Consider the following 57,671-nt stretch of genomic DNA (forward strand, 5'->3'; position numbering starts at 1 on the left):
TTTCTAATTATATGTCTGACCAAACGCATTATTACAGATATATAAATGATTGGATTGTAAAACAATTAGCTACAACTGAACCGATTACTAATAAACGAGATTACGAACAAAGATTAACTAACTTCTCTAATGAAATACGGAATTTCGATACTTCTAAGCTAGTGAATTCAGATGAAAGACCTAAATAATAAAAAGGTAACAATGAAAACTATCATTGTTACCTTTTTATATTGTAATAGCCCATAAGCCTCAAACGGAATTCTTTTAAAGTTGGATATGCCTCTAAATTGAACAACATCCCTTGGATAACCGGAATTCTTGGATTTTGCATCCTCATTTCTGCCTCCAAAACATCTAATGTAACAAGCAATTCCTCATCTTCTAATTGATCCGCTAAAGTACGTTTAAACACAATAATTTCTTTTAAAAAATGTTCCTTAACCTGCTCCTTAATAAGCTCTGATTTACAAAGAAATTCTCCAAGCCTTTCTTCATGTAACACAGGTTCTTCTGAAGATTTTACCAATCCATCTACTAAATGATCCACTCTTTTCAAAATAAAAGCCGAGACGTAAGATAAGTCTATTTCTGGCGCTTGTAAAATAATTAGTTCTAAATATCCCCGGCATATGCCTTCTACCATAATGACTAAATCTAATAAATATGGCATAACCTTATCACCATAAATAGACAGTAAACTATTCCGATAAAATGCGTGAGACTCTAACTTCATCCGCATCATAAATTCTTCTACTTCTTTATTAAAAGGAATCGCATTTTCCCTTGCATGCATAATAATAAATTCTTTATGCTTTTGTATATCATTAAACTGGCAATGCAATTGTTTTGCAAATTTTTCACGTGGCAATAACGACTCTTTTTCAATATCCATCATTTTGTTTTGAATCTTGTCATAGTAATATCGAAGTGTCGCTAATAAAAGTTCCTCTTTTGATTTAAAGTATAAATAAAAGGCTCCCTTAGATATGCCACAAGCTGTCACAATTTCCTGCACTGATGTCGCATTTACACCCTTAGTCGCAAATAACTTCATAGCCATCTCTATAATTAAGCGCTCTTTTTCTTTCATATCATGTCTCTCCTAAATTTAATCTCGCATCTTATTATGAATGTATTATACCATCCCTTTTCATTGACGGCTGACCAATCAGCCAGTTATATTATGTATTAGACTGACCAGTTGGTCAATATAATACAAAGGGAGCGCAAACATGAACAAAATTATTAATTTTTCGTTAAAAAATAAGTTCGCAGTTTGGCTACTAACCATTATCGTTACCATTGCAGGTATTTATTCTGGGCTGAATATGAAGCTGGAAACAATTCCTGATATTACAACACCTGTTGTAACAGTAACCACGGTTTATCCTGGTGCTACACCAGAAGAAGTAGCTGATAAAGTTTCAAAACCGATGGAAGAACAACTGCAAAATTTAAGTGGTGTAAACGTTGTTAGTTCATCATCTTTTCAAAATGCATCTTCCATTCAGGTAGAATATGATTTTGATAAAAATATGGAAAAGGCTGAAACAGAAATAAAAGAAGCTCTCGCAAATGTGAAACTGCCAGAAGGCGTAAAGGACCCGAAAGTTTCACGTGTGAACTTCAATGCCTTTCCTGTAATTTCATTAAGCGTAGCAAGTAAAAATGAATCTTTAGCTACCTTAACTGAAAATGTAGAAAAAAATGTTGTTCCAGGATTAAAAGGACTTGATGGGGTCGCATCTGTTCAAATTTCAGGTCAACAAGTAGATGAAGTACAACTTGTCTTCAAAAAAGATAAGATGAAAGAATTAGGTTTAAGTGAAGATACTGTAAAAAATGTAATTAAAGGATCGGACGTATCTTTACCACTTGGTTTATATACATTTAAAGACACAGAAAAGTCAGTTGTTGTAGATGGAAATATTACAACAATGAAAGCATTAAAAGAATTAAAAATCCCTGCTGTTCCTTCATCAGCAAGCGGTCAAGGTAGTCAAAATGCCGGAGCTGGTACACAAGTGCCGCAAATGAATCCAGCCGCTATGAACAACGGGATTCCGACAGTTACATTAGACGAAATTGCTGATATTAAAGAAGTCGGAAAAGCGGAATCTATTTCTCGAACAAATGGAAAAGAAGCAATTGGAATTCAAATTGTAAAAGCGGCTGACGCGAACACAGTTGATGTTGTAAATGCTGTTAAAGATAAAGTAAAAGAACTTGAGAAAAAATATAAAGACTTAGAGATTATTTCAACATTCGACCAAGGTGCACCTATTGAGAAATCAGTAGAAACAATGCTAAGTAAAGCCATTTTTGGTGCTATCTTTGCGATTGTTATTATTATGTTGTTCCTACGAAATATCCGAACAACATTAATCTCTGTCGTTTCCATACCACTTTCTTTATTAATTGCTGTATTAGTTATAAAACAAATGGATATTACGCTTAACATTATGACGCTCGGGGCAATGACAGTCGCTATCGGGCGCGTTGTGGATGACTCCATTGTTGTTATCGAAAATATTTACCGACGTATGTCGTTATCAGGAGAGAAACTACGCGGGAAAGATTTAATTCGTGAAGCTACAAAAGAAATGTTTATTCCGATTATGTCTTCTACCATTGTAACAATTGCTGTATTTTTACCGCTTGGACTAGTAAAAGGTATGATTGGTGAAATGTTCTTACCATTCGCTTTAACTATCGTCTTCGCTTTATTAGCATCGTTGCTAGTAGCAGTTACAATCGTACCGATGCTAGCTCACTCTTTATTTAAGAAAGAGAGCATGAGGGAAAAAGAAGTACATCATGAAGAAAAACCAAGTAAATTAGCAAATATTTATAAACGCATACTTGCATGGGCTTTAAATCACAAAATTATTACATCAAGTATCGCTATCCTTCTATTAGTTGGTAGTCTTGCACTTGTGCCAATCATTGGTGTAAGTTTCTTACCATCTGAAGAAGAAAAAATGATCATTGCAACATACAACCCTGAACCAGGTCAAACGTTAGAAGACGTTGAAAAAATTGCAACGAAAGCTGAGAAGCACTTCCAAGATAATAAAAACGTCAAAACAATTCAATTCTCATTAGGTGGCGAAAACCCAATGAGTCCTGGTCAATCAAATCAAGCAATGTTCTTCGTACAATATGATAATGACACGAAAAACTTCGAAAAAGAGAAAGAACAAGTCGTTAAAGATTTACAGAAGATGTCTGGAAAAGGTGAATGGAAAAACCAAGACTTCGGGGCAAGTGGCGGTAGTAACGAAATCAAGTTATACGTTTACGGAGATAGCTCAGAAGACATTAAGCCTGTCGTAAAAGATATTCAAAACATAATGAAGAAAAACAAAGACTTAAAAGATATAGACTCTAGTATTGCAAAAACATACGCAGAATACACTTTAGTCGCAGATCAGGAAAAGCTAAGTAAAATGGGTCTAACGGCTGCACAAATTGGAATGGGACTTTCTAATCAACATGATCGCCCTGTTCTGACAACAATTAAAAAAGACGGTAAAGATATCAATGTATATGTAGAAGCTGAAAAACAAAATTATGAAACAATCGATGACTTAACAAATCGTAAAATTACAACGCCGCTTGGTAATGAAGTGGCTGTAAAAGATGTGATGACTGTAAAAGAAGGAGAAACTTCGAATACAGTGAAACACCGCGATGGCCGTGTTTATGCGGAAGTAAGTGCAAAACTAACATCTGATGACGTTTCAAAAGCATCAGCCGCAGTTCAAAAAGAAGTAGATAAAATGGATCTTCCTTCTGGCGTAGATGTTTCTATGGGAGGCGTTACAAAAGATATTGAAGAATCATTCAAGCAACTTGGCTTAGCGATGTTAGCTGCGATTGCTATTGTATACTTCGTTCTTGTCGTTACATTTGGCGGTGCTCTTGCACCATTCGCAATTTTATTCTCGCTACCATTTACAATCATTGGAGCTCTTGTTGCCTTATTAATCTCTGGTGAAACGTTAAGTGTCTCTGCAATGATCGGTGCCCTTATGTTAATCGGTATCGTTGTAACAAACGCAATCGTGCTTATCGACCGCGTTATTCATAAAGAAAATGAAGGTCTATCAACACGTGAAGCTTTATTAGAGGCTGGTGCAACACGCCTTCGCCCGATTTTAATGACTGCAATTGCAACAATCGGTGCTCTTATCCCGCTCGCATTAGGATTTGAAGGTAGCGGCTTAATTTCTAAAGGACTTGGTGTAACAGTAATTGGTGGATTAACAAGTTCAACATTATTAACACTTCTTATTGTTCCAATCGTTTATGAAGTATTAAGCAAGTTTAAAAAGAAAAAAGTAAAGTAACAAAAAAATAACCTCGCTAATTGCGAGGTTATTTTTTATTTCCAAACAAGATTAGGAAATCACCATAGCCTTCTTTTTCTAATTCCTCTTTTGGAATAAATCGAAGAGCTGCTGAATTTATACAATAGCGAAGTCCATTCGGTCCTGGGCCATCTGGAAATACGTGCCCGAGATGTGAATCTCCTTCCTTACTTCTCACTTCTGTACGCGTCATATTATGACTCACATCCATTTTTTCCTTCACACTAGCTGACATAACTGGCTTTGTAAAACTAGGCCATCCACATCCACTATCAAATTTATCTAGAGAAGTAAACAAAGGTTCACCTGAAACGATATCTACATAAAGACCTTCTTCTTTATGATTCCAATACTCATTTCGAAATGGTGGTTCTGTACCATTTTCCTGTGTTACATAAAATTGCATCTCATTCAGTTTTTCCTTTAAATGAGCATTATCCTTTGGCCAATGTTGCTTAATAAACGCATCTCGCCCTGAGCCCTTACGGTATAACTCGTAGCGGAATTCATTTTTCTTATGATATCCTTGGTGATATTCCTCTGCGAGATAAAACGTAGCAGCTGGCAATATTTTTGTCGCAATCGGCTTTGAAAAGCGCCCACTCCTTGCAAGCCCTTCTTTTGAAGCCTCTGCTTTTTTATGTTGTTCTTCATTATGATAAAAAATCACTGTTTCGTAAGACTGTCCGCGATCGTGGAATTGCCCACCTACATCAGTCGGATCAATTTGTCTCCAATATATATTTAATAACTCTTCATACGGCATTTTATTTGCATCAAATGTAATTTGTACTGCCTCATAATGTCCCGTCGTTTCTGAACATACTTCTTTATATGTTGGATTCTCTTTATGACCACCTGTATAGCCAGAAACAACCTTTATAATTCCTTCCATCTCTTCAAATGGCGAAACCATACACCAGAAGCACCCTCCAGCAAATGTAGCTAATTCTACCTTTTCATTTACAGCCATTCTTTCACCCCTATTCTATCTTCTCCTTACAGTATGGCATAAGAAACATCATGTTATAAAAGAAAAAGCATCGAACATCGATGCTTTTTTCTCTTCACTTTATTTTTTCCCAGCGTCCTTCTCCATTTCATCACTTGTCACATCTAAGACATCTAATAAGAAAATGAAGATTGGAATACCGATAATTAATCCCCATACACCTAAGAAGTGTTCCGAGAAGATTAATACCATAAACGTATAGAAAATTGGTAAGTTTGTTTTTTGCGACATAAACTTCGGATTTAACACGTAACTTTCAAGCGCATGAATGACTGTTACGATAACTAAAATATAAACAACGTACATAATACCGCCGATATTGTAAGCAATCATACAAAGCGGGAATAACGAAATGATAACCCCAGCTACTGGAATTAAACCAAGTAAGAAGATCATTAACGCTAAACCTAATAATTGTGGGAATCCTAATATCCATAATGCAATAACGGATAAAACGCAGTTAACAACTGCAATTAAAAATTGGGCTTCGATTACTTTTCCGAATGAACGTGCAAATTTCTTACCGAAGTACTCGATTTCAGTATAGAAAATTGCAAGTCTGCTCTCTTTAAATTTTGCAGTAAAAGCAACGATACGAGCTTTCTCCAATAAGAAAAATAAACTTAAAATTAAAGAAAGTAACACTTGAAGGCCAAATTTCCCAACATTCGTAATCGATTTATACAAAATGTCAACGCCTTGTCCTACATACTTCGAAAGTTCCATATGATTAACAGCATTAACTGCATACTTAATTAATTCACTGTCCGGTGGGTTTCTTAAAAATACGTTAAATTGATAAATCAATTGTGAAATTTGTATCGTTAATACTGGTAAATATTTAAATAGCGTAATAGCAATTCCGCCAATTAACATAACATATAGAAATGCTATAATGAGCTTTCGATTAATGGGCATAAAGTGGTCTAATTTGCGAGAAATAAACTTTTGGAATCGATCCATTAAATACGTAAGAATAAACGTAATTAATATTAAATTCAACATACTTTGCAGCCCATATAATACGAGAGCAAGTATTACTAATACGAGTAACCTCTGAAATCCTTTGCTTTGAAACAGGTTTTTTATTTGCATAATCGACGAGTACTCTCTCCTGTCCTATAAAGTAAAACGTTAATAAGTAGATTTTTCTCTCTTTTCTACTTTTAATTATTCATTCATATTAAGATTTTTATAAGCTCATTATACGCCTACCTTAGCAGATCTATAGTAGCTTACTTCTTATTTTACAATACAATGACCTAATTCAAAACGTATTCTACACAGTATTAATAAAGATTTAAGGAAACTTACATTTTTTCAAAATAGGTCTTACCACTACTGTAACATAAAAAGCAAGCTATCAGTAGAAATCTGTCCTACAAATAGCTTGCTTTTCTCATTTTTTAAGTAAGTTTTACTATCCAATGAATGGCATGAACATCGGTATGACAACTACCGTTACAACTCCAACTACTGTTACAGCAATACTTGCCATAGCTGCCTCTACTTCACCCATTTCAATTCCTACTGCCACTCCTAATGCATGACCTGCTGTTCCCAGTGCTAAACCTTTTGCAATTGGATGTTTCACTCTAAATGTTTTTAAGAATAACGCTCCTAATGCGTATACGATAACTGCGTTAAAGATTACTGCAAACGATGTAATTGCTGGTATACCACCAATACTTTCAGAGATTGGTAACGCAATTGCTGTTGTTGCCGCTTGTGGTAACATTGAATTCATTACTGCTGTATCTAGGCCAATTGCTTTTGCAACAATGAACACGACAATTACTGAACAAATAGATCCAACCACGATAGCTGATAAAATTTGCCACCAATATTTTTTCAACTTATCCACTTGTTTATATAATGGAATTGCAAACGCGATTGTTGCTGGCTCTAAGAAAAAGCTAATCATTTTTCCACCAGTATTATATTCTTCGAAAGTAAAGTTACCTACTTTTAAAAAGACAATCCCTAATACCATCGCTACGAATAATGGTGTGAATAAGAAGAACCCTTTTGAATGCTTGAATAATAATGTTCCGATTCCGTATGCGATTAATGAAACGACGATTCCGAAATATGGAGTCATTGTGCTTGCCATGTTCATTCCCTCCTAACAATATATACTAAAATGGTTACGCAACTTTTCCGTGCTTGCGTCCTTTATTTACTACTTTCAATTCTTTTGTATCTTCTGTTTCTTTTTCATCTTTTCCTAAAATAAATTGTGCAAATAATCCTGTTACAGCGAGTAAAATAACTGTCGCGACAACAATTACAGTTAAAATTTGTACAAAATATTGTCCCATTACACCAAGAGAATTAATAACCGAAATACCTGATGGGACGAAAAGGAATCCGATAATACCTGTTAAAGCTGTTCCAAGTGATTCAACTTGTTCCAATTTAATAACCTTTAAACATAATAGACTAAATAAAATGACTAACCCGATTACCGATGAAGGCATCGGAATTGGTAAATGTGTTGCAATAATATTAGAAATTAACATAATAGCTGAGAATATGAATGCTTGTGATAAGAAACTATATACTTTTTTCGTACTCATTTTGGCCACCTCTTTCGATTTGGTACCTTTATTGTATAGGATATACCCGCCTTGGTAAGCGTTTACATAACAGAACGTCAAATATACAGAATCAGTTACAAATATAAAAGGATGAAATACAAAAGCTGCTTCTTAAATACGAAGCAGCTTCTTGAGTTCTTTTGCATATGTACGACTAACAGGTACTTTTGATCCTTCTTTCATAATTAAATTATACGTAGAATTGAACCACGGCTGGATTTCAGTAATATGATTAATATTTGCAATAAAGCTACGATGTACACGCATAAAACTTGCTTGCGGCAACTTCTTTTCCAAAATCACAAGTGTATCGTGTGTTATATATGTGTCCCTCATTGTTTTTACTGTCACTTTTCCATCCACAAGCCCTACATATATAATATCTTCAATATTTACAAGTACAATTGATTCTTCAATTGGTAATGCTAATTTATGCATCTCTGCCGTTACATCTGCCCCTTTTATTTCTTGCTTCGTTTCTATTTGCGACTGCTTTTGTTTTTTATACTTCTTTAATGTTTGTACAATACGTTCTTCATCAAATGGCTTTAAAATATAGTCTAACGCATCTACTTCAAATGCTTGCAACGCGTATTGATCATAGGCAGTCGCAAATACAATGGCAGGTGGATTTTTCATCTTCTTTAATATATTCGCGATTTCAAATCCGTTATCATCAGATAACTGAATATCTAGGAAAACAATATCTGGTTTGTTTTTCATTAGCTCTTCTAATGCGTCCTCTACACAATCAGCCTCACCAATTATCTCAACTTCCTTCGTTCTTTCTAATAAATACTTTAGTTCATCGCGTGCTAACATTTCATCATCAACTACTAGTACTTTTAACAATCTGCTCTTCCTCCCCTACTTTTTTTGGAATAACAAAAGTAATCTCTGTCCCCTCGTTTAATTTACTTTCGATATGAAGCATCGTTTCTTTTCCAAATAGCCCAATAAGACGTTCATTAATATTATATAAAGCTGTTCCAGTCCCTTTCTTGGACGAAACTACCATCTTTCCTAATTGTTCTAAACGTTCTTCCTCAATTCCTTGCCCATTATCTTTTACTTCAAAATGAACCATACCCTCTTTTTCAAAAACATGCACTTCCACTTGGCATACTGGTTGCTTCTTCGGGAAAGCGTGTCGCAATGCATTTTCAACCAATAGTTGAAGAACAAATGGTGGTACTAAAGTTGTCTTTAGCTCATCCTCAATATACACCTTTACTTCATACTTATTTGGAAACCTTGCTTGTTCTAGCGATAAGTATGCCTGTACATGGTTTAATTCTTGTTCTAGTGGAATCAATAACTGTCGTGCCCCTTGTAAATTACAACGGAAATACACACTAAGCTGTAATAATAACTTCCTTGCTTTTTCTACATCTGTTCGGCATAAAGCTGATACTGTATTAATCGCATTAAATAAAAAGTGTGGGTTAATTTGTGCTTGTAATGCCTTTATTTCCGCATCTTGCAATAATTTACTTTGCAACTCAGCTTCCCCTAATTCAAGTTGTGTAGAGAATATTTTTGCTAACCCTTCTGCTAATTCCTCTTCCACACGACTTAACTGGTTAGGATTTTTGAAATACAGTTTTAATGTCCCTATCGTATTTCCATGTGAAGTTAGTGGAATAACAATCGCCGCTTGCAAAGGGCAGCCTTCATGTTGACAATTAATAACCTCACGTGATTTTGCTTTCATTATTTTTCCTGTGTGTAACACTTCTTTCGACAAACCAGTTATTAAACTATGTGAAGGAATATGGTGATCTGATGCTAATCCAACATGAGCTAATATTTTCTCTGTATCTGTTAAGGATACCGCATCTGTTCCTGTAAAGCGGTGAATAATTTGTGCCACATGCTTACACGATTCTTCTGTTAAGCCTTGGCGAAAATACGGTAACGTTTTATCTGCAATACGCAATACCTTATGAGTCTGAAGTGCCTTTGCGTTCTCTTCCTGACGCAATATAGCTTGTATCATAGAAAGTAAAATAAAACTTCCAAAGCTATTTACAAGGATCATTGGTATCGCAATTGTTTTCACAATGCTCATTCCATCCTCTACAATTAATAAGATCATAATCATTTCTAAAGAAACGATAAAAACACTTAAAACCGCTGAAAACTTAGGTGTAATTGTACGGTTATATTTTTTAAAAATGTATCCGATATAACCAGTTATAACGCCCGCTAAAATTGAAGAGATTGCACAACTTAGCGCCGTCGTCCCGCCAAGCATATAGCGGTGAATACCAGCAATTGATCCTACTCCAATTCCGACGATAGGTCCGCCGAGCAATCCACTAATTCCAACACCCATAATACGTGTATTCGCGATTGTGCTCGATGAAGAAACACCCTGTAGCCAATTTTCATTCATAATCGTATTACCCGCTATTTCAATCCCAGTGTAATTGCTTACAATTGTAAACACCGAAAAAATACAAATAAGCTTAAGCTTATCTACATAACCATCTTGCTTATGAAGAAGGCGCCTGAATGTTTTAATATGCGAAAGTAAAAATCCTAAAATAACAATAAGTCCGACGCGTTCAATCATCATAAGTACTAAATTTAGCATCTGTGATTCATTCCCTTTTATAGTAGTTAGTTTTATTATCGGAAAATAGTGAAGTGGGCGTCAAGAAGAATGAAATACCTTTTGCAATATTTTACACATAACAATTCCCTCTTTATTTGACAATCTAATAGAAGAGTGCTAAAAATAAAGTAATATAATACAGTCCTTTAACCCAACCCCGTGAGGTTGAGAAGGAAGTCGGAATACAATATACGTATGTTCTTTTCTAGGAATACGTATGCTTTTTTGGCCTTCTCATCATATCAGGTGAGAAGGCCTTTTGTTATTCTTCCATAGCGACTGTAGAAGAAAATAAGGAGGAATAATGATGAACGTCACTACTGATGTACAATCAACAACAGAGGAGACGAAAGAGAAAAGATATAAAACACTATTTGGGTCTGCGCTAGGATATGCAGCAGAAGGCTTAGATATGTTGCTCTTATCTTTCGTACTCGTCTACATTTTAAAAGAATTTCATTTAAGCCCTGTTGAAGGTGGGAACTTAACTTTAGCTACTACAATAGGAATGCTAATTGGGTCTTATTTATTTGGATTTATTGCTGATTTATTTGGGCGTATCCGTACGATGGCCTTCACAATCTTACTATTTTCACTCGCAACAGCACTTATTTATTTCGCAACAGATTATTGGCAATTATTAATTCTTCGCTTTTTAGTAGGAATGGGAGTTGGTGGTGAATTCGGGATTGGAATGGCCATCGTAACTGAAACATGGTCTAAAGAAATGCGCGCTAAGGCGACATCTGTTGTTGCACTTGGATGGCAATTTGGCGTACTAGTAGCTTCACTCCTTCCAGCATTTATCGTCCCACATTTTGGGTGGAGAGCTGTTTTCCTATTTGGACTTATTCCCGCTTTATTAGCTGTTTATGTACGAAAAAGTTTAAGTGAACCGAAAATATGGGAACAAAAACAACAATACAAAAAAGAATTGTTACAAAAAGAGGTTGCAGGCAGTTTAACAACTACTGAGGCTGAACAACTAAAACAAATGAAAAAGTTCCCACTTCGAAAGCTATTTGCAAATAAAAAAGTAACAGTAACAACTATTGGCCTTATTATTATGTCATTCATCCAGAACTTCGGATATTATGGTATCTTTACATGGATGCCAACTATTTTAGCGAATAAATATAACTATACATTAGCAAAAGCTAGTGGTTGGATGTTCATCTCTACGATCGGTATGTTAATTGGAATTGCAATTTTTGGAATTCTAGCTGATAAAATTGGTCGCCGTAAAACTTTTACAATCTATTATGTCGGTGGTACTATATACTGTCTCATTTACTTCTTCTTATTCACAAATCCAACATTATTGTTATGGGGCAGCGCATTGCTTGGATTCTTCGCAAATGGCATGATGGGAGGATTCGGAGCAATTTTAGCTGAAAACTATCCTGCTGAAGCTCGCTCTACAGCAGAAAACTTTATTTTCGGTACAGGACGTGGTTTAGCTGGCTTTGGACCTGTTATTATCGGATTACTTGCTGCAGGTGGTAATTTAATGGGCGCATTATCTCTTATCTTCATTATCTATCCAATCGGTTTAATTACAATGCTACTATGTGTCCCAGAGACGAAAGATAAAGTATTAGAATAGATTGAAACTGTACAGAGTATGATCATAGTTAAATAAATAGTAAAGAGGAAGCATTTCAGATGAAATGCTTCCTCTTTTTATATAAATACAATTATTTATTTTGATCTACTAGCTTTTTGGAACAAGAAGCTAGTTTTATCTTCTTCTTTTACAATGCCTTGTTTTAATGCTAGTTCCCCTGCAACTTTAGGCGCTAGCCATAGCATTGGGAGTAACAGAATGGATACGGGGACAGCTGTTACTACGATGAATGATTGTAAGGCGTTAATACTTCCCTCACCCATGTATAACAGAATTGCCGCAACTGCTCCCATAATAAGCGACCAAAAAATTCGTAAGCTAATTCTAGGATCTCCGTCTCCAGTCACTGCCATCGAAATCGAATAAGCCATTGAATCTCCTGTTGTCACTACAAATAAAATTGTTAATAAAAGAAATGCCGGTCCAATAATATGAGAGAGTGGCAGTTGTTCTGTAATTGCAATCATAGCAGCTGGCATACCCGATTCACTTAATGCGCTTGAAATAGAACCAGGCTTCATTAATTCATAAAACACACCTGACCCTCCCAGAATTGTAAACCAAAATGTTGTAATAATAGGTGCAATAATTCCAATTGCAACGATGATTTCTCGAATCGTTCTTCCTCTTGAAATACGGCTCACTAAAATTGCCATCATCGGTCCATATCCAATAAACCATCCCCAGAAAAAGATTGTCCACGATCCTAACCAACCTGTATCACCGCGGTATGTGCTCATTGGAATAAATTCATTTATATAAAATCCAAACGAAGATACAAACGAATCAATAATAAATCCACCTGGTCCACATAATAATACAAATACCATTAATAAAATCGCTAATTTAACATTTAAATCGCTTATAATTTGAATCCCTTTATTAATTCCTGTTACTGCAGATATAGTAGAAACCGCAACTACACAAATAATAATTGCTAATTGAGTAGTAAAAACATCAGGAATATTAAACAATGCCTGTAGGCCATAACTTGCTTGTAAGCCTAAAAATCCGATCGGTCCAATCGTCCCTGCAGCTACCGCAATAATGGCAAATGCATCAATCATTGTTCCAAGCAAACTCTTTCGCAATTTCTCACCAAAAATAGGATATAAAAGCGTTCGAGGTTTTAACGGCATACCTTTATGATAATGCCCATACATCATAACTACCGCACTGATTGTACCTAAAATCGTCCAAGCCAAGAAACCCCAATGCATATAACTTTGTGCTAAAGCAGGCATTACTGCTTCTTTCGTTCCAGCAGATATACCTTCATGTATCGGCGGCACCGTCATCAAGTGGTACATTGGCTCTGCAGCTGCCCAAAAAACGCCACCTCCGGCAAGTAATGTCGACATAATAATAGCAAGCCACTTTGCCGTACTAATCTCAGGTTTTTCTAATCCCCCAAGTTTAACTCTTCCATATTTCGAGAATGCCATACACATTGCAACAATAAATGTACCAATTAACAAAAATTGCCAGAAGGCACCAAAATATTTAATTGAAGCTGCAAAACTGCTATTAATGACTCCCTCTACATAATTTTTATTTAAGAAAACCGCAATTACAAATAATAAAAGCGAACCACCACTAATAAGAAATACAGGCCAATCCGTTTTTCGACTCTTCATCCTCATTTACACTTCCTCCTTCCTCAGCAATCTAAAAAACAACTTTATTATGTTTTATTGTTTACACCCAAAACACAATGATTATATAAGCATAATAATTCATCTATTTCCTACACACTTATGTTGTCCCTAAAAATATGCTAAATCCCTTATTTAAAAGAAAATTTCTATTCCTCTTACATAAAAAAGCAAAATAAAAGACCTTATATTTCTATAAGGTCTTCGAAACAGAAATTTGATTATAACATAAGGAACTCCTTGGTTCAAAAAGCTCCTTCCAAAAATAACCGAGGGTAAAGGCTTCCATTTGCTACGTAACAGTAGTTAAAAAAAATTATATTTTCACAGAAAATGCCCTATACTACAAACTATTTATGAAAAAAATTCGGCTTCAAAATTTCATTCGAATACGGTTTATGATAAATATGAGTGGTAGCTGGAGATAACGGCGGAATGAGCCACACCCAATTGCCCGTTACAACACGACCGCAAGCAGCTTCTTGCTTCTCAAATTGCTGAAATTGTTGCGCCGCAGTATGATGGTCAACAATACTAACTCCTTGTTTTTTAAAGGAATGTAAAACAGCCACGTTTAATTCAACTAATGCCTTATCTTTCCATAACGTACCGTTTCTCGATGTATCCAAATCCATCATTTCCGCAACTGCTGGAAGTAAATTATAGCGATCATGATCCGCTAAGTTACGTGCCCCAATCTCTGTTCCCATATACCATCCATTAAACGGAGCTGCTGTATAGGAAATACCGCCAATTTCTAAGCGCATATCTGAAATCATTGGAACCCCATACCATTTTGCTCCAAGTGACGAAATTGGGTATTCTGGGTGTTCAATTGGTACCTCTTTTACTTCTTCTTTCGGAATTTCTTTATATATAGGCGCTTTTCCATCTATAGAAAACACAAGTGGTAATACATCGAAATTCGTACCTTCTCCTTGCCAGCCAAGTTCTTGACAAAAATCTGTAAACACAGCGGAATGAGAGTCACCAATCACTCCCATTTCTGTTTTATATCCTGCATACCGAATCAATTGGTGATTATAAATTCTTATATTATTTTCTTCACCTTGATATTGCTTAAAAATTGTAATGGTCGGTTTCACTTTTCCGTCGTTCGTTGCATATTTAATATGATGAATTAATGCATTATATACACCTTCCTCATCATTTACTTCACGTGCATCTAATATGTGCATCTTACTCCAAAATAGTCTTCCGATACATCGATTACTATTGCGCCATGCCATTCGCGATCCGTGAACAAGTTCTTCAAATGTATGTTCATACGTCCCCGTCTTCTCTATTTCAACTCGAATTTCTTTCATGCGTTCTTCTATGAATTGTTCTTTATTAAGCTCTTTATAGCAAATCGTAATAAAATGACTCGCTTCCTCTATTAATTGCTTCGTTTTACTCATAAGCGATCTCCTTCTATTTCAACAAAACGTTACTACTTTACAGTATAAGCAAAAAGAATAAGAGTCACAAACGAAAGTCGAAGTGTTACTTTTATTGTACTATCTTTCAGAAAATTAAGAGATTACTATTGACTTTCATGAAAAATAGGTGTATTTTTTACTCAGGTAAATTATTTTTACCTAGACCAACTTTTAGAGAGAAAGGAGGAAATGTCATGTCTTCATTTCAATTGCCAAAGCTTTCATATGACTATGATGAACTAGAGCCATATATCGATAGCAATACACTTTCTATTCATCATGCAAAGCACCATGCGACATACGTAAATAATTTGAATGCCGCATTAGAAAACTATTCGGAATTACATAATAAATCTTTAGAAGAGTTACTATGTAATTTAGAAGCTTTACCAAAGGAAATTGTTACAGCTGTCAGAAATAACGGTGGTGGACATTATTGTCATAGTCTTTTTTGGGAAGTAATGAGCCCACGGGGTGGCGGCGAGCCTAATGGAGACGTTGCAAAAGTAATTGATTATTATTTCAATACCTTTGACAACTTAAAAGATCAACTGTCTAAAGCAGCAATTAGCCGTTTTGGAAGTGGTTATGGATGGCTTGTCCTTGATGGTGAAGAACTTACTGTAATGAGTACACCTAATCAAGATACACCTTTGCAAGAAGGCAAAATCCCATTACTTGTCATTGATGTATGGGAACATGCCTATTATTTAAAGTACCAAAATCGTCGCCCAGAATTTGTTACCAACTGGTGGCATACAGTGAACTGGGACCGGGTAAATGAAAAGTATTTACAAGCAATTCAATCACAAAAACATTAGTCGTGCGTATAAGGTAAGTTTGGTAATGTAAAATTAGTATTGTCGAAATCCTCCAGAATCCCCCGGATTGCCACCGGGGGATTTATGATCATTTCATTGCATGTATGTAATAACGTAATACTTTTTCTATTTCTATTTTCAATCCTCGGAACGGGAACCCTAATTCATTAGCTTTTCCATTATGTAATGTACAATTAGTCAATTCATTATAAGGTGCTACATGATCTCCTACTTCTTGAATGAGTGATTTTATTCCCGTATTCTCTTCTATAAAATGAATAATTTCCCGAGTAGAAACTACCCCGTTGCTACAAGCATTAATTGGCCCTTCTATGTCTTTCATCCCACACCAAGCTAAAAATTCCCCGGCTTCTTCTTCATGTATAAACGACAATTTTCCATCTAGATGATTCACTGCGACAGGTTCTTCTCTCACAATATGTTCAACGTAAAATTGTAACCTTTTCGTATAATCGTTTTCTCCAATAACAACTGGAAAACGAACTGCAACAACTGGAAATGTTGCTTGTTGAAATACAACTGCTTCGGCTAACCTCTTTCCTTCACCATAATTGAAGTCATTCCTATCTCCATACGCAATTGCATACTCGTACGGATCGAAGTCCTCTTCTGATAAACTTAGTGCTGGTTCATAGACAGCCATTGAAGATGTCATAACGTATTTTGTCGTTTTCCCTCGTAACACTTCACATATTATCTTCGCTGCGTTCGAGCTATAGCATAAATTATCGTATACAATATCATAACTTTTATCTGCTAGACGCTCTGCTAGTTGTTTTTCATCTTCTCTATCTACAATAAGTCTTTTTACTCTACTCCCAAAAGAATCTTCCGTAATTCCTCTCGTCGCAATCGTTACATCGTGCCCATCTTGCAAAAGTGCTTCTACTAAATGTTTACCAAAAAATCTTGTTCCCCCTAGCACCAATACTTTTTTCAACTTTATCATCCCCATTTCGATAAATTGTAAAATACTACCTCTCTATTATAAATGCTAACATATAAAAAGCATGGAACTCGTTTAACGATTCCATGCTTTTCTACAAAAAATATATTAACGTACTCGATATTTATAAATACAATAACAGAAGTATAAAATAGAAATTACAGATACATAAACCCATAATTCATATACGAATCCCTCTCCCCATACTCCCATAAAATAAAAGAGTGAAGGTAACGTCAATGTTACCCATGATTGTACGAAGGCAATCCTTCCAAGATATTGATTGATGTTCTTTTTTTGTGTATTTAATACAAAGAATAAATACCAAAGTAATGCCCACATAAACCACGTTAACGCATTCACAACATCGTGGAATTGAACAAATGAAACAACCATATAGAATAAAGCAATAATTGCTACCCAAATGCAGAACCACCCTAAACCGCTACTGTCCATTCCTTTTATAAAAGTAACACCTACATATAAATAGGTTAATCCGAATAAGAAAGTAGCTGCATATGAATATACCGTCCAATTACTTTGATCAGAAATCATGATTAAATAGAACGGAATAATAATTTGTAGTGCACCCACAAATAAATTAAAAACACCTGCACTTTTCATCTCTGCTTTTCCTAATATAACAAGACTATTTAAAAATAAAGCTGCACCCGAAAGTAATAATCCTACGTAACCCATATGTATTCGTGTGAAATTCTTTCCCTTTCACACTTTTAACCTCCCCACAATATAAAGTGATTCTTTATTATTTTTCTTCCTATTTCAAACTACATACATAATTTTTAATCTAAATAGGTCAGACTTCCTACCTTGAAGAACGCCAACTTTAAAACGCTTTCAATCATAAATAACCCTATCAGAACATTAATAAGATTCCTTGATTATAAACGTACTCTAACCATGACACAAGTATTGATGTTATTTTAAACATTACGTTTTTTATTTCTATAAAAATTAATAGGATAATGCACTTTTTCTATCTTATTCTACTAATTTCTAACATGGAATATTATAAAATGAGCTAGTCAGTAATACATTCATCTTTATAAGATAATCGTATACTGACCTAAACTTTCATAGTCAATATTGATAGTTTCTCATCCCTAATAATTGCTATTTATCATAAATATCATTCGGATTAATTGTAGGAATAAATCCATTTATAGAACTATATTTTTTAGATACGGTATTTGGAGTAACGGTAAACGTTACAATCTTATTACTTTGTTGTTTAAAATAGCGCATCCAATTTTGACTCCATTCATCTTTCGTAATAACTTGTTTATTGAAGTCCTCCCACAATACACCATGTATAAAATTCAAGGATGTATTTTTGATTGTGTCAAATCCCCAATTCTGTATAAGAAGCAAATCAGAATCAACACCTTTTATTTCTTTTAATAAATTTACATATGCTTCGCGAAATTTCCCTTGTGTAACTGGCTGATCATAAAAATAGTCATCAATATCACCAGCGGTATCTAAAAACACACCGTCTATTCCTTTTCCAATAACTTGCTGTTTCACTTTATTTACAACAATCCGCCGGTAATGTTCATCAGCTAAATTCATAATATATGTATCCCACTGCTCAATCTTCATTTTCTTACCGTCTCGATAATAATAGTCTGATTCAACTACTTGCGATTTATGCCACGATTCTAATTCTAAAACACTAACATACCCAAGGACTACTGTTCCGGATTTTTTTAATTGCTGAACTTGCTCTTTCGTAAATGCATATGGCTCTATAATGACCATGTCATACTTTGAAAGTCCCTCAATTACTTGCTCATTTGCTTCACCATAATAAATTTTATAACTTCGTACATTTTTTAAAACTGGTTCCACGACATTTGCTTGGGCGGATGTACTTGAGGAAAAAATAAAAGAAAATATAGCTAAAAAGTACATGGAACGTTTCCACTCCATAATAATATTACCCCCTATAAAACTGTAATTTTTTATCATTTTATATATTAATACAAGTATAGTAATACAATAACATTTTACATTTTTTCAAGCTCGATATTTAATAAAAAATCCCAATAAATACAATACATTAACAAAAATTAGAATTTATTTCACTTGAATTTACTACATCTCTGTTGATAAAATGATTTGGGCTTTATATATTTTAAAATAATTCTTTTAAATTATGTATTTTATTTCAGTTTACTATTCCTCAAAATTAAATTTGCAAACGAAAGAAGGGATTTTTTATGCACTATAGACAATCTAATTTATTACAAAAAATGATTGAACCTACGATTCTCTTTATTGCTCTATTTTTTCTCTCAATACTAACTGATTTTCTAACACCAACGTATGAATACTTCTTACTCTTATTTATTACATTAATTATTTCTAGCCGGTATGGCATATCTATCGCCCTTTTCACCTTTCTAGAAGCAATGATTTATATTTTTATAAGCGGTATATATAAAGAAGATGATATATTACTGTACTTTTATTCATTAGATTACTGGATTAATTGGATTTTCTTACTTGTTATTAGTTTATGTTGTGGACTAATGAGTACTGCACAAAAAGAACGGTATGAAGATGTACATATGATAAATAATGAGCTAAAATCCGAAAATAAAGAATTAAAATATGTTGTGAAACAATTGGATGAAACACGTATTACACTACGTTCTCGTGTACTTGAATCAAATAATCACTTATCTAAAATGTATCATATGTTTAAAGCTTTAAATCATACACATCCTGAAATTGTACTCGATGAAGGAATAAATGTATTAAAAATGTATTTCGGAGCAAAAAAAATTGGTATCTATCACGTCGATAACAATAAACAATCACTTCGTATTAAATTAAGAGCAGAAACTGGTAAAAATACCTTACCTCAATCCATTTTTGTTAAAAATGCTTCGCTAGTCATCAAAAACGCTCTAGCGCATAATCGACCTTTTTTCCGTACAGAAGAGGATTTTCAAGACGCTCCACTTTTAGTTGGTCCCGTCCTATTCCAAGATGATGTACAATACGTCATTATATTAGACGAAATTGAATTTTCAAAAGTAACTTCTGAGCAATTCGAACTTTTCACATGGTATTTGCGCTGGATGGGTGATCGTTTACAAAACGCTTCTAATCTTTGGCTATCAAGTCAAGAGGATCGTACATTCCCTAAAACGAGTATTTATTATGAAGATGAATTTGAACATTTACTAAAAATAGAAAAGAAACGGTACGAAACATTATCTTATCCATATTCCTATTTTGAATTTACTGTTCCACAAGATTCCTTAGAAATGATAAATTCTATTTTAAAAGATCATTTGCGTGATATTGATATATTCGGTTATAGTACGACCAAACAAAAAGTTATGATCCTATTACCTGGCACTGAAGAAAAGTTTTTATTACCAGTCCAAACTCGTATACAAAACGCTCTTTCTTCTAAAGGAGTGGTATTCTAATGATTTTACTCCTTCTTTACTTTATTTATGCTATTTTGGTTTTTCTTTTATTTCGATTTACGAAAGGTTTGATTACTGAAGATAAGAAAGGAATTATTGAATTTTGCTTGATTATCTCTCTTCTTTTCCCGCTTGTCGGACTTATTGTATCAGCAATCATGTTATTACTGAATATAAGACGCTCCAAGACCGAGTGGTTACAGCAATACTCTGATTATGTTTCCTTTCAAGTTGATCATTATGAAGATATTTTGGCATCAGCAAAACAAGATATGGACCTAATTTCATTTTCTTCTGGATTAGAACTAGATAAGCCTGAATTACATAAACAACTCATTGTGCAGTTAAGCTCCTCCTCTATTTCCAATGAAGGAGGCTTATTGAAAGAAGCCATTCACCATAAAGATCCTGAAACTGTACATTACGCAGCAACTACTATTAATTTACTAAATGAACGGTACGAAAAACAGATCGAATACTTAAATAAGCAATTTCTACAAAATCCACAAAATGAAATTGCAAAAGAGTTAGTTTCTAACTATTTAAGATATATAGACAGTGGTCTTCTTTCTAATCAGCAAAAGGAAAAAATAATCGCCGAATTTATGAATTTTATTACACAAAGTGTAGAACTATTCCCTACCGAACCTCTTTATCCTTTCCACCTTGGAAATCTGTTTCTACATTCAAAACAATATGCAAAGTCTGAAGAACAATTTTTAAATCTTATTCATTTCTATCCTGAATCATATTACGGTTACGTTGGGCTACTTGAAATATATTATGAGCAAAAGTTATGGGACGAGCTCTATAAATTAATCAATAATCTAGTAGCTGCAAAAAGAGTTCATATACTACCGCGTAAATATCAATTATTTGTAAGGCAGTTTGGAGGCGCACACATTGAAAAAGGGGATTAATATATATATCGGAATTGTTAGTATCATTTTATTTCTCTTAATTATATCTATCCTTATATATCGAACAGAAAATTTCTATCAAAAGTTTTCTGTTCCTAAAACTAAAGAAACAGATACTGTTAAAACACTCAAAGCAAAAGATGTAGCCCAAAATGGACAAAAAATGCAATTATACGTTTTAAAAACGGATAATACATTAGGGCAACAAGTCGAATTTAATACGAAAAAGGCAATGGATTACGCACACCTACACTATAAAGATATTACAGCTAATGAAATTAAGGGACTTACTCCCTCTCCCTATACAGGGATTATTATTACAGGTGAAATAATGGCGCAACTTCCACAAGCTGATATTCAAAATTTTGTAAAAATGGGCGGAAGGATTATTATCGCAAACCGACTTGATTCAGATCCTTCCTGGAACACATTATTTGGTATTACAAAAAAAGAAGGCTTCAAAGATGTAAAAGGATTAACCTTTGAAGAAGTTTTATTCCCTGGTTATCCTGATCTCTCAAGTTCTTCTCCATTGTTCACTCATAGCTCAATGAATATTACGCTAGATGAGAATACAACTAATACTTGGATTACTGCAGAAGATACTCCCATCCTTTGGACCAATGACTACGGTGAAGGAAAAGTCTTATATTGGAATACAACAGCATTGAACGATAAATTAGGTAGAGGTATGTTCGTTCAATCACTGGGTACTATTTTCCCGACTTTCGCTACAGTACAACTTGGAGCGGAGATTATGTATATCGATGACTTCCCATCTCCAATTCCAAGTGGAGAACTAAAAAACTTAACAACAGAAAAAATTTCTGTTGAAGAATTTTATAAAAAACATTGGTGGAAAAATATGAAGGATATCTCTGAAGAGCTTGATATTAAATATACAGGGGTTGCAATTGGGACATACCAAAATAAAGTAACGCCACCTTTTGAAAATTTCACAGGTAAAAATAGAAATACCTATTTATTATTTGGGAGAGAATTATTAAGTCACGGTGGAGAAATCGGTATTCATGGCTATAACCATCAACCTTTATTATTACCACCAGACCCAGTAGATAAAGCACTTGAATATGTTCCGTGGAATTCAAAAGAGGACATGGAGAGATCCTTAGATGCTTTACAAAAACTCGTGTATAACTTCTTTCCAAACGAAAAACTAAAAACCTATGTACCACCATCCAATATTATAAATACAACTGGATTAAGTGCATTAAACGACGCGGTTCCAACTATGGAAACAGTTGCCTCTCTATATGTGGGAAGTAAAAGTAACGGTAGTTTAATTCAAGAATTTGGACCAGACGAGCACAACAAAAATATTTATCACTTCCCGCGTATTACGAGTGGCTACGCTATCCCAGATGAAGAACAATTTATTTTAGCTGATGTTACCGCAAATTTAGGGGTTATCTCACATTTCGTCCATCCAGATGATATCCTTGATGAAAAACGTTCGGGTAATTTAACATGGGAAGAATTATTTAAAGCTTATAAAACGACAATTAAAGAAATACGAGAAAGATATCCTTATATAAAAAGTATGACACAAAGTGAAGCAACTGCTTCCATGAAAATTTATCAAACTGGTGATTTAGCTGTTTCTTATGAAGATGATGCTGTTCACATTGCATATAAAGGATTACCAAACCACACTGCAACAATTATACGTGTGGAAGAAGGGAAAAAATTGAAAACCGGTTCATTCCCATACGGCACAGTTACAAAGCTAGATTCACAAATTTATAGCGTTATATTAAAACAAGCTAACGCTACAATTCCAATTAAAGGGGTATAGCAGATGAGAATAGGTTTAGTCGTTGAAGGAAGTTATCCTTTTGTCAGTGGCGGAGTAGCAAGTTGGGTACAAATGATTATCCAACAATTTAAAGAACATGAATTCACCATTTTTGCGATCGTACCGCAAATAAAAACAGAAGAGGAATATCAATATGAAATTCCTAACAATGTAAAAGATATCATTATGATTCCCTTACAATCAGAAAGTGACTCAAACCATATAAAAACCAATTTAACGACTGATGAAGTACAAACACTTCAAAAATGGTTTACATTCCAAGCTAACGACACAGAAGCATTACAAATATTAGGGAACAAGCAAAAGCTAGGAACACTACATTCCTTCTTCGAAAGTCGTGAATTTTATGAAATAGTGAAAGAAAGCTATTTGTATGAAGAAAGTAGTGGTTCTTTCTTAAATTACTTTTGGATGTGGAGATCTATGTTCACACCAATCATTCAAATTTTACAAATTGATTTTCCTGAATTAGATCTTATCCATTCTGTATCTACAGGCTATGGTGGGCTTCTTGGAGCTGCAATTAGTGCCAAATCTGACATACCATTTATTCTAACAGAGCATGGTATTTATTCTCGGGAACGCGAAGAGGAAATACTCCAATCAACTTGGATACCAATCGAATACAAAAAAAGATGGGTTTCTTTCTTCCATCATTTATCTCACCAAGCATATGAACAAGCTGCTGATGTGATTACGTTATTCGGACGGAATAGTGCATATCAAAAAGAACTAGGAGCTCCGGCCCATAAACTAAAAATTGTTCCAAATGGTGTTACTTTATCTGACTATAAGGGGCTACGTAAGCCAAAACATAATTCAGATAAACTCATTATTTCTGCTATTATACGAGTTGTGCCAATTAAAGATGTAAAAACAATGATTTATGCAGCTAAATTATTATTAGAAAAAGATATTCCGTTTATCTTCTACTTATTAGGTCCTGATACAGAAGAACCAGAGTATGCCCAAGAATGTCGTGATTTAATTCAGCAACTTGGATTAAAAGAACATGTAATAATGACTGGCAGAGTAAACATTAAAGATTACTTAAAACAAACGGATATTCTCGTATTAACCAGCATATCTGAAGGACAACCACTAGCTATGTTAGAAGGAATGGCATCGGGATTACCATGGGTTGTTACAGACGTTGGTTCTTGTAAGGAGTTAATTTATGGACAAGATGAAGATCCTTACGGCCAATGTGGCTTTGTTGTACCACCTGTATCTCCTGAACAAGTTGCCACCCACTTAGAATGGTATTATCGCCACCCTGAATCCATTCAACAATTCGGAAACAATGGGCGTAATCGTATTGAAGCATATTATCAATTATCAGGTGTTGTTGATAGTTATCGTAAGCTTTATTTAGAAAGGGGTGCAAAAACATGGCAGGTATAGGATTTCGATTACAAAAATTATTTCAGGAAGACTACTATTCTTCCAGGGTAAAAGCTTATGGATTTTCGTTATTTGTTACAGCTGGTCCTTGGTTAGTCGTTATTTTAGCAGTAACAACTATTCGATTCATTTTGAGTTTATTTCATTCTATTTCAATTGAAGAACAGCGCCTTTTCACTATTTCAATTTCATATTGCTTTATTTTTTCTCAAATTATTTACGGAGCATTGCAGCTCATTGTAACTAGATATGTAGCTGACCTTTTATACGAACAAAAAGCTGATAAAGTATTTTCTTCATTTTTAGGAATGACAAAGATCACACTTTTTTTAGCTATTATGTTATGGCTTTTATTTGCATTTTTCACACCATTAGCTTTATATTATAAAATCGTGATGCTATTTTTATTTTTAGCTTTAAATATCATCTGGATTCAGTCCATTTATTTAACAGCAGCTAAAGATTATCAATCAATTGCACTGGCATTTTTAATCGGATCCATTTTTTCCCTATTAGGAATTATCCTAGTAGCTTACTGGCACCCTACACTTGGGTTAGAACATGGATCTGCCCTATTGCTTTTAATTTCTTTTACACTCGGTACTTTCATTACACTAGTATGGTTAAGTATCGTTATTGTAAGAATGTTTCCAAATAGTGATGCTACTGAACAATTTACCTTTCTGTCTTATTTAGATAAATATCCAGAATTATTTTGGTCAAGCCTCTTTTACAATGTGGGTATTTGGGTATGTAATTTTGTTATTTGGTTTGGAGACGGTCGGGGAAATATTGAAAACACATTTATTTATCATCAAATTTATGATACTTCTGTTTTCTGGGCGTATTTAAGTATTATCCCAACCTATATTTTCTTTGTAGTATCCATTGAAACCAGGTTTTATGAAAGATATAAAAAGTTCTTCGGTTCAGTAAACAATGGCGGAACATTACATACGCTTTTACAATTGAAGGATTCCATGAACTTTGTCTTAAAGCAGGAAATGGAACGTATACTTCGTAATCAAGGTATTTTTTCCTTACTTATTATTTTTATAATATGGATGTTTAGTTCGCAATCTGGAAACATAACACTTAATTACTCTATTCTGCAACTAACTATAGTTGGTGCTTATGCAAATGGAATGGTACTCGTTATTACATTACTACTCCTATACTTTGAGGATCGTAAAGGGGCATTTCGAACATCAGCTATTTTCTTTTTTGCAAACTTGTTATTAAGCCTTATCCTGCTTCCATTTGGATTCAATGGTTACGGCATTAGTTTCGCAGTTGGATCCTCTATTACATTCCTATATGCTATTTCTAGGCTCTTTACTTACATTAAAGATATTGATTATTATACATTTTGCCAGTCAAATATTCCTATAAAACAGCGGACTTTTTTTACCAAATTAGCTAATAAACTTAACGGAAAATAAATACAAAAATGACCTTTGCTTATGCAAAGGTCATTTTTGTATTTACATATTAAACTTCCAAATAGCCATTTTTATTATTTGATTGCCATCTCCAAGAATCTGCACACATTTCTTCTAATCCACGTTTTGCTTCCCATCCTAGTTCACGTTTTGCCTTTGATGCATCTGCAAAACATATTGCCACATCACCAGGACGACGCTCTGTAATTTTATAAGGAACTTTCTTTCCTGAAACCCTTTCAAATGCCTCAACCATCTCAAGTACACTATACCCTGTACCTGTGCCCAGATTATAAGCATCTACTCCTGTTGTATTCAGTACTTTCTCTAGCGCTTTTACGTGACCTTTTGCTAAGTCTACAACATGTATGTAGTCACGGATGCCTGTTCCATCTTTCGTTGGGTAGTCATTTCCAAATACACTTAATTCTTTTAGCTTACCTACTGCCACTTGTGTGACATATGGCATTAAGTTATTTGGAATTCCATTTGGATCCTCTCCAATACGTCCACTTTCATGTGCACCAAATGGGTTGAAATAGCGAAGTAACGCGATACTCCATTCTCTATCTGCAAATGCTACATCACGCATAATTTGCTCAATCATTAATTTCGTTTGACCATATGGATTTGTTGCACTTAATGGAAACTCCTCTGTAATCGGTGACGTTTCCGGGATACCATATACAGTTGCGGATGAACTAAAAATCATCTTCTTTACATTATGTTTCTGCATTACTTCACATAGCACTAAAGTGCTCGTAATGTTGTTATGATAATATGTTAATGGAATTGCTACTGATTCCCCTACAGCTTTAAATCCTGCAAAGTGAATAACTGCTTCGATTGCATTTTCTTCAAAAATTGCGTCAAGTGCTTCTTGATTTAAAACATCTTCTTTATAAAACTTAAATTGTTTTCCTGTTATTTCTTTCACTCGATTTATAGATTCTACCGAGCTATTCGAAAGATTATCAACTACTATAATTTCGTAACCGCTATTTAGTAATTCTACACATGTATGACTACCAATATACCCTGCTCCACCTGTTACAAGTATTGCCATAATTATAGTCCTCCATATTTCATTCATTATAAACTTCTCAAAGTATATCACATATTTCTTATCCTATGTTTAATATGCGAACACAGAAACTTACATTTTATCCCATAATAATTTTATAACATATACGATTCCAATCAAGTAATAAGAAAAACGCCACATAATTTTTGTTATGTGGCGTTTTTCTTATTAAATTACGTAACAATATACACTTAGAAAATGTGCAAGACTACCTAATAATACAAAAACGTGAAAAATTTCATGATGTCCCATATATTTAAACTCTAGCCATTTTGGCTTTGTTCCATAAATAAATCCACCAATTGTATAAAAAATGCCCCCAAGTACTAAGAAAACAATGCCTCCTGTACTTAAATTCTCAGCTAAAGGCGCAAAGAATAAAACAATTAACCAACCCATCGTAATATAAATTGCTGTCGATAACCATCTTGGACAATTAAACCAAAACATTTTAAACACAATGCCACAAATCGCAGTTGCATAGACTAAACAAAATAATAGCAAACCACTTGCTGAATTTAATGTAATTAAGCAAAAGGGTGCATATGTACCTGCAATTAATATAAAAATCATAGAATGATCTAGCTTCCTAAAGAAGTAAATAACACGTTCATTGGCCACAACACTATGATATACAGCTGATGCCGTATAAAGGACCATCATTCCAATCCCAAACAAAATAACAGCTGTAATTGCAGCAAATGATGGCATCTTGATAGAAACTTTCACAAGCATAGCTAATAAGGCAATAAATGATAATATCGCTCCACCTAAGTGAGTAAATGCATTAACTGGTTCCCTTACATAAGCATTCATAATAACACCCCCATATAATTACATGTAGTTTCAATAACTACATGTAATTATATACACATTTCTTTTTAAGGTCAACATTTACAATTTATTTGTTTCGTAATACCATATTTAAGGATGTATTAGACATTAAGTTCCACTAAGTTATAAAAGTGAGGGATTCTACGTGGAAAATATAAATGAATTACTTGAGACATTGCATTTAGAAAAAAATATTAAACTTGAGGATATTCCAAATGTTGACTTATATGTAGATCAAGTTGTCCAACTATTTGAGAATACTTATGCAGATACAACGAGAACTGATGATGAAAAAGTATTAACAAAAACGATGATTAATAATTACGCAAAAGGGAAACTATTCATCCCTATCAAAAATAAAAAATATTCAAAAGAGCATATGATTTTAATTAGCCTAATTTATCAATTAAAAGGTGCTCTTTCCATTAACGACATAAAAAGTTCATTAGAAACTATAAATGACTCCTTATTAAATGATGATTCATTCGAATTAAATACGTTATACAAAAATTATCTTGCTCTTACTGAAAGCAATGTCGAAAGCTTTAAACAAGACGTAAATAACCGTGTTACAGAAGTAAATGAGATTTCTTCCTTAGAAGACACAAAGCTAGAAAAATTTCTACTACTAACATCCTTCGTGACTATGAGTAATATGTATAGACGTTTAGCGGAGCAACTAGTGGATGATTTAAAAGAATCATAAATAAAAAACTATCCACCTATTAAAGTGGATAGTTTTTATTTACTTAATTGCTTCATGAACTTTTAGTTGTTTCCCTTTAATCGTTGTAGTCTTCATGACTTTCAAGACAAGTGGTCCTTTTCCATTTAATATTTCGACGTAAGAAACATTATCTTGTATCGTAATAATACCTATATCTTCTGCTGTAACACCTTTAATTTTAGCAATTGTACCGACGAAATCTACCGCCCTAATTTTCTTTTTCTTCCCGCCATTAAAGTACAGCTTCATAATGCCTTTGTTGATGTCTGCATTTTTATCTTTCTTTATAATTGGTTTAGCATGTATCTTTTCTTCAAATGCAGCTTTCCCTTTCATAACTTCTTCTTTTGAAGGTCCAATTGCCTTTGGAATTTCAAAGCCAATATACTCCTCAATCTCTTCTAAAAATCTATTTTCATATGGTGTTATAAATGTAATAGCTTTTCCACTATTTCCAGCTCGTCCCGTTCTTCCAGTACGATGTACATAGCTTTCTTTTTCAAGTGGAATATCATAATTAATAACATGTGTAATATTATCAATATCAATTCCTCTCGCAGCTACGTCTGTTGCTACTAAATAACGGAATTTTCCTTTTCTAAAATCATCCATGACTTCAAAACGATCTTCTTGTACCATACCACCATGTATTTTGTCACAAGGATAGTTAGCTCGTTTTAATTGTCTATATACATGATCTACATTTTCTTGTGTACGGCAGAAAATAATACAGCTATCAGGATTCTCAATCGTTGTTACATCTTTAAGTAGTGAAAGCTTCTCGTCTTCTATCGCCTCAAAAAGGGTATGTTCAATTTTATCCGTCGTAATCCCAGCCGCTTTAATTTCAATATGAGTTGGTGCATTCATATATGTACGTGATAACCTTTCAACATCTTCCGGTAAAGTTGCTGAAAATAGCATTGTCATTCTATTTGTAGGTAATTCATCAATAATTGCCTCTACTTGATCGATAAAGCCCATGTTTAGCATTTCGTCCGCTTCATCAATCACTAAATATTTTAATCGCTCTAAAGAAAGGGTCCCTTTTTCAATATGATCCAATACACGCCCTGGAGTCCCTACTACAATATGCGTCTTTTGCTTTAACTCTAATTTTTGACGTGCAAATGGGGACTTACCATAAATTGCGGCGGCTTTAATTCTTTTGAATCGCCCTATATTTGTAATATCTTCTTTCACCTGTACCGCAAGCTCTCTCGTTGGTGTTAAAACTAATGCTTGTGGTTTATTCTCTTCCCACTCCACCATCTCACAAAGTGGAATACCAAATGAAGCTGTTTTTCCACTTCCCGTCTGGGACTTCACAACAAGATCCTTCTTTTGTAATGCGACTGGAATAACCTCACCTTGTACTTCTGTTGGATGATCATACCCTAACCCCGTAAGTGCCCTTACAATTTCTTTACTTAATTTATACTCAAAAAACCCTTTTTTACTCATATATTAACCTCATTTTATTCTGTATTATTTTCTTTTTTATCTTTTGTATACGTTACTATCGCCCTACTTATTATACTTGAAACCTCACATAAAAAGATGGATTATGCCAGATTCATCTTTTTACATAGAAATAAACCTTAGCATTTCATATATTGTTCAACTACTTGATAACATCTTTTGCTCGTATTGTTAGCATTAACCTTTTCATAGAATCCTACATCCACTCCAAAAAATAAAAAGAATACATACACCCTTGTATAATTATCTTAATTTTTCAACCCTTTTTATAAACGAACAATACAAACAAAAAAACGTTTTAAATTCGTTTTTAACGTTGTTTTTTAGATATAAAATCTACTTTTAAAAAAAACGTTAAGAAATCCTTTGACTTTTTAATGAAAACAATGTAAATTATCATATGGACGAACATTTTTGATTAATAAAAATAAAATATTCGTATTTTAGGGGTGTAAATGATGGAAAACGTATTCGACTATGAAGATATTCAATTAATTCCTGCAAAATGTATTGTGAACAGCCGCTCTGAATGTGATACAACTGTCACTTTAGGTAAACATAAATTTAAATTACCTGTCGTACCTGCAAATATGCAAACGATTATTGATGAAAGAATTGCAACTTATTTAGCTGAAAATAATTACTTCTATATCATGCATCGTTTCCAACCAGAGAAACGAATCTCATTCATTAGAGATATGCAATCACGTGGATTAATCGCTTCTATTAGCGTTGGTGTAAAAGCGGACGAGTATGAATTCGTACAACAGTTAGCTGCTGAACACCTTACACCTGAATACATCACGATTGATATCGCGCATGGACATTCTAATGCTGTAATCAACATGATTCAACATATTAAAAAGCATTTACCAGAAAGCTTCGTTATCGCTGGAAACGTTGGAACTCCAGAAGCGGTAAGAGAATTAGAAAACGCTGGTGCTGACGCAACAAAAGTTGGTATTGGACCTGGTAAAGTTTGTATTACTAAAATTAAAACAGGCTTTGGAACTGGTGGTTGGCAACTAGCTGCACTTCGCTGGTGTGCAAAAGCTGCAAGTAAACCAATTATCGCTGACGGTGGTATTCGTACACATGGCGACGTAGCTAAATCTATTCGATTTGGGGCGACTATGGTTATGATCGGTTCTCTATTCGCTGGTCATGAAGAGTCTCCAGGGGAAACAATCGAAAAAGACGGCAAACTTTATAAAGAGTACTTCGGTTCAGCTTCTGAATTCCAAAAAGGTGAGAAGAAAAACGTTGAAGGTAAGAAAATGTTCGTTGAGCATAAAGGTTCTTTAGAAGACACTTTAATCGAAATGGAACAAGATCTTCAATCTTCTATCTCTTACGCTGGTGGAACAAAATTAGACTCTATTCGTACTGTGGATTATGTAGTCGTGAAAAACTCTATTTTCAACGGTGATAAAGTATATTAATTTTTAAATTTAACTCGAAGGACAAGCAGTTTTATGCTTGTCCTTCTTTTTCATATATAGAAATGTAAAATATTTTCATTTTACTGAATTTTCTAGTATTATGTTTTTAAATACTTATAATAAGGGGGATATAGCAAATGAAAAAAACTATTGAGAAACGTCATATTCGTGCAGACGTTCCTACTGAATTAACATGGGACCTCTCTGATTTATACGAATCTGATAAAGAGTGGGAAACTGCATTACGTGTATTAACAGATGATATAAAAAAACTTGATGCGTTTAAAGGTCAATTACACACTAGTCCCACGACCTTATTACATTGCCTACTTTTAGAAGAAGAGCTTTTAATGAAGTTAACAAAATTATACTCCTACGCAAATTTAAAAGAATCTACCGACCGTACAAACCCAGTTGTTCAAGCGAACTCTTCCAAAATTTCCGCTTTATGGACGAAAGTACATACGGCGCTATCCTTTATTCATAATGAAATTCTCTCATTAGAAGAAGGAACAATTGAAAAATATTTAACTCAAGAAACAAAACTTGAACCTTTCCGTAAATCATTACTAGACATATTACAAAAAAGGCAGCACACGCTCTCTCCTGAAACTGAAGAAGCACTTGCTGCACTTGGTGAAGTACATAGTTCTCCATACAAAATTTACGGCATGACTAAATTAGCCGATATGGATTTTAATTCCATACAAGACGAACAAGGAAACGAACTCCCTGTCTCATTTGCATTATTTGAAAGTAAATATGAGTTTTCTCCAAGCGTAGACATACGCAGAAAGGCATACTCATCATTTGTATCCACCTTGAAGCGATATAAGAATACCGTGGCAACAACATATGCTACCGAGGTAAAAAAACAAGTAACACTCTCTCGTTTACGCAAATTTGAATCTGTTACTCATATGCTTTTAGAACCTCAAAAAGTTCCACTTGAAATGTATAACAATCAACTCGATATTATTTATAAAGAATTAGCACCTCATATGCGCCGTTTTGCAGATTTAAAAAAGAAAGTATTGGGACTCGATCAAATGCTGTTCTGTGACTTACATGCACCTTTAGATCCCGAATTTAATCCAGCAATTACTTACGAAGAAGCAGGAAAACTCATTCAAGAATCTTTACAAGTACTTGGCGATGAATATAGTGCCATTATCGAAAAAGGATTCAAAGAAAGATGGGTCGACCTTGCAGATAACGTAGGCAAATCAACTGGAGCATTTTGTTCAAGTCCATATGGTTCTCATCCGTACATTTTAATTACATGGCAAAATACGATGCGTGGCTGCTTCACATTAGCTCATGAATTTGGGCATGCTGGTCATTTTTATTTAGCAAATAAAAACCAACGTATTATGAATGTACGTCCATCTATGTACTTCGTTGAAGCACCATCTACAATGAATGAATTACTATTAGCCCAGCATTTATTAGCGACGAATGACGATAAGAGAATGCGCAGATGGGTAATCCTGCAACTACTTGGCACATATTATCACAACTTTGTTACTCACTTACTTGAGGGAGAATATCAAAGAAGAGTATACAGCCTAGCAGAAGAAGGTGGAGCACTTACAGCTACAACTTTAACTGAAATAAAAGCAAATGTACTTTCAACATTCTGGGGAGACTCCGTAGAAATTGATGAAGGTGCTGGCTTAACCTGGATGCGTCAACCTCATTATTATATGGGCTTATATTCTTACACGTATTCCGCAGGCCTCACTGCATCTACTGCAGTAGCTCAAATGATTAAAGAAGAAGGACAACCTGCCGTTGATCGCTGGTTAGATGTACTTCGCGCTGGTGGTACGATGAAACCACTTGAATTAATGAAACATGCCGGAGTCGATATGTCAAAGCCAGACGCAATCCGCAGGGCTGTTTCTTACGTTGGTTCCTTAATTGATGAATTAGAGCGCTCTTATCAAGAATAAAAAATAAGCCCTCGCTTTATGAGGGCTTATTTCATATTTACTTTCCAAATCTTTTACGGTATCCACATTTTCTACATAGCTCTTCGACTGCCACTCTTCTCGAAAATCCATCAACAATGTTTGTTGCTCTTTCGCCTTCTATAATGTTAGAAAATGAATCATTATTAATATTTCCAAGGTTAATAATCCCTTCACCATCTAAACAACAAGGAATAACCGTTCCGTTCGCTAAAATACCTGCTTGATTTCGAAGCCCGTGACAGAATCCTTTTCCATCATCCTCTTCTTCATGTAATGCTGGCCACTGGAATTCATAGTCTTGATTAATAAAGACACGCTCCGCAATTTTTATACCTTTTCCTGGTGTAAGCTTCTCTTCAATTTGATAAGATAGATCAAACTCATTTTCAATGATGGATAATAACTCTCTATTCTTCTGAATTTCAGCATTCGTTTTATTATCCTGCGTTAAATTCCATAATCTTAGTGAAACAATTAAATCTGATTGACTTGTCGCCTCTCTAATGAAGGAAAGTATACTTCTTACATACCCCTCTTTATCTTGTGAACCTGGGTGCCCATCAAAACTATGCAGTGAAAAATTCATTTGTCTTAAAGCAGGCTTATTTAACAATCTATGCCTTCTCTTATTAATTAACGTTCCGTTCGTTGTAATATTAACTTTAAACCCTTTTTCATGGCTTAAATCTAACAATTGATCTATTTTTGGATGCAGCAACGGCTCACCCTTCACGTGCAAATAAATGTAGTCTGTGTGTGGTTTAATTTGGTCTAACCTTTTTGCAAAATCCTCCACAGAAATGAATTGCTTCTGTCTTTCCGTCGGCGGACAAAAGCTGCACGCAAGATTACATACACTCGTAATCTCCAAGTAAAATTTCTTAAACTTCTTCACCTTTAACTCCTCACTTCTATGACTACTTATACTTTTTCCTCTTCATATTACAGCATACTTTTTTAGAAATAGAAACATACTTATTTTAGGAAATATAGAAAACGGCCACATCTGTAGCCGTTTGAATGTACTATTACTATTTATGATACGGTTCCCCACGATTAATACGAAATGCTCTATACACTTGCTCAAGCAATACTAATCGCATTAATTGGTGTGGTAGTGTCATCTTTGAAAAAGAAAGAGATTCATTTGAACGTTTCATTACTTCTGAACTTAGTCCAAGTGATCCACCAATTACAAAGGCAACTTTACTCTTCCCATATGTAGCAAGACGATCTAAGCTTACTGCAAATTCTTCTGATGATTTTTGCTTTCCTTCTATCGCTAACGCAATGACATGCGTATCATCAGAAATTTTATCTAGTATACGTATACCTTCTTTTTCTTTTACAATTAACATTTCTGCTTCACTTAAATTTTCTGGTGCCTTTTCATCTGGCAATTCAATTACTTCTACTTTTGCGTATGCAGATAATCGTTTTAAGTATTCTGCTATACCTTGTTTTAAATATTTTTCTTTTAATTTCCCAATTGAAATAATCGAGATATTCACACGTATTCCCCACCTTACAAACATGTTATCCACATAACTTATCCACATATCCACAATTGTTACCCACATATTGTGTGAGAATCTGTGTTCGATACAACATATGTCGCCTCATTTTGACAAAATTCACATGTTTTTTTCTCTTTTTCTGAGTTATCCACATTGTTAATAACCGGTGGCACTTCACACTCATCCACAATAATATCTAAAGCTAATTCAACATGTTCTAAACAACAAGGTAAGTTCATATTCTTCACCTCACTTTTCTACAATAGAAAACAGGAGGTAGGCCCTCCTGTTTTTAATACTTTTGAATGCCTAGTTTAACCGTTGTTGTTGCTCGTTTTGTACCACGATAAAACGTAAGAGTCATTTTATCATTAATTTTTTTATCATATAAGGCCGTACGGAATCCGATAATATCGCGAACTGGTTTCCCATCTACTGCTACAATCACATCGTGTTCTCGCAAACCAGCATCTGTACCTGGCGAAGGACTTTTCACATCTAAAATGCAAACTCCCTCTGTTACATTGCCTGGTAAATGCAATGTTTTTGACCAATAGTAGTTTGGAATTTCATTTAATGATCTCAGTTCAATTCCAACATACGGTCTTCTTACTTTTCCGTACTTCTCTAATTCATTCATAATTGGAACAGCTCTAGTAACAGGAATAGCTAGCCCAATTCCTTCTACTTCTTTTGCCGCAATTTTCATTGAGTTAATACCAATTAATTGACCCGCTGCATTTACAAGCGCACCACCACTATTACCCGGATTAATTGCTGCGTCTGTTTGCAACACTTCTACTTGCCAATCATAATGTCCATCTTGATCTAAATCTACAGGGACAATACGCTCATTAGCTGAAATAATACCTTGTGTGACAGTTCCAGAAAATTGGAGCCCGAGTGGGTTTCCAATCGCAATGACTGGTTCTCCTCTACGAACAGTATTAGAATCGCCAATCTCAATTACTTTTTTCACATGCTTTGCATCTATCTCTAGTACAGCCAAATCTGTGACTACATCGGTTCCTAATACCTTTCCTGGAACCTTCTTACCGTCACTTAAACTTACTTCAATACGATTTGCTCCAGCAACAACATGATTATTCGTTACAATATAAGCTTGACCATCTGTCTTCTTATAAATTACACCTGATCCCGTACCTGCTTCTGAATCTGCCTCTGAAAAATTATCTCGTTGAATATTAATAACTCCAACAACAGCTTCAGACGCACGATCAACAGCATCCACAAAACTAATCTGTTTAATGCCTTGAGCTTCCGCCATATTACTTCCACTTGCTTCAGCTTGCGGAAACGCGTCCGTATCATTTGAAAATAAAGGAGCTCCAAATGCAAATAACGAAGCTCCTACAATTGTTCCTGCTATGCTAGAAATAACAATACCTTTATGCTTCTTTTTCCTTGCACGTTTCATACGATAATTTTCTCCATCAATAAAGGACATATTTGTTCACCCATCTTCCTGAAAACAACTATATTCACCTTTATTGTTTACTAAAATGGAGAATTATACGTATTGAATTTTTGTAGGCATTTTTGGATCTGTATCGTGGATTTCAAAAGCTTCTCCCACTCCAAATCCCTTTTCCTCTAATACTTGTGATACTGACATACGCGCCAGTTCTTTCATGTTATTATCTAAACTTAAATGGGCTAAATAAATATGCTTTGTCTCATCTGTAATTACATCCGCCATCGCTAATGCAGCATCTTCATTACAAACGTGCCCCACATCGCTTAAAATACGTCGCTTAATACTCCATGGATAGCGTCCCATACGAAGCATTTCCACGTCATGATTGCTTTCAAACACGAAAGCATTAGCCCCCTTAATAACACCTTTCATACGGTCACTCACGTATCCTGTATCTGTAATAAGAGCTAACTTTCTATTATTGTTATGAAAAGCATAGAACATCGGCTCTGCCGCGTCATGTGAAACTCCAAATGACTCGACCTCAATATCACCGAATGTTTTTACATCCCCAACTGAGAAAATAAACTTTTGCTCAGTTGGGATATTTCCTATTAAGTGTTCCATTGCATTCCATGTTTTCTCATTTGCATAAACAGGTAAATCATATTTACGTGCCAATACACCTAATCCTTTAATATGATCACTATGTTCATGTGTTACAAGAATACCCGATACATCGTTTATATTTAATTCTGCCTGTTTAAATAAAGCCTCAGTTGCTTTACCACTTAAACCTGCATCGACAAGTAACTTCTTTTCGTCTGTTCCTACATATAGCATATTCCCTGTACTTCCACTTGCAAGTACGCTAAAATGCAATCCCATTCTTTCTCACTCCAGTATGTTCATCAACCACTTGATTTTCCTTTTCCCCTAATTCCATAACTTGTCCTTCAATTGCATTTACAAAGAAGTCCTGCTTCTGCTCCGTCTTTAAGTTCCACGTTGGAGCAAGTACTTGGTTATTAGAAGTAGATGCGGTAAGGTTGGCATAACCAATTTGCGCTTCTTTTACATGTGTATTCCCATGAATTTTATTTTTTAAATACAGATTTTCTAAAGCAGTTTGGGCAGTAATAATTTCTTGCTGTTTCGTTTTTTCACTTTCGCCCATTTCTTTTAAACCTGTTAGCATCGTCTGCGTGTACGACACAAGTTCATTTTTTTCATTTAATTCCACAACAATCATTGCCTGATCGTTATAGAAAATAGGCTTATCTTTATATTTTTGGAAGAAGTAAATTTTAGAGTCTTTCATCGCCCCAAACTCATACTTTTGTCCATCTAATACATAGTTCTTCAAAAAATCATTATACTTATCTTTGGATAAAGATTTTGTATTTAAAAAGGGCTCTTTTAGCTTACTTTCTATCTTATACATATTTTGTATATGCGCCGTTTGATTTTTTAAAGACTGTACGTCTTCTTCTTTAAATGTCTTGTTTTCAGCCCTAATAAATGACTCTTTTTTCGGTTCTTTAGGAAAATTACCCATAGTAATTTTGTTTGCTTTTAATTCTTGATCTATCTTTGTTTCTGCAATAAGCTCCAATTGATTACTATCTTGCTTTTGAATGAATTGAAAAATGAGAAAGAGGTCCAAAACAAAAAAGGTCACAATAAATATGGTTTTAATCCGATCCCAATCCATTTAGTCCTCCCTCATTCCACTCATATATTTTTTGTTTGCCAGCTTCATCTTCAACAAACTTTACATACCAAATTGGCTGTAGTCGCGCTACTTGCCCATCTAGTGATAATTTGTATCCAATCCCAATATCTTTAATAGATTTTTTATCTACCGCGGCATTATTTTCTAAGGATGCTATTACAACATGACCTGACGGAAGAGTAACCTTCTGCTCTATACCTTTCGTATTTAAAGAAAGTAACGGTCTTTCATATTCCATTACTTCTTCCGATCCCCATACTTGTCTCAATTCAGCTAATCCATCTGTATTGAATACGGGATATCCATCTTCCTGTAAGCGGAATACTGTCTGTCCTTTATTCATATAGTCCAAACGATATGAATCCAAACTCCCACTGTGACCATTTACAAAATCAAAACTTTTTTGTAAAAGCATTAAATTATCTGGCTTTTTCTCACTTAAAACAGAAGAATTTTTATACTTTAGCATATGCTGATCGTTTTCAATCTCCATAGACCTAATACCATCTGTAAATATTTCTTTCGACCTCTCGATAATAGGGCTTAAATAACGTGGATCACTAAAAAGAGCATTCTTAAATGTATCAACCGCCAAATTAGATGAAATATATGTTATATTACTTAATTCTGTCGTTCCATCTGGTAAAAATAACTTTTTCATATCATTAATTTGATAGTCAAAATAAGGTTTCGCTGATACTATAAATTGATTTTGTGCATTTACAATATCTTTTAAATACACACCACTTAATTTTGCTTCATATATTCTAGAGTTATCACCATCAGAAACAAAATTAATTTTAATTTCTTGATCCCTACTTCTAGAAGGATCAAGAATAATTCGATTAAAGTGTTTAGGCTTAGCTATACTTTTTTCTTTCATACTAAACATAGATTTAACTGCATCAAATGGGATGTTGGTAGGGAAAATAAGTTCAATTTTCCCTTCACCATGAACATAAGAAAGGAAGTCAGCCTTAGCAATCGATATCTCTTTGAACTCATTTAATTCCCCTGCTTCCAAAGTTCTATAGATTGATTCTATATCTCCCTCTCTTTTGCTCCCGTAATGATTTTTATCTTTATGCACGATGATAGAAGTAGGGCGGACAACATCAGCGATTTTAGTTTGAGTATTTCCCTCATTCCCCTGTACAAATTTTGCATTTTGCATAGATGTGGAATCTGGCACATACGTCCATAAGTTAAAAGTAAGAAATAGACTAATTACAACTAAATTAATTAAAACTATCGTTTTAACATTCTCCATACTCATTCCCATTCGTCCTCTTCATCTGCTGCCATAGGCAATGTGAAATAAATCGTTGTCCCTTTTCCTTCCTCACTCTTTGCCCAAATTGAGCCACCATGTGCCTCAATCATTTCTTTCGCAATCGCTAATCCAAGTCCTGTACCGCCCATTTGTCTTGAACGTGCTTTATCTACGCGATAAAAACGTTCAAAGATTTTATCAACGTTTTCTTTCGGAATACCCATTCCTTGGTCACTTACACTAATCTCTAATAATTCTCCGCGATCACGTAAGCGATATGTTACTGTTCCACCTTCTGGCGAATACTTTAATGCATTCGAAATAATGTTATACAATACTTGCGTAATTTTATCCGTATCCATATCAATAAATCGAGATTTTTTAGAGAAAGATCGTTTGAAGCTTACGTTTTGCTCTTTAGACATTTCAAAACGATCAATAATGTTATTAAAGAAGTCAGTAAAGTCGACCCATTCTTTCATTAAACGATGTTCTGTACTATCGAGTTTAGATAGTTGCAATAATGCATTTACAAGTCTAATCATTCTTTCTGTTTCTTCTTGTGTAACTGTTAAAAATTGTGGTGCAATATTTGGATCCTGCCATGCACCGTCTGTAAGTGCCTCTAAGTAACTGCGCATTGTCGTTAATGGCGTTCTTAATTCATGAGAGACGTTTGCTACAAACTCGCGGCGTTCTCTTTCTATACGCTCCTGCTCAGTCACATCATATAATACGGCAATTAAACCATTTGCTTTCCCTGTCTCTTTTTGAATAACAGAGAAACTAGCGCGTAAAATATATGGCTCATTTCTCGTACTAAAATCTAATAAAACAGAATCCGGCTCTTCGTATAAATGATCGAGCGTAAATTCTTCTTGTATTCCCAATACTTCTAAAACAGATTGATCGAGCGCCGTTTCACGCGAAACATTTAGCATCTTTTCCGCAGGATCATTTAATAAAATAATGTCCCCTTTTCGATCAGTAGCAATTACTCCATCTGTCATATGTGATAATACGGATGACAATTTACGTCTTTCACTTTCTGTTGAAGAACGAGCTTGTTGTAATTTTTTTGATAAATTATTGAAAGATAATGCTAATTGTCCAATTTCATCATGGCTGTGCACTTTTACTTTTCTTGAATAGTTTCCTTTCGCCATTTCAATTGCTTGTCTTCGCATATCAGAGATTGGTCTCGTAATCGTTTGAGCTAACAAAATTCCAAGTACAGCTGTTACGAGTAATGCAATAACGGTTCCAGTCGCAAAGATTTGATTAATATCCTTCATCTGCTTATAAACATCTTCCATGGATGCAACAACGTAAATAGCACCAAGTGCATCTTTGTTGTTATCATCCATAATAGGAGTAATCATAACTTGTACACGGTGACCTGTACGACCATCCTTCTCAATTTTCACTTCTGGTTTTTTTTGTACCAATACCCGCTGAACAGCTATATCAGTTGACGTTCTATTTACCTTGTTTTGCTTTGACTCATCTGAAATAGCGAGCAGCTTTCTATTCGCATCAAATACACTTACTTCTTGAATATCCTTCTTTCGATCAGAGGCAAATTTTCGAATAGAAGTTTTAATCGTTTCACCTGTTGATTCTGTCTCTGCTTTTGTATAACTTTTTTTAAACTCTTGTTTCAAGTTATACGATAATAAGTTCGTTTGTTGCGTTAAAGAATCTCTAAAACCTTGTACAAGACTCTTTTCTAACTCTCTTACGAAATATACCCCAATAACTTGCATAGCTATCAATATTAATAGCATATATATGAGTACAAATTTTAAATGAATAGATTGAAAAAAACCGACTTTCTTCATATACTATTCCTGCTCTGGGTCACGCAAGTAATACCCTACTCCACGTCTAGTGACAATTAATGTAGGATGACTTGGATTATCTTCGATTTTTTCACGTAGACGACGTACTGTTACATCCACTGTACGTACATCTCCAAAATAGTCATAACCCCAAACTGTTTGCAATAAATGTTCACGTGTCATAACTTGTCCTAAATGTTTTGCTAAATAATGTAATAGCTCAAATTCACGGTGTGTAAGCTCAATATTTTCCTCACGTTTCGTTACACTATACGCATTTGGATTGATAACAATTGGTCCAATAACCATTTCCGTATTTTCTTCTTTTTCTGCCGCACCACCTTGCTGATGGCGACGTAAATTCGCCTTCACGCGAGCAAGTAATTCCCTCGTACTAAATGGCTTCGTTACATAATCATCTGCCCCAAGCTCAAGTCCTAATACTTTATCGATTTCAGAGTCCTTCGCTGTAAGCATAATAATCGGCATTTCTGAGCTTTTACGTATTTCACGGCAAACCTCTAAGCCATCCTTACCTGGTAGCATAATATCTAATAAAACCATATCTGGTTGTTCTTCAGTTGCTTTTTCAATTGCTTCATCACCATCATGCGCCATTACAATTTCAAAACCTTCTTTTTCTAGGTTGAACTTCAAAATATCTGCAATCGGCTTTTCATCATCAACTACTAAAATTTTCTTTCCCATCATCGTTTATTTCCTCCTTATAAAGTGAAGCTTTAATCAGCCCTCACCAATTGGGCTTTTACGGGCAGCCCTCCCTCCACCTAACTTCTTTGCTTTCGCTGAATTTTAAGGTGAAGGCCTTACTGCCCATTAAATAGCGGGGTAAAAATATGGTCAATATCCCTAAACACATTGATGTCTACATAGTATGTCCCTATATGACCGCATCTTTTGCTTAAGTACTTTCTCCTCTATTCTCACAGACTCATGTATGATCCACTTTTACACGGAATCCTATACGATCTATAGAAAAACCTCTAGCTTCAACTGCTAGAGGCTCCTCATTCTATTTTAAAATAACTACTCAATTTTGTAAAATTACACAAATAAAAAGGATATTAAGTGGGCCCACTTAATATCCTGAGAGTGGCTCGGGACGGAATCGAACCGCCGACACGAGGATTTTCAGTCCTCTGCTCTACCGACTGAGCTACCGAGCCAAAACTATATATAAAACCACTAATGGTGGTATAAACAAAAGTGGCGGTCCCGACCGGGGTCGAACCGGCGATCTCCTGCGTGACAGGCAGGCATGTTAACCACTACACCACGGGACCAAAAATGAACATAAAAAAACATGACCCGTACGGGATTCGAACCCGTGTTACCGCCGTGAAAGGGCGGTGTCTTAACCACTTGACCAACGGGCCACGAAAAATAAAATGGTGAGCCATGAAGGACTCGAACCTTCGACCCTCTGATTAAAAGTCAGATGCTCTACCAACTGAGCTAATGGCTCATACTCACCAACGTCATATTTTCGTGACGACAAGATGTATCATAACATGTTTTATTTATTTTTTGCAATACCTTTTTTATTTTTTTATAAAAAATAAGAAAAAACTCATGCGGACATGAGTTTTTTCTTAAAAATATCAATTAAGCTTCGTATACGTTACGAACGATATTCGTTTGGTTACGATCTGGTCCAACTGAGAACATAGATAATTGAATTCCTGTTAACTCAGAAACACGTTCTACGTATTTTCTTGCATTCTCAGGAAGCTCGTCTAATGATCTTACACCAGTAATATCTTCTGTCCAACCTGGAAGCTCTTCGTATACAGGCTCACATTTCGCTAAAATGTTTAAGTTTGCTGGAACTTCATCGATAACTTCGCCATTGTATTTGTAAGCAACACAAATTTTAAGAGTTGGAATACCAGTTAGAACGTCGATAGAGTTTAATGATAAATCTGTTAAACCACTAACACGACGCGCATGTCTTACAACAACGCTATCAAACCAACCTACGCGGCGTGGACGACCAGTTGTCGTTCCATACTCACGACCAACTTCACGAATTTGATGACCAATTTCGTCATGAAGCTCAGTAGGGAATGGACCATCACCTACACGGCTTGTATATGCTTTACATACACCTACAACGCGAGTAACTTTTGCAGGACCAACTCCAGTTCCAACTGTTACACCACCAGCAATTGGGTTAGAAGATGTAACAAACGGATACGTACCGTGGTCGATATCAAGCATAACACCTTGTGCACCTTCAAATAATACACGGTGATTATTATCTAATGCATCATTTAATACAACAGACGTATCACACACATATTGCGCGATTTGTTGTCCGTACTCGAAGTACTCTTCGAAGATTTCTTCTACACTGAAACCTTCTGTATTGTACATTTTTTCAAACAAACGATTTTTTTGTGCTAAATTGCGCTCAAGCTTCTCTTTAAATGCTTCACGGTCTAAAAGATCAGCCATACGAATACCAATACGAGCAGCTTTGTCCATATATGCAGGACCGATACCTTTTTTCGTTGTACCGATTTTGTTATCACCTTTACTTGCTTCTTCTAACTCATCTTGTTTTAAGTGATAAGGCAAAATAACGTGCGCACGGTTACTTACGCGTAAATTATCAGTACTTACACCACGATCGTGTAAGTATTTTAACTCTTCAAGTAATGCTTTCGGATCTACTACTAAGCCGTTTCCGATTACACAAATTTTCTCTTTATAGAAAATACCAGATGGAATTAAGTGTAATTTATATTTAACTCCGCCAAAAACAATTGTATGTCCTGCGTTATTTCCACCTTGATATCTTGCAACTACTTCCGCATGCTCAGAAAGAAAATCAGTGATTTTACCTTTTCCTTCGTCGCCCCATTGTGTTCCTACAACTACTACTGAAGACATTATTAAAGCACCTCCGCAATTTTCAAACGATCTATTCAAACAATATAATTGTACCAAAACCGAAAAAGAAGTCAACCAAAAAACGAACATTTTTTTACCAAAAAACTTTTTCGTTCGTAAGAATTATATTTTCACACTATGAAAGCCTTATCTTTTCTATAAAAAAAAAGAAACACATCTTATTATAAGAAATGCGTTTCTTTTTTATACTATCGTTATGCCGGCGGCGCATGTCCATCTTCGAAGCGACGTTCTAAGTTAACGAACTTATTGAACTCTTTAACGAATGCGAGCTCTACTGAGCCTACTGGACCATTACGCTGCTTTGCAATAATAATTTCAATCGTATTTTTATTTTCCGTTTCTCGGTCATAGTAATCTTCACGATATAGAAAGGCTACGATATCGGCATCCTGCTCGATACTTCCCGATTCACGAATATCAGACATCATCGGACGTTTATCTTGACGAGATTCTACACCACGAGATAACTGTGACAAGGCAATAACAGGAACTTGTAATTCACGCGCAATCCCTTTTAGTGTACGAGAAATCTCAGATACTTCCTGCTGACGGTTCTCTCCTGATTTCCCACTTCCTTGAATAAGCTGTAAGTAGTCAATCAAGATCATACCAAGACCCTGTTCCTGTTTTAATCTACGACATTTTGCTCGAATCTCATTTACTTTAATCCCCGGCGTATCATCAATATAAATACCAGCATTAGAAAGGCTACCCATTGCCATCGTTAATTTCGCCCAATCATCAGAAGTTAACGATCCGGTACGAAGTCTTTGTGCATCAATATTCCCTTCTGCACAAAGCATACGCATAACAAGCTGATCAGCACCCATCTCTAGACTAAAAATCGCTACATTTTCATCCGTTTTCGTCGCTACGTTTTGTGCGATATTTAATGAAAATGCCGTTTTACCTACCGAAGGACGTGCCGCCACGATGATTAAATCATTTCGTTGGAACCCTGCCGTCATCTTATCTAATTCAGTAAATCCAGTCGGTATCCCGGTCACTTCACCTTTTTGATTATGCAAAAGTTCGATTTTATCGTAAGCATCTACAAGAACGTCTTTAATATTTTGGAATGCTTTCGCATTCGTCTGATGAGATACTTCTAATATTTTTTTCTCAGCCTCATTTAAAAGACCATCCACATCATCTTCTCTCTCATATCCATCAGACACAATATGAGTCGCCGTTCGAATTAAACGACGTAACAGTGCTTTTTCAGCGATGATTCTTGCATAATACTCTACGTTAGCAGCAGTCGGAACAACTTCTGCTAATTCTGCTAAGTAAGAAACCCCACCAACTTCTTCTAGTAATCCTTGATCAGCCATCGCTGACGTCATCATTACTAAGTCAATTGGCTCCCCCTTATCAGATAGCCCAAGCATGACTTCAAAAATCTTTTGATGTTTCGTTCGATAAAATGAGTCAGGTACCAACAGTTCCGATGCTGAAGTTAATGCATCCTGATCAATCAATATAGCACCTAAGACTGCCTGCTCAGCTTCTATATTATGCGGAGGGGTACGATCAGCCATTACATCACTCATACGCAATCCTCCTTGCTTAACTTAGTTTTATTGTTCACTAACATGAACTTTTACTGTTGCTGTTACTTGCGGATGCAATTTCACAGTAACGTTTGTATAGCCTAACGCACGAATTGCATCATCCATTTCAAATTTACGCTTATCAAGTTTAATATTGTGAGATTTTTGCATTGCATCTACGATTTGTTTACTTGTGATTGAACCGAATAGACGGCCGCCTTCTCCAGATTTAGCCTTTAATTCTACAGTTAATTTCTCTAACGTTTCTTTTAATTGTTTTGCATTTTCAAGCTCTGCTGCTGCATCTTTTTCTTCTTTGCGCTTTTGAGCTTCTAAAGTTTTCATACTGCTATTTGTCGCTTCAGCAGCTAATCCTTGTTTTAGTAAGAAGTTATTTGCATAACCATCTGGTACGTTTTTTACTTCCCCTTTTTTCCCTTTACCTTTTACGTCTTTTAGAAAAATTACTTTCATGATTGTGTGCCTCCCTGTAAATAGTCATCAATAACAAATCGAAGCTTCTCCTCAGCTTCATCTACTGTAACATTTTTCATTTGTGTGGCTGCATTCGTTAAATGCCCGCCACCACCTAAGTTTTCCATAATTAGCTGCACATTCACTTCACCTAAAGACCTGCCGCTAATTCCAATGAAATTCTCGCCACGTTTTGCAATAACAAACGATGCAATAATTCCTGTCATTGTTAATAATGTGTCCGCTGATTGCGCAATAAGCACTTGATCGTAGTAATCATCGCTATCAACTTTTGCAATCGCAATTCCATTTGTATAAATGTACGCATTTTTAATAGCTTTTGCAACCCGTAAATACTGATTCATATCTTCTTTTAAAAGCTCTTGTACAAGTACAGTATCTGCACCGTGTGAGCGTAAATAAGAAGCCGCATCAAACGTACGAGCACCTGTCCGGAATGTAAAGCTTTTCGTATCAACAATAATACCTGCTAATAATGCTGTTGCTTCTAACATTGTCATTTTTAAATTTTTCGGTTGGTATTCAAGTAATTCCGTAACAAGCTCTGCCGTAGAAGAAGCATATGGCTCCATGTAAACAAGCAACGGATCCTCAATAAAGTCTTCTCCTCGGCGATGATGGTCAATCACAACTACATTTTCAATTTTGCGTAACAGCTTTTCTTCCATCACCATTGAAGGTTTATGCGTATCAACAACAACAAGTAAGGAATCATCATTTGCAAATTCCATCGCTTGTTCTGGTGTAATAAAGTGAGACCATAACTCTTCATTTTGTTTCACTTTATCCATTAAACGCTTAATTCCCTTATCAGAATCATTTTCATCGAGCACAATATATCCTTTGCGCTCATTTAATTGCGCTACCTTTAAAATACCAATCGCAGCACCAATTGCGTCCATATCAGGAGCCCTATGCCCCATTATAATGACATTGCTACTTTCTAATACTAAATCCTTTAATGCATGCGAAATCACTCTGGCACGTACACGAGTACGTTTTTCCACCGGATTTGTCTTACCACCATAAAACTTAACTTTACCTGTCGCTTGTTTAATAGCTACTTGATCTCCACCACGCCCAAGCGCAAGATCTAAACCTGATTGAGCCATTGCCCCAAGCTCGGATAAAGGTAAATCACCTGATCCAACACCTACACTTAATGTAAGTGGTATATTCCTTTTAGATGTTTCTTCACGTACTTGATCTAAAATGCTAAATTTCCCTTTCTCCATCTGCGCTAAAATACTTTCATTTAACACAACGAAGAATCTTTCTGAAGATGCACGTTTTAAATATGCCCCATACTTAACGGCCCACTCATTTAGTCTTGATGTTACAAGACTTGTTATATTCGTACGTAATTGATCATCCAACCCTTGTGTAACTTCATCATAATTATCTAAATAAATGACAGCTAAAACAGTACGTTGATCCTCGTACATCTTTTCAATCTCTGTTTGTTCTGTTACATCAAAGAAATAAATTAACTTTTCTTCTTTCCTTACAAAGACACGAAACTTTCGATTATTTAAAGAGACTATATCATCGGACGTTTCTCCCTTAATAAAAAGAAGTAACGTTTCTGATACATCATAAAGGTGCCATCCAGCCAATGCATGCTGCCCCAGACATGAAGATAAATAAGGATTTGCCCAATCAATCCCATAATCCTTATTGTATAACAAAATACCAATTGGCATCTGGTTAAATGCCTCATTACTCACTTTCTTTACCCTTGTAATCATATCTGTCGTATGTTTTTCAAAATTCTTTTGGAAAGTAAGTTCAAATCGTACAACAACAAAAAGGACGATACAAAAAATAAAGAAGGAGACTATCCCCATTAGTAAATGAAAATAACAGAGAATTGAAATGAGCACAAACACAAAAAATGCCAATACGTAAACAGGATATAAAAACCACTGTTTCTTATAAAATTCAGGCATGTATACAACTCCTATAAAGTAAAACTAACTTATCTTCCAGTTAGTTAAACAGATTAAAATAGTATAAGAAATATTATTTTATCCTCCTATTTTAGAACGCAATGAAATCCCTAAATCAATTATACCTAAGATTGTCACAAGAGGAAACAGCATCGGAATAAACATGCAGGCGATAAAACTAATAATAGGAACCCCTTTCGTAAAACCTTTGCTATGCGCTAGAAAAGTGATAAACGTCAGGCCTTGCAGCACTAGTAATAAAGCAAATATGACATATAGGTTAGAAAATACCATATGTAAATATGATGTCGGTTCTACTTTTATAAAAGTTGATAGCAAAATAAATATAACGTAATACCAAACAATACTCTTTGGTAATTGTATATCTTTGAACTTAGGCCAAGGTATAACATCATGCTTTAGCTTTTTTAAAGCACTACCTGATATTATTATGGTAATCCAAGAAAGACATACAGAAACCATCACAAGTATACTCGGGAATACCGCTTGTAATATATCATTCATTTGTACAAATAACTCTTTTTGCTCTTTACTAATCGGCATACCAGCAACACTTGCTATCTTTTCACTTTGCACTACGCTTTTATTAAACATATTTTGTATTTGCTTTATAAAATCTATGTTAAAAAACTTTATACTGGCAACATAAATGAGCATAATACTGATTAAGTATGCAAGTGAACCGGTTATTAAAATCTCCAATGGCTTTCTTTGTTTTTTATACATGCACCCTAAAACAATACCCATCAACCCAAATACGACCGTCTTTACTAGACCTATCGGCTGACTTACAAAAACAACAATTAAAAATGCAGCCGTAAAAATTACAAATGCATTCGATAATTTATATCTTATCGTTAACAATATAAATGGCAACGGCAATGCAAACGTTACAACTGTACCTAAAATCGGAACATACATAGATATAAACAATAACATTACATATATAGCCAACAACGCGGCTCCTTCAGTAATAAATCTCGCTTGCCTCACATTTTAACCTCTCTTTCAAAAAAGAAAAGCATAGCAAAATGCACAGTAGAGTCCGACTCTACTGTGCATTTCATACGCTATTATTCACCAACATATGGTAAAAGTGCCATTTGACGAGCACGTTTAATTGCAACTGTAAGTTTGCGTTGGTATTTTGCGCTTGTTCCTGTTACACGACGAGGTAAAATTTTACCACGCTCAGAAACGAAACGTTTTAATAAATCAACATCTTTATAATCGATGCGAGTGATGCCGTTAGCTGTGAAGAAACACACCTTACGACGTTTCGCACGTCCACCTTTGCGTCCTGCCATGTCTATTTCCCTCCATTCTTTGTTAAAACTAACAAATTTACTGTATTAGAACGGTAAATCGTCGTCGGAAATGTCGATCGGTTGACCTACATTTGAAAATGGATCGTCATTCTTCGTAAATCCAGAGTTACCTTGGTTACCTGAATTACTAGATTGACCAAATGGGTTAGAGCCTTGGTTACCGAAACCAGCTCCTGATGGTTGCTGATTAAATGAACCGCGTTGCTCCCCACCGCCATTACGCGGCTCTAAAAATTGTACGCTTTCCGCAAGAACTTCTGTTACGTATACACGTTTACCATCTTGTCCCTCGTAATTACGAGTTTGAAGACGTCCATCTACGCCTGCTAAGCTACCTTTTTTCAAATAATTTGCTACGTTTTCTGCTTGTTTACGCCATATTACACAATTAATAAAGTCAGCTTCACGCTCACCTTGTTGATTGGCAAATGCGCGATTCACAGCTAACGTAAAAGTAGCTACTGCAACACCATTGGGCGTGTAACGTAAGTCAGGGTCCTTAGTTAAACGACCAACGAGGATAACACGATTCATCAATCGAACCACTCTCCCTTATATATCAATTATTTTTCTTCTTCTTTAACAACGATATGACGAAGGATGTCTTCGTTGATCTTAGCTAAACGGTCGAATTCGTTAATCGCTTCTGCGTTAGATTTCACGTTTAAGATCATGTAGAAACCTTCACGTAAGTCGTTGATTTCGTAAGCTAAACGACGCTTACCCCACTCTTTCGTGTTAATGATTTCTGCACCATTGTTTGTTAAAACACCTGCAAAACGTTCAACTAAAGCTTTTTGAGCTTCTTCTTCAACGCCAGGACGAATGATGTACATAATTTCGTACTTTCTCATTACACTTTCACCTCCTTTTGGTCTAAACGGCCCATAATGGGCAAGGAGCAATTAATTTATAGTAATTACTCACGAGTTTAGATTATATCATAGTAAGTTAGATGAATCAACTCACCCATACATAAAAAACTTGGCAAACATATAATATATTTGCCAAGCTCATATCTTTATTTTTCCTAGGAAATATTAAATTAAACGTTAAAACGGAAGTGCATAACATCTCCGTCTTTTACGATATACTCTTTTCCTTCTAAACGAACTTTACCAGCTTCTTTTGCAGCTGTCATAGAACCATTTGTCATTAAGTCTTCGTAAGAAACTGTTTCTGCACGAATAAATCCACGCTCAAAGTCTGTATGAATTACACCAGCACATTGTGGTGCTTTCATACCTTGTTTGAATGTCCATGCACGTACTTCTTGTACACCAGCTGTGAAGTAAGTAGCAAGTCCTAATAAATCATATGCAGCACGAATTAATTGATCTAAACCAGATTCTTCAATGCCTAGTTCTTCAAGGAATACCTTTTTCTCTTCTTCGTCTAACTCAGCGATTTCTGATTCGATCTTTGCACATACAACGATTACTTGAGAGTTTTCATTCGCAGCAAATTCTTTTACCATTTGTACATATTTGTTTTCAGAAGGATCGATTACATCGTCCTCGCTTACGTTTGCTACATATAACATTTCTTTCGTTGTCAGTAAATGAAGGCCTTTAACAATCTTCATTTGTTCTTCTGTAAATTCAACAGTACGAGCCGGTTTTCCCTCTTCAAAAGCTTCTTTTAAACGAACTAAAATTTCATGCTCATATACTGCTTCTTTATCTTTTTGTCTTGCTAATTTCGCAACACGTTCGATACGTTTATCAACAGATTCTAAATCGGCTAAGATTAGTTCTAGGTTGATTGTTTCAATATCATCAATTGGATCTACTTTCCCTGAAACGTGCGTAATATTTTCGTCTTCAAAACAACGAACAACTTGGCAAATTGCATCTACTTGGCGAATGTGAGATAAGAATTTATTTCCTAAACCTTCGCCTTTACTAGCACCTTTTACGATACCTGCAATATCAGTAAACTCAAATACAGTCGGAACAGTTTTTTTCGGTTCTACTAATTCCGTTAATTTATTTAAACGCTCATCTGGTACTTCTACAATTCCTACGTTTGGATCAATTGTACAGAATGGATAGTTTGCAGATTCTGCTCCTGCTTGTGTAATTGCATTAAATAAAGTGGACTTCCCTACGTTAGGTAATCCAACAATCCCAGCCGTTAATCCCATATTTTTCACTCCTATGTCTCAATCTTTCATCATTATAGATAGTAACGAAAAAAATGACAAGTTTCCTCCAAACGAAAAAAAGTAACAGCTACCCACTGCAACTGTTACTTTCTCTCTATTCTTCGTGCTTCACAAGTATTTTTTTTACCTTACGATCAAACTCTCTTCGAGGAATCATTACTGAATGGTCACATCCCTCGCACTTAATGCGGATATCCATTCCCATACGAATAATCTTCCAACGATTCTCACCACATGGGTGGGCTTTCTTCATTTCCACAACATCATACAAGTTATACTGCTTTTGCTCCATTCTCCAAACCCCTCTCCATACTAATTTGCTTTTTCACTCACTAATTCTTCACGATTATATAAAACCATACGTGGATATGGAATTTCAATACCATGTAGATCTAGACGATTTTTAATTTCTTTACGAAGTGCTCTTGCAATAACTGCATGTTGCATTGGCTCTACTTCAGCAATAACACGTAATATCACTTCTGAAGCAGCTAATGTTTGTACACCTAACAATTGCGGTGTTGTTACCATTTTTTCGTACTTTGCAGGTAATTCTTGTAATAAGTCTTCAATGACTTGCTCTGCTTTCGCTATGTCAGCCTCATACGAAATAGATACATCAACAAATGCTACACTATTACTAACTGAATAGTTCGTAACTTGAATGATACTTCCATTTGGTAAAGTATGAATTTCACCTGTCCAGCTTTTTACTTTTGTTGTACGAAGTCCAATCTCTAAAACGACTCCTTCAAACTGACCAATTTTTACGTAGTCACCGACTGAAAATTGATCTTCTAGCAAGATAAATAACCCTGTAATAACATCTTTTACTAAACTTTGAGCACCAAATCCGACTGCCAAACCAATTACCCCTGCACCGGCTAATAAACCTGATGCATTAATATCAAACACACCTAAAATCGCAATTAACATAATAAACATAACAACGTATGCCACAATATTTTCAAGTAACTTCGCTACTGTAACTGTACGACGTTCTGAAATTTGAATTGGCGAACGACTTCCCATACGAAACGCATTCCGTACAACCGCTCTTGCAATTCGTACTACAATTGCACCAATTGTTAAAATGATACATATTTTTAATGTCGCAATTCCAATATGAGCCCAACGATCAGCATCTAGTAAATACTGTTTCGTAGCATTAAACCACTTCGTTAATAAATCCATGTACCTCTACCTCTCCAGCCAAAATTTCTTTTTAGTTATCCTTCTTATTGTATCAGAAGTCTCCTAATTGCTGAAAAAATTTTATGACTTTAATTCCATTTGTTAACCTACATACAGGTATAAAATGGAACGAATATATATATACTAGTACTATTATTTCCGTTCTCACTTAAATTTTACAGCAAGTACGCACTTATAGTTTTCCATTTCACTCACCATATAACATATTTTGAAAATTTATTAAAAGGATGGGTGCTTCATGAATATTGGAAGTTTTCGCTTACCTTTTTTCGAAAAAGAAACTCAAAATGTTATGCACCAAGATTTAGAAGCCTCCGAGACAATTAGTAACTTCTTACTTTCCCATATCCCTATTAAGACTCATATACCAATTATTCTCGTTTGTATCGGAACAGATCGTTCCACAGGAGATGCACTCGGTCCGTTAGTCGGTACGAAACTAGAACAAGTAGAAATTACAAACTTCCAAGTGTTCGGCACACTAGATGATCCAGTACATGCGCTAAACTTAGAAGAAAAAATTCAGAATATACAGAAAGATAATCCTGCTTCATTTATAATTGCAGTGGATGCCTGTTTAGGAAAGTCTCAAAGTATTGGTTCCATCACTACCGGAATGGGACCTAGTAAACCTGGAGCTGCGATGAATAAGAAATTACCGGCAGTTGGTGATTTACATATTCATGGCATCGTAAATCTAAATGGTTTTATGGAATTTTTCGTCCTGCAAAATACAAGATTAAGTTTAGTTATGAAAATGGCTGATGTAATTGCACAAAGCATAAAAGAAACAGACCAAAAATTATCTGTATTAAAAAAAGCAAACCATCTATAAATAATAAGATGGTTTGCTTTTTAGTTTTGCTGCGCTAATAATTCTAAAATACGATTTAAATCTTCTTTATTGAAAAATTCAATTTCGATTTTACCTTTTTCTTTTTTTGTTTCTTTAATTTTTACATCTGTGCCAAACTTTTCTCTTAAGAATGTTTCGCGTTCTACGAAAAATATATTTCTTTCTTTTTTCACTTGTTTTGTTTCACGTGAAACGCGTTGATTGATCTCCTGAACAATTTTCTCTAATTGACGAACATTTAATCCTTCTTTTTCAATTCGTTTCAATAAAGCTTTCAATTGTTCTTCATCTTTTATCGTAAGCAAGGTTCTCCCATGAGCCATTGAAAGTTGACCATTTGCAATCATATCTTGAACAAAAGAAGGGAGGCTCAATAACCGCGTATAGTTTGCAATGTAAGGTCTACTCTTACCAAGACGTTTTGCTAATTGTTCTTGCGTCACATTTAGCTCATTCATTAACATTTGATATGCCATTGCTTCTTCCATTGGATTTAAATCTTCTCGTTGTAAGTTTTCAAGCAATGCAAACTCCATCATTTGCTGCTCATTTAATTGTCTTACAACGGCAGGTACTTTTTCGAGTCCCGCCTCTTTAGCAGCACGATATCTTCTTTCACCTGCAACAATTTCATATCCTTTAATACTCTTTCTAGCAATTAATGGTTGTAATATGCCGTGCTCTTTAATAGAGGCCGATAATTCCTGAATCGCCTCTTTATTAAAGTGTTTACGTGGTTGATATGGATTCGGTCTTAATTCAGTTATCGTAATCTCCTGAATTGTCTCTTCTTCTTTCGCATCTAAATCAGGAAAAAACACATTGATTCCTCTTCCTAATCCTTTAGCCACCTGCAATCACTTCCTCTGCTAAATCTATATATACTTCTGCCCCTCTTGATTTAGCGTCATACTGCATAATTGGTTTCCCATGACTTGGTGCTTCACTCAAACGAACATTACGAGGGATAATCGAACGGTATACTTTATCTCTAAAGTATTTTTTCACTTCATCTATAACCTGAATCCCTAAATTTGTACGGGCATCTAACATTGTTAGCAATACGCCTTGAATTGCTAGATTTTTATTTAAGTGCTTTTGCACAAGTCGAACTGTATTTAATAGCTGACTTAACCCTTCTAGTGCGTAATATTCGCATTGAACAGGAATAATAACAGAATCTGCTGCAGTTAATGCATTAATCGTTAATAACCCTAAGGACGGGGGACAGTCGATAATAATATAATCATATTCATCACGAACTGGCTGTAATGCCCTTTGCAAACGTACTTCCCGGGAAATAGTCGGTACCAATTCAATTTCAGCACCTGCTAATTGAATTGTAGCGGGTAGAACATCTAAGTTTTCAGTTGCGGTTTTCTGTATAACCCCTTGAACATCTGCATCTTCCACAAGAACATTGTAAATACATTGATCTAATTCGGATTTTTCAATTCCCACACCCGTCGTTGCATTTCCTTGAGCATCAATATCTACAAGAAGGACCTTTTTACCTACTTGTGCCAATCCAGCCCCTAAATTAACAGATGTTGTTGTTTTTCCAACGCCACCCTTTTGATTGGCTATAGCAATGATTTTTCCCATGATGTCACCTACTTTCAACCTTTCTATCTTATTCTAGTAACAATTACGTTTATTGTAACATGAAATAAAAGTTTTTCTTTTACGTCCTTATTAAACTTCAAAATTTATTTGTAAACTCCTTCTTCATCTAACAAGAAAATATAGTAAAAGAGACCTATCCAATAGGATCAGGTCTCTAACACGCCATTATTATTTTTTCTTCGGAATTTGAATTGTAATTTGATAGTACTCGTCAAACTCTTCTTCCTCAGAATTAACATTTAAACCACTGTCAGCAACCATTTGTAATGACTGCCTAATTGTATTCATGGCAATTCTCGTATCTCGACTTACTGCTTTTTGCTTTGCCTTACGCTTCGGTTTTGCTTCCTCTAGTAATTTCGCAATTCGTTCCTCTGTTTGCTTTACATTCAGTTGTTTCTCCACAATTTCCTGTAAAACCTTCAGTTGTAATTCCTCATTCTTTAAAGGGATGAGCGCACGGGCATGGCGTTCTGTAATACTTTTTTCTAATAACGCATTTTTTATTTCTTCAGGCAACTTTAACAATCGCAACTTATTTGCGATTGTGGATTGTCCTTTTCCGAGTCTTTGTGCCAATGCTTCTTGCGTTAAATTATGTAACTCAATTAGCTTTTGATATGCCACAGCTTCCTCGATTGCTGTTAGTTCCTCACGTTGCAAATTTTCAATTAAAGCCACAGAAGCTGTTTCTGTATCATTTAAGTTTTTTATAATTGCAGGAACCTTTTCCCACCCTAACTTTGTTGCTGCACGGAAACGCCTTTCTCCAGCAATAATCTCGTACTTATCATCCTCATATTGCCTCACAACAATTGGCTGAATAAGTCCGTGTGTACGAATCGTTAATGCTAGTTCCTCAATACGCGCGTCATCAAAAACTGTTCGTGGTTGATAACGGTTAGGGGTAATATTTACTATCGGAATTTCTTGTATTTCTTCATATACCTTTTTATCTATTTCTTCATGGCTTTCGTCTTGTAATTCGAATTCGCTCTCTTTATCTCCAAAGCCAAATAAACGAGAAAACGTATTTTTCATACATATTCCACCACCTTTAGGCCTATTGACTATTCTCCATAAAATGTTTCCTATGAAACATTTACGTTTTCATTTATATAATTTAATCTTACGTCTAATAAGATTTATTTTTCAATAGGTAATTTATTGGGTGTTCCCGGTTTGCGTGGATATTTCTTTGGTGTCTTGCGCTTTTTCTCGATTAATAAAATATTACGTTCACTTTCTTCAAACGGTAATTGGAACGTAGACATTTCTTTTAAATCCCCGCCTAGCACCTCTAAAGCATACTTGCCATTTTCAATTTCTTCGTTTGCTGCAGCACCTTTCATTGCAATGAATGTTCCTCCAACTTTTACAAGTGGTAAACATAGCTCACTTAATACTGAAAGACGCGCGACTGCACGTGCCATTACAATGTCGTACGCTTCACGTACACCTTCTTTTTTTCCAAATGTTTCAGCACGATCATGACAAAACGCGACGTCACTCAATTCCAACTTTTGTGCTAAATGATTTAAGAAATTAATACGTTTTTGCAATGAATCTACAATCGTCACTTTTAAATGCGGGAAACAGATTTTTAAAGGAATACTCGGGAATCCAGCTCCTGCGCCAACATCACAAATTGAGAATGGTTTTGAAAAATCGTAATAAAAAGCAGCTGTAATAGAATCAAAAAAGTGTTTTAAATATACTTCCTCTTTTTCCGTAATAGCCGTTAAGTTCATTTTTTCATTCCACTCTACTAATGTTTCGAAGTAGATTTCGAACTGCTCTAACTGTCTAGAAGAGAGGATGATACCCTTCTCTTCTAGCATAGATTGAAATTGTTCTATGTTCATCTAACAATATCTCCTTACTATTTATTGGTTCGATACTCGCGCAATTTTTCCTTGTTCAATATACACAAGTAAAATGGAAATGTCCGCTGGATTTACGCCCGATATACGTGAAGCCTGCCC

53 protein-coding genes and 4 tRNA genes (2 of these 57 only partly in view) are annotated in these 57,671 nt (G+C 35.1%); 13 read left to right on the top strand and 44 right to left on the bottom strand.

Annotation, left to right across the window (positions count from 1 at the left end):
- On the top strand, positions 1 to 188 hold the final stretch of the coding sequence (locus PDK19_RS09495) for a hypothetical protein (protein ID WP_000278073.1). It extends 883 nt beyond the left edge of the window; the window shows 188 of its 1,071 coding nt (coding positions 884-1,071); the start codon falls outside the window, past its left edge; it ends in the stop codon at positions 186 to 188.
- 29 nt (positions 189 to 217) lie between these two features.
- Here the strand turns inward: PDK19_RS09495 and PDK19_RS09500 are convergent, their stop codons facing one another.
- On the bottom strand, positions 218 to 1,090 hold the full coding sequence (locus PDK19_RS09500; protein WP_000659619.1) for a TetR/AcrR family transcriptional regulator: 873 nt from the start codon (positions 1,088 to 1,090) through the stop codon (positions 218 to 220).
- Between the two features lie 142 nt (positions 1,091 to 1,232).
- Here PDK19_RS09500 and PDK19_RS09505 point away from each other — a divergent pair, with 142 nt between their 5' ends.
- Entirely contained in the window at positions 1,233 to 4,352 is a 3,120-nt protein-coding gene (locus tag PDK19_RS09505) for an efflux RND transporter permease subunit (RefSeq protein ID WP_001033529.1), read from the top strand.
- A 28-nt stretch (positions 4,353 to 4,380) separates the two neighbouring features.
- Here PDK19_RS09505 and msrB read toward each other — a convergent pair whose 3' ends face one another.
- From msrB to lytS, 6 genes are all read right to left on the bottom strand, one after another.
- A complete protein-coding gene (msrB, locus tag PDK19_RS09510) occupies positions 4,381 to 5,346 on the bottom strand; it encodes a peptide-methionine (R)-S-oxide reductase MsrB (protein ID WP_049114185.1) in 966 nt (321 codons plus the stop codon).
- Positions 5,347 to 5,445: 99 nt separating this feature from the next.
- Positions 5,446 to 6,480 (bottom strand): AI-2E family transporter, encoded by a 1,035-nt coding sequence (locus PDK19_RS09515; RefSeq protein ID WP_001166015.1) that lies wholly within the window; start codon positions 6,478 to 6,480, stop codon positions 5,446 to 5,448.
- A gap of 325 nt (positions 6,481 to 6,805) precedes the next feature.
- Entirely contained in the window at positions 6,806 to 7,498 is a 693-nt protein-coding gene (gene lrgB, locus PDK19_RS09520) for an antiholin-like protein LrgB (RefSeq protein WP_000168869.1), read from the bottom strand.
- A gap of 34 nt (positions 7,499 to 7,532) precedes the next feature.
- The gene (lrgA, locus tag PDK19_RS09525) at positions 7,533 to 7,964 is read right to left on the bottom strand and encodes an antiholin-like murein hydrolase modulator LrgA (protein WP_000104901.1); all 432 of its coding nucleotides are present in this window, start codon (positions 7,962 to 7,964) and stop codon (positions 7,533 to 7,535) included.
- Between the two features lie 132 nt (positions 7,965 to 8,096).
- Complete coding sequence (locus PDK19_RS09530) at positions 8,097 to 8,837, bottom strand: LytR/AlgR family response regulator transcription factor (RefSeq protein WP_000921835.1); 741 nt, start codon at positions 8,835 to 8,837, stop codon at positions 8,097 to 8,099.
- Positions 8,815 to 10,584: a two-component system sensor histidine kinase LytS gene (gene lytS, locus PDK19_RS09535; protein WP_000933578.1), complete on the bottom strand. Its 1,770-nt coding sequence runs from the start codon at positions 10,582 to 10,584 to the stop codon at positions 8,815 to 8,817. Before lytS ends, PDK19_RS09530 begins: the two co-directional genes overlap by 23 nt.
- A 328-nt stretch (positions 10,585 to 10,912) precedes the next feature.
- On the opposite strand from lytS, the gene PDK19_RS09540 reads away from it, so the two are divergent.
- Positions 10,913 to 12,211, top strand: a complete 1,299-nt coding sequence (locus tag PDK19_RS09540) for an MFS transporter (protein ID WP_041184481.1) — start codon at positions 10,913 to 10,915, stop codon at positions 12,209 to 12,211.
- Positions 12,212 to 12,306: 95 nt separating this feature from the next.
- Here the strand turns inward: PDK19_RS09540 and PDK19_RS09545 are convergent, their stop codons facing one another.
- Both PDK19_RS09545 and PDK19_RS09550 read right to left on the bottom strand, forming a co-directional pair.
- On the bottom strand, positions 12,307 to 13,875 hold the full coding sequence (locus PDK19_RS09545) for a BCCT family transporter (protein ID WP_001242458.1): 1,569 nt from the start codon (positions 13,873 to 13,875) through the stop codon (positions 12,307 to 12,309).
- Between the two features lie 362 nt (positions 13,876 to 14,237).
- On the bottom strand, positions 14,238 to 15,308 hold the full coding sequence (locus PDK19_RS09550; RefSeq protein ID WP_000047607.1) for a nitric oxide synthase oxygenase: 1,071 nt from the start codon (positions 15,306 to 15,308) through the stop codon (positions 14,238 to 14,240).
- 215 nt (positions 15,309 to 15,523) lie between these two features.
- Between PDK19_RS09550 and sodA the strand changes: the two genes are divergently transcribed.
- Positions 15,524 to 16,150, top strand: coding sequence for a superoxide dismutase [Mn] (gene sodA, locus PDK19_RS09555; RefSeq protein WP_000094043.1), 627 nt, complete (start codon positions 15,524 to 15,526; stop codon positions 16,148 to 16,150).
- Positions 16,151 to 16,238: 88 nt separating this feature from the next.
- Here sodA and PDK19_RS09560 read toward each other — a convergent pair whose 3' ends face one another.
- From PDK19_RS09560 to PDK19_RS09570, 3 genes are all read right to left on the bottom strand, one after another.
- Entirely contained in the window at positions 16,239 to 17,120 is an 882-nt protein-coding gene (locus tag PDK19_RS09560; RefSeq protein ID WP_014893392.1) for an NAD-dependent epimerase/dehydratase family protein, read from the bottom strand.
- A 105-nt stretch (positions 17,121 to 17,225) separates the two neighbouring features.
- Positions 17,226 to 17,816: an AmiS/UreI family transporter gene (locus tag PDK19_RS09565; protein ID WP_000542569.1), complete on the bottom strand. Its 591-nt coding sequence runs from the start codon at positions 17,814 to 17,816 to the stop codon at positions 17,226 to 17,228.
- A 435-nt stretch (positions 17,817 to 18,251) separates the two neighbouring features.
- The gene (locus PDK19_RS09570) at positions 18,252 to 19,070 is read right to left on the bottom strand and encodes a putative glycoside hydrolase (RefSeq protein WP_000455000.1); all 819 of its coding nucleotides are present in this window, start codon (positions 19,068 to 19,070) and stop codon (positions 18,252 to 18,254) included.
- Positions 19,071 to 19,360: 290 nt separating this feature from the next.
- Here PDK19_RS09570 and PDK19_RS09575 point away from each other — a divergent pair, with 290 nt between their 5' ends.
- Genes PDK19_RS09575 through pelG form a run of 5 tightly spaced genes read left to right on the top strand, consistent with a single transcriptional unit; the run spans position 19,361 to position 26,187 of the window.
- A complete protein-coding gene (locus tag PDK19_RS09575) occupies positions 19,361 to 20,584 on the top strand; it encodes a nucleoside-diphosphate sugar epimerase (protein ID WP_049114177.1) in 1,224 nt (407 codons plus the stop codon).
- A complete protein-coding gene (locus PDK19_RS09580) occupies positions 20,584 to 21,504 on the top strand; it encodes a tetratricopeptide repeat protein (RefSeq protein ID WP_049114175.1) in 921 nt (306 codons plus the stop codon). The genes PDK19_RS09575 and PDK19_RS09580 overlap by 1 nt, the downstream gene beginning before the upstream one ends.
- Positions 21,488 to 23,320: a DUF2194 domain-containing protein gene (locus PDK19_RS09585; RefSeq protein ID WP_049114173.1), complete on the top strand. Its 1,833-nt coding sequence runs from the start codon at positions 21,488 to 21,490 to the stop codon at positions 23,318 to 23,320. The genes PDK19_RS09580 and PDK19_RS09585 overlap by 17 nt, the downstream gene beginning before the upstream one ends.
- A 3-nt stretch (positions 23,321 to 23,323) precedes the next feature.
- The gene (pelF, locus tag PDK19_RS09590) at positions 23,324 to 24,745 is read left to right on the top strand and encodes a GT4 family glycosyltransferase PelF (protein ID WP_049114171.1); all 1,422 of its coding nucleotides are present in this window, start codon (positions 23,324 to 23,326) and stop codon (positions 24,743 to 24,745) included.
- On the top strand, positions 24,733 to 26,187 hold the full coding sequence (pelG, locus tag PDK19_RS09595; RefSeq protein ID WP_014893388.1) for an exopolysaccharide Pel transporter PelG: 1,455 nt from the start codon (positions 24,733 to 24,735) through the stop codon (positions 26,185 to 26,187). Before pelF ends, pelG begins: the two co-directional genes overlap by 13 nt.
- A 49-nt stretch (positions 26,188 to 26,236) precedes the next feature.
- On the opposite strand, the gene galE is transcribed toward pelG, so the two are convergent.
- A complete protein-coding gene (galE, locus tag PDK19_RS09600) occupies positions 26,237 to 27,253 on the bottom strand; it encodes a UDP-glucose 4-epimerase GalE (RefSeq protein WP_000996533.1) in 1,017 nt (338 codons plus the stop codon).
- A 186-nt stretch (positions 27,254 to 27,439) separates the two neighbouring features.
- Complete coding sequence (gene trhA, locus PDK19_RS09605; protein ID WP_000995364.1) at positions 27,440 to 28,087, bottom strand: PAQR family membrane homeostasis protein TrhA; 648 nt, start codon at positions 28,085 to 28,087, stop codon at positions 27,440 to 27,442.
- A 163-nt stretch (positions 28,088 to 28,250) separates the two neighbouring features.
- On the opposite strand from trhA, the gene PDK19_RS09610 reads away from it, so the two are divergent.
- On the top strand, positions 28,251 to 28,811 hold the full coding sequence (locus PDK19_RS09610) for a DUF1836 domain-containing protein (RefSeq protein WP_000427879.1): 561 nt from the start codon (positions 28,251 to 28,253) through the stop codon (positions 28,809 to 28,811).
- Between the two features lie 39 nt (positions 28,812 to 28,850).
- On the opposite strand, the gene dbpA is transcribed toward PDK19_RS09610, so the two are convergent.
- A complete protein-coding gene (gene dbpA, locus PDK19_RS09615; RefSeq protein WP_000037423.1) occupies positions 28,851 to 30,296 on the bottom strand; it encodes an ATP-dependent RNA helicase DbpA in 1,446 nt (481 codons plus the stop codon).
- A 476-nt stretch (positions 30,297 to 30,772) separates the two neighbouring features.
- Between dbpA and guaC the strand changes: the two genes are divergently transcribed.
- Positions 30,773 to 31,756, top strand: a complete 984-nt coding sequence (guaC, locus tag PDK19_RS09620; protein ID WP_000432432.1) for a GMP reductase — start codon at positions 30,773 to 30,775, stop codon at positions 31,754 to 31,756.
- A 137-nt stretch (positions 31,757 to 31,893) separates the two neighbouring features.
- Positions 31,894 to 33,711, top strand: coding sequence for an oligoendopeptidase F (pepF, locus tag PDK19_RS09625; protein ID WP_000750877.1), 1,818 nt, complete (start codon positions 31,894 to 31,896; stop codon positions 33,709 to 33,711).
- 37 nt (positions 33,712 to 33,748) lie between these two features.
- Here the strand turns inward: pepF and PDK19_RS09630 are convergent, their stop codons facing one another.
- The 24 genes from PDK19_RS09630 to PDK19_RS09745 all read right to left on the bottom strand — a co-directional run bounded on the left by PDK19_RS09630 (position 33,749) and on the right by PDK19_RS09745 (position 53,183).
- Positions 33,749 to 34,627, bottom strand: coding sequence for a radical SAM/SPASM domain-containing protein (locus PDK19_RS09630; protein ID WP_000713634.1), 879 nt, complete (start codon positions 34,625 to 34,627; stop codon positions 33,749 to 33,751).
- Between the two features lie 136 nt (positions 34,628 to 34,763).
- The gene (gene rlmH, locus PDK19_RS09635; RefSeq protein ID WP_001027003.1) at positions 34,764 to 35,243 is read right to left on the bottom strand and encodes a 23S rRNA (pseudouridine(1915)-N(3))-methyltransferase RlmH; all 480 of its coding nucleotides are present in this window, start codon (positions 35,241 to 35,243) and stop codon (positions 34,764 to 34,766) included.
- Between the two features lie 59 nt (positions 35,244 to 35,302).
- Positions 35,303 to 35,488 (bottom strand): CxxH/CxxC protein, encoded by a 186-nt coding sequence (locus tag PDK19_RS09640; RefSeq protein WP_001052835.1) that lies wholly within the window; start codon positions 35,486 to 35,488, stop codon positions 35,303 to 35,305.
- 53 nt (positions 35,489 to 35,541) lie between these two features.
- On the bottom strand, positions 35,542 to 36,717 hold the full coding sequence (locus PDK19_RS09645) for a S1C family serine protease (protein WP_000008058.1): 1,176 nt from the start codon (positions 36,715 to 36,717) through the stop codon (positions 35,542 to 35,544).
- A 63-nt stretch (positions 36,718 to 36,780) separates the two neighbouring features.
- On the bottom strand, positions 36,781 to 37,575 hold the full coding sequence (locus tag PDK19_RS09650; RefSeq protein ID WP_000522836.1) for an MBL fold metallo-hydrolase: 795 nt from the start codon (positions 37,573 to 37,575) through the stop codon (positions 36,781 to 36,783).
- Positions 37,559 to 38,401 (bottom strand): two-component system regulatory protein YycI, encoded by an 843-nt coding sequence (locus PDK19_RS09655; protein WP_000383736.1) that lies wholly within the window; start codon positions 38,399 to 38,401, stop codon positions 37,559 to 37,561. Before PDK19_RS09655 ends, PDK19_RS09650 begins: the two co-directional genes overlap by 17 nt.
- Entirely contained in the window at positions 38,382 to 39,698 is a 1,317-nt protein-coding gene (locus PDK19_RS09660) for a YycH family regulatory protein (RefSeq protein WP_014893385.1), read from the bottom strand. Before PDK19_RS09660 ends, PDK19_RS09655 begins: the two co-directional genes overlap by 20 nt.
- Entirely contained in the window at positions 39,695 to 41,536 is a 1,842-nt protein-coding gene (walK, locus tag PDK19_RS09665; RefSeq protein ID WP_000755380.1) for a cell wall metabolism sensor histidine kinase WalK, read from the bottom strand. Before walK ends, PDK19_RS09660 begins: the two co-directional genes overlap by 4 nt.
- Before the next feature lie 3 nt (positions 41,537 to 41,539).
- On the bottom strand, positions 41,540 to 42,247 hold the full coding sequence (gene walR / locus PDK19_RS09670) for a cell wall metabolism DNA-binding response regulator WalR (protein ID WP_000971872.1): 708 nt from the start codon (positions 42,245 to 42,247) through the stop codon (positions 41,540 to 41,542).
- Positions 42,248 to 42,650: 403 nt separating this feature from the next.
- Positions 42,651 to 42,723: transfer RNA gene (locus PDK19_RS09675), tRNA-Phe, on the bottom strand.
- A gap of 41 nt (positions 42,724 to 42,764) precedes the next feature.
- A tRNA-Asp gene (locus PDK19_RS09680) sits at positions 42,765 to 42,840 on the bottom strand.
- 21 nt (positions 42,841 to 42,861) lie between these two features.
- Positions 42,862 to 42,933, bottom strand: a tRNA-Glu gene (locus PDK19_RS09685).
- A 13-nt stretch (positions 42,934 to 42,946) separates the two neighbouring features.
- Positions 42,947 to 43,022: transfer RNA gene (locus PDK19_RS09690), tRNA-Lys, on the bottom strand.
- 140 nt (positions 43,023 to 43,162) lie between these two features.
- Positions 43,163 to 44,452, bottom strand: coding sequence for an adenylosuccinate synthase (locus PDK19_RS09695; protein WP_270707027.1), 1,290 nt, complete (start codon positions 44,450 to 44,452; stop codon positions 43,163 to 43,165).
- A 215-nt stretch (positions 44,453 to 44,667) separates the two neighbouring features.
- Entirely contained in the window at positions 44,668 to 46,029 is a 1,362-nt protein-coding gene (gene dnaB, locus PDK19_RS09700) for a replicative DNA helicase (protein WP_001286244.1), read from the bottom strand.
- Positions 46,030 to 46,056: 27 nt separating this feature from the next.
- Positions 46,057 to 46,503: a 50S ribosomal protein L9 gene (rplI, locus tag PDK19_RS09705; RefSeq protein WP_000864231.1), complete on the bottom strand. Its 447-nt coding sequence runs from the start codon at positions 46,501 to 46,503 to the stop codon at positions 46,057 to 46,059.
- Positions 46,500 to 48,473 (bottom strand): DHH family phosphoesterase, encoded by a 1,974-nt coding sequence (locus PDK19_RS09710; protein WP_001113898.1) that lies wholly within the window; start codon positions 48,471 to 48,473, stop codon positions 46,500 to 46,502. The genes rplI and PDK19_RS09710 overlap by 4 nt, the downstream gene beginning before the upstream one ends.
- 78 nt (positions 48,474 to 48,551) lie before the next feature.
- Positions 48,552 to 49,433 (bottom strand): YybS family protein, encoded by an 882-nt coding sequence (locus tag PDK19_RS09715; protein ID WP_074567402.1) that lies wholly within the window; start codon positions 49,431 to 49,433, stop codon positions 48,552 to 48,554.
- A gap of 134 nt (positions 49,434 to 49,567) precedes the next feature.
- Positions 49,568 to 49,801 carry a 30S ribosomal protein S18 gene (gene rpsR, locus PDK19_RS09720; RefSeq protein ID WP_000918873.1) on the bottom strand — a complete coding sequence of 78 codons (234 nt, stop codon included), beginning with the start codon at positions 49,799 to 49,801 and terminating at the stop codon, positions 49,568 to 49,570.
- Between the two features lie 45 nt (positions 49,802 to 49,846).
- Positions 49,847 to 50,359 (bottom strand): single-stranded DNA-binding protein, encoded by a 513-nt coding sequence (gene ssb, locus PDK19_RS09725; RefSeq protein ID WP_000981966.1) that lies wholly within the window; start codon positions 50,357 to 50,359, stop codon positions 49,847 to 49,849.
- Between the two features lie 26 nt (positions 50,360 to 50,385).
- Positions 50,386 to 50,676 (bottom strand): 30S ribosomal protein S6, encoded by a 291-nt coding sequence (rpsF, locus tag PDK19_RS09730; protein ID WP_001233778.1) that lies wholly within the window; start codon positions 50,674 to 50,676, stop codon positions 50,386 to 50,388.
- A gap of 191 nt (positions 50,677 to 50,867) precedes the next feature.
- A complete protein-coding gene (gene ychF, locus PDK19_RS09735) occupies positions 50,868 to 51,968 on the bottom strand; it encodes a redox-regulated ATPase YchF (RefSeq protein ID WP_000524669.1) in 1,101 nt (366 codons plus the stop codon).
- A gap of 115 nt (positions 51,969 to 52,083) precedes the next feature.
- Positions 52,084 to 52,281 (bottom strand): DUF951 domain-containing protein, encoded by a 198-nt coding sequence (locus PDK19_RS09740; RefSeq protein ID WP_000436051.1) that lies wholly within the window; start codon positions 52,279 to 52,281, stop codon positions 52,084 to 52,086.
- A 20-nt stretch (positions 52,282 to 52,301) separates the two neighbouring features.
- The gene (locus PDK19_RS09745; RefSeq protein ID WP_000365103.1) at positions 52,302 to 53,183 is read right to left on the bottom strand and encodes a mechanosensitive ion channel family protein; all 882 of its coding nucleotides are present in this window, start codon (positions 53,181 to 53,183) and stop codon (positions 52,302 to 52,304) included.
- Positions 53,184 to 53,442: 259 nt separating this feature from the next.
- Between PDK19_RS09745 and yyaC the strand changes: the two genes are divergently transcribed.
- Positions 53,443 to 54,039 (top strand): spore protease YyaC, encoded by a 597-nt coding sequence (gene yyaC / locus PDK19_RS09750; RefSeq protein ID WP_014893384.1) that lies wholly within the window; start codon positions 53,443 to 53,445, stop codon positions 54,037 to 54,039.
- Positions 54,040 to 54,059: 20 nt separating this feature from the next.
- On the opposite strand, the gene spo0J is transcribed toward yyaC, so the two are convergent.
- From spo0J to mnmG, 5 genes are all read right to left on the bottom strand, one after another.
- Positions 54,060 to 54,911, bottom strand: a complete 852-nt coding sequence (spo0J, locus tag PDK19_RS09755; RefSeq protein WP_001051812.1) for a stage 0 sporulation protein Spo0J — start codon at positions 54,909 to 54,911, stop codon at positions 54,060 to 54,062.
- Positions 54,904 to 55,665 (bottom strand): sporulation initiation inhibitor protein Soj, encoded by a 762-nt coding sequence (gene soj / locus PDK19_RS09760; protein WP_000516114.1) that lies wholly within the window; start codon positions 55,663 to 55,665, stop codon positions 54,904 to 54,906. The genes spo0J and soj overlap by 8 nt, the downstream gene beginning before the upstream one ends.
- Before the next feature lie 189 nt (positions 55,666 to 55,854).
- Positions 55,855 to 56,727 carry a nucleoid occlusion protein gene (gene noc, locus PDK19_RS09765; RefSeq protein ID WP_000799023.1) on the bottom strand — a complete coding sequence of 291 codons (873 nt, stop codon included), beginning with the start codon at positions 56,725 to 56,727 and terminating at the stop codon, positions 55,855 to 55,857.
- A 104-nt stretch (positions 56,728 to 56,831) separates the two neighbouring features.
- The gene (gene rsmG / locus PDK19_RS09770) at positions 56,832 to 57,551 is read right to left on the bottom strand and encodes a 16S rRNA (guanine(527)-N(7))-methyltransferase RsmG (RefSeq protein WP_001019615.1); all 720 of its coding nucleotides are present in this window, start codon (positions 57,549 to 57,551) and stop codon (positions 56,832 to 56,834) included.
- A 21-nt stretch (positions 57,552 to 57,572) separates the two neighbouring features.
- On the bottom strand, positions 57,573 to 57,671 hold the 3' end of the coding sequence (gene mnmG, locus PDK19_RS09775; protein WP_000541033.1) for a tRNA uridine-5-carboxymethylaminomethyl(34) synthesis enzyme MnmG. It continues 1,791 nt past the right edge of the window; 99 of the gene's 1,890 nt are visible here — the last part of the coding sequence; the start codon falls outside the window, past its right edge; it ends in the stop codon at positions 57,573 to 57,575.

It is taken from the genome of Bacillus cereus group sp. BcHK124 (genome assembly GCF_027712065.1).
Classification (GTDB): Bacteria; Bacillota; Bacilli; order Bacillales; family Bacillaceae_G; genus Bacillus_A; species Bacillus_A pacificus.

Bases quoted from the DNA above. Each gene is read 5' to 3' on its own strand.
- lytS (WP_000933578.1), bottom strand. From the start codon at position 10,584: ATGCTAAATTTAGTACTTATGATGATTGAACGCGTCGGACTTATTGTT.
- rpsF (WP_001233778.1), bottom strand. From the start codon at position 50,676: ATGAGAAAGTACGAAATTATGTACATCATTCGTCCTGGCGTTGAAGAA.
- PDK19_RS09715 (WP_074567402.1), bottom strand. From the start codon at position 49,433: ATGTTATTGTTTATATCTATGTATGTTCCGATTTTAGGTACAGTTGTA.
- PDK19_RS09710 (WP_001113898.1), bottom strand. From the start codon at position 48,473: ATGCCTGAATTTTATAAGAAACAGTGGTTTTTATATCCTGTTTACGTA.
- PDK19_RS09515 (WP_001166015.1), bottom strand. From the start codon at position 6,480: ATGCAAATAAAAAACCTGTTTCAAAGCAAAGGATTTCAGAGGTTACTC.
- lrgA (WP_000104901.1), bottom strand. From the start codon at position 7,964: ATGAGTACGAAAAAAGTATATAGTTTCTTATCACAAGCATTCATATTC.
- PDK19_RS09505 (WP_001033529.1), top strand. From the start codon at position 1,233: ATGAACAAAATTATTAATTTTTCGTTAAAAAATAAGTTCGCAGTTTGG.
- PDK19_RS09660 (WP_014893385.1), bottom strand. From the start codon at position 39,698: ATGAGTATGGAGAATGTTAAAACGATAGTTTTAATTAATTTAGTTGTA.
- PDK19_RS09745 (WP_000365103.1), bottom strand. From the start codon at position 53,183: ATGGATTTATTAACGAAGTGGTTTAATGCTACGAAACAGTATTTACTA.
- PDK19_RS09575 (WP_049114177.1), top strand. From the start codon at position 19,361: ATGCACTATAGACAATCTAATTTATTACAAAAAATGATTGAACCTACG.
- PDK19_RS09565 (WP_000542569.1), bottom strand. From the start codon at position 17,816: ATGGGTTACGTAGGATTATTACTTTCGGGTGCAGCTTTATTTTTAAAT.
- PDK19_RS09540 (WP_041184481.1), top strand. From the start codon at position 10,913: ATGAACGTCACTACTGATGTACAATCAACAACAGAGGAGACGAAAGAG.
- PDK19_RS09560 (WP_014893392.1), bottom strand. From the start codon at position 17,120: ATGATAAAGTTGAAAAAAGTATTGGTGCTAGGGGGAACAAGATTTTTT.
- PDK19_RS09695 (WP_270707027.1), bottom strand. From the start codon at position 44,452: ATGTCTTCAGTAGTAGTTGTAGGAACACAATGGGGCGACGAAGGAAAA.
- trhA (WP_000995364.1), bottom strand. From the start codon at position 28,087: ATGAATGCTTATGTAAGGGAACCAGTTAATGCATTTACTCACTTAGGT.
- pepF (WP_000750877.1), top strand. From the start codon at position 31,894: ATGAAAAAAACTATTGAGAAACGTCATATTCGTGCAGACGTTCCTACT.
- galE (WP_000996533.1), bottom strand. From the start codon at position 27,253: ATGGCAATACTTGTAACAGGTGGAGCAGGGTATATTGGTAGTCATACA.
- lrgB (WP_000168869.1), bottom strand. From the start codon at position 7,498: ATGGCAAGCACAATGACTCCATATTTCGGAATCGTCGTTTCATTAATC.
- PDK19_RS09500 (WP_000659619.1), bottom strand. From the start codon at position 1,090: ATGAAAGAAAAAGAGCGCTTAATTATAGAGATGGCTATGAAGTTATTT.
- dnaB (WP_001286244.1), bottom strand. From the start codon at position 46,029: ATGAGTGATGTAATGGCTGATCGTACCCCTCCGCATAATATAGAAGCT.
- yyaC (WP_014893384.1), top strand. From the start codon at position 53,443: ATGAATATTGGAAGTTTTCGCTTACCTTTTTTCGAAAAAGAAACTCAA.
- dbpA (WP_000037423.1), bottom strand. From the start codon at position 30,296: ATGAGTAAAAAAGGGTTTTTTGAGTATAAATTAAGTAAAGAAATTGTA.
- walK (WP_000755380.1), bottom strand. From the start codon at position 41,536: ATGAAGAAAGTCGGTTTTTTTCAATCTATTCATTTAAAATTTGTACTC.
- PDK19_RS09650 (WP_000522836.1), bottom strand. From the start codon at position 37,575: ATGGGATTGCATTTTAGCGTACTTGCAAGTGGAAGTACAGGGAATATG.
- pelF (WP_049114171.1), top strand. From the start codon at position 23,324: ATGAGAATAGGTTTAGTCGTTGAAGGAAGTTATCCTTTTGTCAGTGGC.
- PDK19_RS09550 (WP_000047607.1), bottom strand. From the start codon at position 15,308: ATGAGTAAAACGAAGCAATTAATAGAGGAAGCGAGTCATTTTATTACG.
- pelG (WP_014893388.1), top strand. From the start codon at position 24,733: ATGGCAGGTATAGGATTTCGATTACAAAAATTATTTCAGGAAGACTAC.
- msrB (WP_049114185.1), bottom strand. From the start codon at position 5,346: ATGGCTGTAAATGAAAAGGTAGAATTAGCTACATTTGCTGGAGGGTGC.
- rplI (WP_000864231.1), bottom strand. From the start codon at position 46,503: ATGAAAGTAATTTTTCTAAAAGACGTAAAAGGTAAAGGGAAAAAAGGG.
- rsmG (WP_001019615.1), bottom strand. From the start codon at position 57,551: ATGAACATAGAACAATTTCAATCTATGCTAGAAGAGAAGGGTATCATC.
- PDK19_RS09640 (WP_001052835.1), bottom strand. From the start codon at position 35,488: ATGAACTTACCTTGTTGTTTAGAACATGTTGAATTAGCTTTAGATATT.
- PDK19_RS09740 (WP_000436051.1), bottom strand. From the start codon at position 52,281: ATGGAGCAAAAGCAGTATAACTTGTATGATGTTGTGGAAATGAAGAAA.
- PDK19_RS09580 (WP_049114175.1), top strand. From the start codon at position 20,584: ATGATTTTACTCCTTCTTTACTTTATTTATGCTATTTTGGTTTTTCTT.
- PDK19_RS09645 (WP_000008058.1), bottom strand. From the start codon at position 36,717: ATGTCCTTTATTGATGGAGAAAATTATCGTATGAAACGTGCAAGGAAA.
- PDK19_RS09545 (WP_001242458.1), bottom strand. From the start codon at position 13,875: ATGAGGATGAAGAGTCGAAAAACGGATTGGCCTGTATTTCTTATTAGT.
- ychF (WP_000524669.1), bottom strand. From the start codon at position 51,968: ATGGGATTAACGGCTGGGATTGTTGGATTACCTAACGTAGGGAAGTCC.
- PDK19_RS09655 (WP_000383736.1), bottom strand. From the start codon at position 38,401: ATGGATTGGGATCGGATTAAAACCATATTTATTGTGACCTTTTTTGTT.
- noc (WP_000799023.1), bottom strand. From the start codon at position 56,727: ATGAAAAATACGTTTTCTCGTTTATTTGGCTTTGGAGATAAAGAGAGC.
- PDK19_RS09570 (WP_000455000.1), bottom strand. From the start codon at position 19,070: ATGGAGTGGAAACGTTCCATGTACTTTTTAGCTATATTTTCTTTTATT.
- sodA (WP_000094043.1), top strand. From the start codon at position 15,524: ATGTCTTCATTTCAATTGCCAAAGCTTTCATATGACTATGATGAACTA.
- walR (WP_000971872.1), bottom strand. From the start codon at position 42,247: ATGATGGGAAAGAAAATTTTAGTAGTTGATGATGAAAAGCCGATTGCA.
- guaC (WP_000432432.1), top strand. From the start codon at position 30,773: ATGGAAAACGTATTCGACTATGAAGATATTCAATTAATTCCTGCAAAA.
- soj (WP_000516114.1), bottom strand. From the start codon at position 55,665: ATGGGAAAAATCATTGCTATAGCCAATCAAAAGGGTGGCGTTGGAAAA.
- rpsR (WP_000918873.1), bottom strand. From the start codon at position 49,801: ATGGCAGGACGCAAAGGTGGACGTGCGAAACGTCGTAAGGTGTGTTTC.